Source organism: Streptomyces sindenensis (genome assembly GCF_014649035.1).
Classification (GTDB): Bacteria; Actinomycetota; Actinomycetes; order Streptomycetales; family Streptomycetaceae; genus Streptomyces; species Streptomyces sindenensis.
In genome coordinates this window covers 57,672-115,342 of record NZ_BMSG01000008.1, presented here as the reverse complement: position 1 = coordinate 115,342, position 57,671 = coordinate 57,672, and the positions used below count along the sequence as shown (strand labels likewise).

Here is a 57,671-nt window from a genome sequence, read left to right as displayed (position 1 = left end):
GACCCCGCCTCCTCCGCACTCCCGGGGCCCTCCGACGCGGCGTCCACCGCGTTGTCGATCAGATTGCCCAGAATCGTCACCAGATCCCGCTGGGCCGGCGACGGCGGCAGCGCCCCGTCGTCGATCAGGCTGTCCTCCGCGAGCACCAGCTCCACCCCGCGTTCGTTCGCCTGGGCCGCCTTGCCGAGCAGCAGCGCAGCCAGCACCGGTTCCTCCACCGCCCCCACCACTCGGTCGGTCAGCACCTGGGCCAGCTCCAGCTCCGCCGTCGCGAAGTCCACCGCCTCCTCCACCCGGCCCAGCTCGATCAGCGACACCACGGTGTGCAGCCGGTTCGCCGCCTCGTGGGCCTGGGACCGCAGCGCCTGCGTGAAACCGCGCTCGGAGTCCAGCTCGCCGGTCAGCGCCTGGAGCTCGGTGTGGTCCCGCAGGGTCACCACCGTGCCCCGCTGCTCACCGCCCACCACCGGACGGGTGTTGACCACGATCACCCGGTCCGCCGTGAGGTGCAGCTCGTCCACCCGGGACTCCGACGCCAGCAGCGCCCCGGTCAGCGGTGCGGGCAGGGCCAGCTCGTCGACCGTCCGGCCGACCGCCTCCGCGTCCGGCTCCAGGCCCAGCAGCTCCCGCCCGGCGTCGTTGACCAGCACGATCCGCCGCCGCCCGTCCAGCATCAGCAGCCCCTCGCGCACCGCGTGCAGGGTGGCCTGGTGGTAGTCGTGCAGCCGGCTCAGCTCGGCCGCGTTCATGCCGTGCGTGTGCCGCCGCAGCCGGGCGTTGATCACGTACGTGCCGATCCCGCCGAGGGCCAGCGCCCCGCCAGCCGCCAGCGCGAGGGCGCCGAGCTGCTCCCGTACCTGCGAGGAGACCCGGTCCACGGTGATGCCCGCGCTGACCAGGCCGACGATCCTCCCGTCGTCGCGGATCGGGGTCACCACCCGTATCGAGGGGCCCAGCGTGCCGGTGTACGTCTCGGTGAAGGTCTGCCCGCGCAGGGCCTTCGCCGTGTTGCCGAGGAAGGTGTCCCCGATCTGGCTGGTGTCCGGATGCGTCCAGCGCACCCGTTCGGTGTCCATGATCGTGACGAAGGTGATCCCGGTGTCCTCGCGCACCCGCTCCGCGTACGGCTGGAGCGCGGCGGACGGGTCCGGGGTGCGGATCGCCTCGCGTACGGAGGGGGAATCGGCCACGGCGAGGGCCGCCACCCGCACCTGCCGGGCGGCCGTCTCCTCGGCCTGCGCGCTGCCGGAGACGTACGCGAACACGGCGCACCCGGCCACGACGGCGGCGATGAGCACGACCTGCATGGCGAAGAGCTGGCCCGCCAGGCTGCGGGGACGGGTACGGGGGAGGCGCATACCTCACAGTCTGCCCGGCCCGGCCGGAGGCTCCCAGCGGTCTCCCGGTCGGCCGGAAGAAGACTGTGAACGATATGAACGCAAGGGTGACCGGGGTCACAGGCCGGTGGATAGTCACCGAAGCCCCCAGGGACGGGGGCGCAACCCCCTGACCGAGCCGAGGAGCCCCACCATGGCTGTGGCAGCCAGACAACGGGACCGCACCCACTACCTGTACATCGCCGTGATCGCCGCCGTGGCGCTCGGCATCCTGGTGGGCTTCGCGGCCCCCGGGGTGGCCGTCGAGCTGAAGCCCATCGGCGCCGGATTCGTGAACCTGATCAAGATGATGATCTCGCCGATCATCTTCTGCACGATCGTCCTGGGCGTCGGCTCGGTCCGCAAGGCCGCCAAGGTCGGCGCGGTCGGCGGTCTGGCGCTGGGCTACTTCCTGGTCATGTCGACCGTGGCCCTCGCCATCGGCCTGCTCGTCGGCAACTTCCTGGAGCCCGGCTCCACCCTCCACATCACGGAGGCCGCCCGCGAGGCGGGCGCGGAGCAGGCCGGGGGCGGCGGCGAGTCCACCGCGGACTTCCTGCTCGGCATCATCCCGACCACGATCGTCTCCGCCTTCACCGAGGGCGAGGTCCTCCAGACCCTCCTCGTCGCGCTCCTCGCGGGCTTCGCGCTCCAGGCGATGGGCAGGGCCGGTGAGCCGATCATCCGTGGCATCACCCACATCCAGCGCCTCGTCTTCCGTATCCTCGCCATGATCATGTGGGCCGCCCCGGTCGGCGCGTTCGGCGCGATCGCCGCGGTGGTCGGCGAGACCGGCCTCGACGCCCTGAAGTCCCTGGCGATCATCATGATCGGCTTCTACGTCACCTGCGCGCTCTTCGTCTTCGTCGTGCTCGGCGCGCTGCTCCGCATGATCGCCGGGGTGAACCTGTTCTCGCTGCTGAAGTACCTGGGCCGCGAGTTCCTGCTGATCCTCTCCACCTCCTCCTCCGAGTCGGCGCTGCCGCGGCTGATCGCGAAGATGGAGCACATGGGCGTCAGCAAGCCCGTCGTCGGCATCACCGTGCCGACCGGCTACTCCTTCAACCTCGACGGCACCGCGATCTACCTCACGATGTCCTCGCTCTTCATCGCCAACGCGATGGGTGACCCGCTGAGCGCGGGCGAGCAGATCTCGCTGCTGGTCTTCATGGTCATCGCCTCCAAGGGCGCGGCCGGTGTGACCGGCGCGGGCCTGGCGACCCTGGCGGGCGGCCTCCAGTCGCACCGCCCCGAACTCGTCGACGGCGTCGGCCTGATCGTCGGCATCGACCGCTTCATGAGCGAGGCCCGCGCCCTGACCAACTTCGCGGGCAACGCGGTCGCCACGGTGCTGGTCGGCCACTGGACCAAGGAGATCGACAAGGACCGGGTGGGCGAGGTGCTGGCCGGCCGGATCCCGTTCGACGAGAAGACCCTCGTCGACGACGGCCACGGCCCGGCCCCCTCCGACGAGGTACCCGAGCAGCGGGACAGCGCGCCCGCCGAACAGCCCGCGAAGGTCTGACCCGCGCCACCGAGCCCCCCACCCGAGGACACCCGTATCCCCCCGGTACGGGTGTCCTCGCGTCGGCGGCCGTGCAGATGCCACGGGTCTGCGGCCGTACCGGTGCCACGGGTCGGCGGCCGTACCGGTGCCCGCGTCCGTGGCCGGTACGGCTGCCGCGTCCATGGCCGGTACTGGTCCCTTGTGTCCGTGTTCTGTCACGAGTGTCACGGAAGGCACAACCCGCTCCGACCGGCACCGGTCTTGAGAGGTGAAGGACCGCAGTCAGCCCCCGTGCGTCCCACGACAGCGCCCCCCGACCGAAGGACTTCCATGCGTATCGCCCCTTCCCGCAGCCGTACCCTGCGCGGCGGGACCGCCGCCGTGGCCGCCGCAGCACTGGTGGCGCTGGGCGCCGTGCCGGCGCTCGCCGCCGACCCGGAGCCGGACCTCGGCGTCGGAACGATCGCGCCGGTCAAGGGGGTTCAGCCCGGCAGCTCCTTCTCGGCCCCGCTGACCTTCCTCAACAAGGGGACCGCGGAGGTCCCGGAGGCCTGGGTGACGTACGAGGTGTCTCCGGGCCTGAAGGCCGACGAGACGTACGAGAACTGCACGTACTACACCGTCAACTCCCACGACGAGATGCCCGCGTCGAACGTCGCCTCCTGCCGGATCGAGCAGCCGCTGAAGCCGGGCGTCCTCTACGGCACGGCGAAGCCCGTGTCGCTCAAGGCGCTCGACTCCGCGTTCCGCGACGACCTGCGGGTGACGGTCGGCGTGGAGGAGCCCGGCCCGGGCGACGGCGGCACCACCGACCCGGTGCCCGGCACCGGCGACCCGCTCACCCTGGTCGAGAAGGGCCCGGCCACCGACGCCGACCGGACGAACCACCCCGAGCCGGTCGCCGAGGCCGACGTCACCGCCGCGAACACCGCGGACTTCGCCCTGACCGGCGACGAGCAGAAGGGGGAGGTCGGGAAGAAGGTCACCGCGACGGTGAAGTTCACCAACAACGGCCCCGCCCGCGTCCAGGGCACGCGCGACGAGAGCGTGACCACCGTCGACATCCGCATCCCGAAGGGAACGTCCGTCGTCAAGCCGCACGGATTCTGCGACGCGGTCACCAAGACCCACTACCGCTGCGGGACCTCCCAGTCCTGGGTGGACGTGAACGGCGGCGAGAGCTACCCCTTCGTCCTGCGCGTCGACAAGGCGGTCGGCCGCACCACCGGCGAGGTCTCCTTCACCGGCCAGGAGCGCCCCTTCGACCGGAACGCCGAGAACGACACCGCGCAGATCGTGATCGACACCGGCGAGGACGAGGGCACGGCAGGCTCCTCCGGCTCCAACGGCTCCACCGGTTCCTCCGGCTCCACCGGCGGCTCCTCGTCCACGGGCGGCTCCGGCACCACCGGCTCCACGGGCAGCACCGGCGGGACGGCCGGCTCCTCCGGCGGCTCCACCGTCACGGGCGGTCCGACCACCGGCGGCGCCACCCCGCAGACCGGCGGCAACCTCGCGGCGACCGGTTCGGACTCCACCGCGCCGCTCATCGGCATGGCGGCCGCCGCGCTGGCGGCGGGCGGCGGCATCGTCTGGGCCGTGCGCCGGCGGTCCGCGACGCAGGGCAGCTGACGCCCCCGGCTCCCGGCCCCGCCACCGGCCCCGAAGCCGACGCCTTCGCCTTCGCCTTCGCCCTTGCGTTGACGTCGGCGTCAAGGAATACGTTCTTCCCATGCGAATCGGGGAGCTGGCCGAACGGGCCGGGACGACGACGCGGACACTCCGCTACTACGAGTCGCGCGGGCTGCTGCCCGCGCGGCGCGCGGAGAACGGCTACCGCAGTTACGACGAGGGCGACCTGCGCCTCCTCCAGCAGATCCGGACCCTGCAGGACTTCGGGTTCGACCTGGAGGAGACGAGGCCCTTCGTCGACTGCCTGCGCGCCGGCCACCCGGCCGGCGACTCCTGCCCCGCCTCGCTCGCCGTCTACCGGTACAAGCTGGCCGAGCTGGACGCGCTGATCGGCCGGCTCACGTCGGTGCGCGCCGAGGTCGGCGCCCAGCTCGCCCGAGCCGAACTGGAGGCGTCGGCCGACCTGCCCGGTGGTCCGGCGCCCCGCTGCGAACTGGGAGGACAACCATGATCAGGACCGCAGGCCTCACCGAGGCCACCGAGGAGACCTTCGAGGCGCACGTGCTGGAATCCGCGCTGCCCGTGCTGGTCCAGTTCACCGCCGACTGGTGCGGCCCCTGCCGCCAACTCGCCCCGGTGCTCGGCGAGATCGCCCGCGAGGAGGCCGCCCGGATCAAGGTCGTCCAGCTCGACGTCGACCGTGCGCCCCAGATCGCCGTCCGGTACGGCGTGCTGGCGACGCCGACCTTGATGGTCTTCCGGGCGGGTGAGCCGGTGAAGTCGCTCGTCGGCGCCCGGCCGAAGCGCGGACTGCTCCGGGAACTGGCGGACGTTCTCGACCCGGCCGGCCGCTGACCTGCATCCTTTCCCCGAAGTACGTATCTGACAGCCAAGTGGGTTCTGGTCACGCCCTGCTCGCGCGCCCAGCATGGCCCTATGAAGCAAGCGAACAAGACCACCGATTCCGCACCCGTCACCGTTCTCGGCCTCGGTGACATGGGCCGCTCTCTGGCCCGCGCCTTCCTGGCCGCCGGCCACCCCACCACCGTCTGGAACCGCTCGCCCGGGAAGGGCGAGGACGTCGTCGCGCTGGGCGCGGTGCGCGCCGCGTCCGCCGAGGAGGCCGTGCGGGCGAGCGGGCTCGTCGTGGTCTGCCTCGTCGACTACGACGCCTCCGACGCGGTGCTGGAGCCCCTGGCCGAAGCGCTGGAGGGGCGGGTCCTGGTCAACCTGACCTCGGACACCCCGGCCCGCTCGCGGCAGACCGCCGCCTGGGCCGCGAAGCACTCCCTGTCCTACCTCGACGGGGCGATCATGGTGCCGGTCGACGTGGTCGGCACGGCAGAGGCCCTGGTCTTCCACTCCGGCGACCGCGCCGCCTTCGCCGCGCACGAGGCCACCCTCAAGGCGCTCGGCGAGCCCGCCACCTATCTCGGCGAGGACCACGGCCTCGCCGCCGCCCACGACATGGCGATGCTGGACTTCTTCTACGGGGCCATGGGCGGCCTCGTCCACGCCTTCGCCCTGGCCCGCGCCGAGGGCATCGACGGCGCGTCCCTCGTCCCGTACCTCAACACGATCGCGGCCATCCTGCCGCCGATCGCCGAGCTCACGGCCGTCGACGTCGACACCCGTACGTACGGGAACGACGGCGGCAACCTCGCCATGATGGCGGCCGGCGTCGACCACATTCTGCACACCGCGAGGGACCACCACCTGGACGTCTCGCACCTGGCGGGGCTCAAGTCGGTCACCGACCGGGCCATCGCCGAGGGCCACGGCTCCTCGTCCTGGTCGAGCATCATCGAGGTGATCGCGGCCGACCGCTGAGCGGGCCCGGAGCGGGAAAGGGGCCGGTACCGCGTCGCACCGGACGCGGTACCGGCCCCGGCCCTTCACGGGCCCGTACGGATCACGCCGGGCGGAACCACACCGTCGCCAGCGGCGGCAGCGTCACCGAGATGCTGGACGGCCGGCCGTGTGCGGGCACCGCCTCGGCCTTCACCGGCTCCTCGTTGCGCACGTCGCCCCCGCCGTACCGGGCCGCGTCGGTGTTGAGGACCTCCACCCAGCCCTCCGTACCGGTCTCCGGCACTCCCAGGCGGTAGTCGGTGCGGACCGCCGGGGAGAAGTGCGAGACCGCGAGCAGCGGCGAGCCGTCCGCGTCGTACCGCAGGAACGCGAACACGTTGTCCTCGGCCGCCCCGCCGTCCACCCAGCTGAACCCCTCCGGCGAGGTGTCCCGCTGCCACAGCGCGGGCACCGCCCCGTACACCGCGTTCAGATCGCCCACCAGGGTCCGCACCCCGCGGTGGTCGCCGGACGCCTCGTAGGACGGGTCCAGCAGCCACCAGTCCGGACCGTGGCCCTCCGACCACTCCGCGCCCTGGGCGAACTCCTGTCCCATGAAGAGCAGTTGCTTACCCGGGTGGGCCCACATGAAGCCCAGGTAGGCGCGGTGATTGGCGCGCCGCTGCCACCAGTCGCCGGGCATCTTCGTCACCAGCGCCTGCTTGCCGTGCACCACCTCGTCGTGCGAGATCGGCAGCACGTAGTTCTCGCTGTAGGCGTACACCATCGAGAACGTCATCTCGTTGTGGTGGTACTTGCGGTGGACCGGCTCCTTCGCCATGTACTGGAGCGAGTCGTGCATCCAGCCCATGTTCCACTTCAGCCCGAAGCCCAGGCCGCCGCTGTCGGTCGGGCGCGTGACACCGTCCCAGGCGGTGGACTCCTCGGCGATGGTCACGACGCCCGGGTTGCGACGGTAGACGGTCGCGTTCATCTCCTGGAGGAAGGCAACCGCGTCCAGGTTCTCCCGGCCGCCGAACTCGTTGGGCGACCACTGGCCGTCCTCGCGGGAGTAGTCGAGGTAGAGCATCGAGGCGACCGCGTCGACCCGCAGCCCGTCGATGTGGAACTCCTCGCACCAGTACGTGGCGTTGGCGACCAGGAAGTTGCGGACCTCGGTGCGGCCGTAGTCGAACTCCAGCGTCCCCCAGTCCGGGTGAGCCGCGCGCCGCGGGTCGGCGTGCTCGTACAGCGGACGTCCGTCGAACTCGGCCAACGCCCAGTCGTCGCGCGGGAAATGGGCCGGGACCCAGTCCATGATGACGCCGATGCCCGCCCGGTGCAGGGCGTCGACGAGGAAGCGGAAGTCGTCCGGCGTGCCCAGCCGCGAGGTCGGCGCGTAGAACCCGGTGACCTGATAGCCCCAGGAGCCGCCGAAGGGGTGCTCCGAGACCGGCATGAGCTCGACGTGCGTGAACCCGAGATCCTTGACGTACGCGGGCAGCTGCTCCGCCAGTTGACGATATGTCAGGCCGGGCCGCCAGGAGGCGAGGTGCACCTCGTACACCGAGAACGGGGCCTCGTGGACCGGCCGGTCGCCCCGGTGCGCCATCCAGTCCGCGTCCTGCCACTCGTGGTGCTTGGCGGTGACGATCGACGCGGTGGCGGGCGGCACCTCGGTGCGCCGGGCCATCGGGTCGGCCCGCACCGTGTGCGAACCGTCCGGGCGGCAGATGTCGAACTTGTACAGCGCGCCCTCGCCGACCCCCGGCAGGAACAGTTCCCACACCCCGGTCGAGCCGAGCGAACGCATCGGGAAGCCCGTGCCGTCCCAGTAGTTGAAGTCACCGGTGATCCGCACCCCCCGCGCGTTCGGCGCCCACAGCGTGAACCGGGTCCCGGCCACCCCCTGGTGGACCATCGGCTCCGCGCCGAGCGCCCGCCACAACTCCTCGTGGCGGCCCTCGCCGATCAGATGCAGATCGAGCTCACCGATCGCGGGCCAGAAGCGGTACGGGTCCTCCACCTCGATGGTGTTGTCGTCGTACGCCACTTCCAGCCGGTACGCGGGCACCTGCGGCACCGGCAGCACACCGGAGAAGAAGCCGTCGCCGTCGTCGTGCAGCTCGGCCCGCACCCCCGTCGCCAGCACGGTGACGGTCCGGGCGAACGGCCGCAGCGCCCGGACGAGCACCCCGCCCGGGATCGGGTGGGCGCCCAGCACGTCGTGCGGGGCGTGGTGGTCGCCGGCCAGCAGCCGGCCGCGGTCCGCACCGTCCAGTGCCGGCGCGGGGCGGGCGCCCTGGCCGTCACCGGCCTGCCGGGGGCGCGGCGGACCCGCGTCCGCCCGCTTCTTCCGGGCGCGCTCGGCGGGCGCGGCCTTGGTGGCGGTGGCGGCGGGCGCCGGCGCGGGCGCGGCCGCAGCGGCTGCGGAGGTCTCGGCTGCGGAGGTCTTCGCAGCGGGTTCGGCGACGGTCTCCACAGCCACCTCGGCGGGGACCTCGGGGGACTTGCGGGATGCCTTGCGGGACGGCTTGCGGGCGGTCACAGGGACTGCCTCCTCGGGAGTGAAGGGGGAGAGCGCGGGCGGGGGGGGCGGAGGGTCTCAGGGGTCGAGGGGGAGTGGGCTCAGGCCGCCGCGGACTGGGCCAGCCGCTGGATGGCCGCCATCGGGACCGGCAGCCAGTCGGGGCGGTGCCGGGCCTCGTACACCACCTCGTACACGGCCTTGTCGGTCTCGTGGGCGCGCAGCAGCTCGGGTTCGCCGCGCGGATCGCTGCCCGAGGCCTGCGCGTACCCCTCGCAGTAGGCGGCACGGCAGCGGGCCGCCCACTCCGGGTTCCACGGGCGGTGCGAGCGGGCCGCGTAGTCGAAGGACCGCAGCATGCCCGCGACATCGCGCACCGGGGGCGCGGGCATCCGGCGCTCGGGCAGCGGGCGGGCCGGTTCGCCCTCGAAGTCGATCAGCGACCAGAAGCCGTCGGCGGAGCGCAGCGTCTGCCCGAGATGGAGATCGCCGTGCACCCGCTGCTGGGCCCAGCCGCTGCCCCGGACCCCGAGATCCGTCACCGCGTCGAACGCGGCGCGCAGCCCGGGGACGTACGGCACGAGCGCCGGGACCGCCTGGGCGGCGGCCTCCAGCCGCTGGGTCATCCGGGCCACCAGCTGCCGGGTCTGGGTGCCGCGCAGCGCCGGGGTCGGCAGGGCGGCGGCGAGCGCGGTGTGCACCTCGGCGGTGGCGCGGCCCAGCGCCCGAGCCTCGGGCAGGAAGTCGCGTCCCGCGGCGAGCGCGGCCAGCGCGAGCTGCCAGCCGTCGCGCGCCCCGTGCAGGAAGGGCTGGAGGACGCCGAGGGTGAGCGGTTCGGAGCCGGGGGCCTCGAACCAGGCGACCGGGGCGGGCACCCGTTCGCACCCCTCGCCGGTCAGCGCGAGCGGCAGCTCCAGGTCCGGGTTGGTGCCCGGGAAGACCCGCCGGAAGATCTTCAGGATGAACGCGTCCCCGTAGACCAGTGAGGAATTGGACTGCTCGGCGTCCAGCACCCGGGGCGTGAGACCGGCCGGGATCTCGGCGGTCCGCTCGAAGCGCAGCGAACCGAGGCTGCCGGGCCGGCGGAACCGTTCCAGCAGCACATCGGCGAGCCGCGGGTCGTGCAGCGCGTCGTACACGGTCCGTCCGGCGAGCGGCCCCCGCTCCACCCGGCCGACCAGCGCTCCGGCGAGCAGCGGAGGCAGTGACGTCCGTACGCCCAGCAGCAGTTGGTAGCAGTCTTCGCCCGCCCGGACTGACCCGGAGGGCTGCTCGACCCGCAGCAGCAGATGCAGGAGTCCGGGGCCCGCCGTGCCGTCCAGCGGCACCATCTCGGTGGCCGAGACCAGCCGGAAGCCGGTGACCGGCCGGCCCTTTCCGGCGAACCAGCGCTGCCGGGGCAGCCATGCGTGGAGCAGGGGGGCGAGGGACGGAAGCAGGGCTCCGTCCGTCGTACTGCCGGTGGTCGCGCTGTTCCTCGTGCTCTTCGCCAGGGCGACGTGAGTGGATGCAGCCTCCGACATGGCATCGCGTCCTTTCCCCGGGCACACAGGATGCGAAGAGTGTCCCGGATTGCGGCAATGGCTGTCCGGCTGTGCGGGACGTGTCGGGAGAGGAAGGTGCTTACGGACTCGAACGGCGGAACCGTGAAGGCCCGGGGCGAGGAACCGGTGAGGGCCCGGGGCCTTCGTTTCGCTCAGAGTGCCCCGTGCGGGGCGGTGGAAACCGCCCCGCACGCGACCGGCGCCTTCTCAGGCCGGCGGCGCGTCCTTGCGCAGCCGGAACCAGTAGAAGCCGTGTCCCGCAAGGGTCAGCAGATAGGGCCACTGACCGATGGCCGGGAAGCGCACCCCGCCGATCAGTTCCACCGGATGACGTCCGTTGAACGATCGCAGGTCCAGTTCCGTGGGCTGTGCGAACCGCGAGAAGTTGTGCACGCACAGGACGAGGTCGTCCCCGTACTCGCGGGTGAACGCCAGCACCGCCGGGTTGGAGGAGGGGAGCTCGGTGTACTCGCCGAGACCGAAGGCCGGGTTCTGCTTCCGGATCTCGATCATCCGGCGGGTCCAGTGCAGCAGCGAGGACGGCGAGGCCATCGACGCCTCGACGTTGGTGACCTGGTAGCCGTAGACCGGGTCCATGATCGTGGGGAGGTAGAGCCGCCCCGGATCGCTGGAGGAGAACCCGGCGTTGCGGTCGGGCGTCCACTGCATCGGGGTGCGCACCGCGTCCCGGTCGCCCAGCCAGATGTTGTCGCCCATCCCGATCTCGTCCCCGTAGTAGAGGATCGGGGAGCCGGGCAGCGACAGCAGCAGCGCGGTGAACAGCTCGATCTGGTTGCGGTCGTTGTCCAGCAGCGGGGCGAGCCGCCTGCGGATGCCGATGTTGGCGCGCATCCGCGGGTCCTTGGCGTACTCCGCGTACATGTAGTCGCGCTCTTCGTCCGTGACCATTTCGAGGGTCAGCTCGTCGTGGTTGCGCAGGAAGATGCCCCACTGGCAGTTCTTCGGGATCGCCGGGGTCTTCGCCAGGATTTCGGAGACCGGGTAGCGGCTCTCCCGGCGCACCGCCATGAAGATCCGCGGCATCACGGGGAAGTGGAACGCCATGTGGCACTCGTCGCCGCCCGCCTCGTAGTCGCCGAAGTAGTCGACGACGTCCTCCGGCCACTGGTTGGCCTCGGCGAGGAGCACGGTGTCCGGGTAGTTGGCGTCGATCTCCTTGCGGACCCGCTTGAGGAAGTGGTGGGTCTCGGGGAGGTTCTCGCAGTTGGTGCCCTCGCGCTGGTAGAGGTAGGGCACCGCGTCGACCCGGAAGCCGTCGATGCCCAGGTCCAGCCAGAACCGCAGGGCCGCCAGGATCTCCTCCTGGACCGCCGGGTTCTCGTAGTTGAGGTCCGGCTGGTGCGAGAAGAAGCGGTGCCAGTAGTACTGCTTGCGCACCGGGTCGAAGGTCCAGTTGGACGTCTCGGTGTCGACGAAGATGATCCGGGCGTCCTGGAACTGCTTGTCGTCGTCCGCCCAGACGTAGTAGTCGCCGTACGGCCCGTCGGGGTCGGTGCGGGACTGCTGGAACCACTCGTGCTGATCGCTCGTGTGGTTCATGACGAAATCGATGATGACGCGCATACCGCGCTGGTGCGCGGCGTCCACGAACTCCACGAAGTCGGCGAGATCGCCGAACTCCGGCAGCACGGCGGTGTAGTCGGAGACGTCGTAGCCCCCGTCGCGCAGCGGCGACTTGAAGAACGGCGGCAGCCAGAGGCAGTCGACACCGAGCCACTGGAGGTAGTCCAGCTTGGCGGTGATGCCCTTGAGGTCGCCGATTCCGTCGCCGTTGGAGTCCTGGAAGGACCGGACGAGCACCTCGTAGAAGACGGCTCGCTTGAACCAGTCGGGATCGCGGTCCTTTGCGGGGGTGTCCTCGAACGTGTCGGGGACAGGCTCATTGACGATCATGGTGTGGGTGACCCTCCGGTCGGCGGGGACGGTCGCAGGACGGCGATGTGCGCGGGCGTGATGCCCGGCTCTAGGCGCACATAGAAGGCCCTGCCCCAGTGGTAGGTATCGCCGGTGAGCTCGTCGCGCACCGGTACGCGCTCGTGCCAGGAAAGGCCGAGCCGCTCCATGTCCAACGAGACCGTGGCCTCCTGGGTGTGGTGCGGGTCGAGGTTCACGACCACCAGAACGGTGTTCGGTCCGGAGCGCTTGCTGTAGGCGATCAGCGCTTCGTTGTCGGTGTGGTGGAAGTGGATGTCGCGCAGCTGCCGCAGAGCGGGGTTACGCCGGCGGATCCGGTTCAGCGAGGTGATCAGGGGGGTCAGCGTGCGGCCCTCGCGTTCCGCCGACTCCCAGTCCCTCGGGCGCAGTTCGTACTTCTCCGAGTTCAGGTACTCCTCGCTCCCCGGCTTGACCGGGGTGTTCTCGCACAGCTCGAATCCCGCGTACACGCCCCAGGAAGGGGCCAGCGTCGCGGCCAGCACCGCCCGCGCCTCGAAGGCCGGGCGGCCGCCTTCCTGGAGGTAGCCGGGAAGGATGTCGGGGGTGTTCACGAAGAAGTTGGGCCGCATGTACGAGGCGGCGTCCCCGGCCAGCTCCGTGACGTACTCGGTCAGTTCGTGCTTGGTGTTGCGCCAGGTGAAGTACGTGTACGACTGCTGGAAGCCGACCGCGCCGAGGGTGTGCATCATCGCCGGGCGGGTGAACGCCTCCGCCAGGAAGATGACATCGGGGTCGGTGCCGTTGATCTCCTCGATGACCTTCTCCCAGAACACCACCGGCTTGGTGTGCGGGTTGTCGACCCGGAAGATACGCACCCCGTGGTCCATCCAGAAGCGCAGAATGCGTACGGTCTCCGCCACCAGACCGCGCATGTCCTTGTCGAAGGCGATCGGGTAGATGTCCTGGTACTTCTTCGGCGGGTTCTCGGCGTACGCGATCGAACCGTCGGCGCGGTGGTGGAACCAGTCGGGGTGCTCCTTGACCCACGGGTGGTCCGGCGAGCACTGGAGCGCGAAGTCCAGCGCGATCTCCATCCGCAGATTCCGGGCCGTCGACACGAAGTGGTCGAAGTCCTCCAGCGTGCCCAGCTCCGGGTGGACCGCGTCGTGCCCGCCGTCCGGCGAACCGATCGCCCACGGCACGCCCGGGTCGTGCTCCCCGGGCGTCAGGGTGTTGTTCGGGCCCTTGCGATGGGTCGTCCCGATCGGATGGACCGGCGGCAGGTACACCACGTCGAACCCCATCGCGGCGACCGCGGGCAGCCGCTCGGCGGCGGTCCGGAAGGTGCCGCTGACCAGCCGGGTCGGCGCGTCGGGCGAGGTGTCCGCCGGATCCACCGGCACCCGCTTCGCCCCCTCGGAGCGCGGGAACAGCTCGTACCACGAGCCGAAGAGCGCCCGCTCGCGCTCCACCCGCACCGCCAGCGGCTTGGACCGGGTGACCAGTTCGCGCAGCGGATAGCGGGCCAGCACCGCCTCGGCGGCCGGGGTCAGGGCCGCGGCCAGCCGGGCCTCGGCCGGGTGGGCGGTGTCGCGCAGCGCGTCCACCGCGGCCAGCACCGCCTCGCGGCCGTACTTCTTCGGCACGCCGGCGGCGGCCCGTTCCAGCAGCGCCGCGCCCTCGGCCAGCACCAGGTCCGTGTCGATGCCCGCCGGGATCTTGATCGCCGCGTGGTGCCGCCAGGTGGTGACCGGATCGCTCCAGGCCTCCACCGTGTAGGTCCAGCGGCCCTCGGCGTCCGGAGTGATGTCCGCACCCCACCGGTCCGTGCCCTGTGCCAGCTCGCGCATCGGGGTCCACGGCCCGACCCGCCCGCTCGGGTCGCGCAGCACGACATTGGCGGCCACCGCGTCATGGCCTTCGCGGAAGACGGTGGCGGTGACCTGGAAGGTCTCACCGACGACGGCCTTCGCCGCCCGTCTGCCGCAGTCGACGAGGGGACGGACGTCCAGGACGGGAATACGACCGATCATGGAATCACCTGAGGGCTGGAGGAGCTCGGCGTGCACGGGGGACGGCACGGGCGCGGAGGACCGACCGCGTGTGCCGCGAAGACGGGGATCTGTCCTTTGTAACTGCTCAGCTGTCCGCTGACGGGCTGTGGGCATGGCCGCTCCTGTCCGCGTTCACTCGAATGGCACTCGAATGGGTGGGTCGCGGGGGTTTCGCGCATGTTTCGGGATGCACGGGAGGACGTGTGCGGGCCGGGTCGTGCCGTGTACCGGTGAAGCCTTCCCCGCGTCGGAGGGTGGGAAATCCGGCGCCGTGTTAACTACTCGGTCGTAACGGGCCGCTCGGGCTCCGCCGCACGCGGCGCGCACGCCCCGGTGGGCGCGGCAGACCCGAAGCGCCCCCACGGGTTCCGGATACCCGTTCTGCGGCGCCACACGGCAGCCTTCCCTGTGACAGGAAGGTCCACAAGGCTGCGTACGGGAGGGAAATCGGCCAAACCCCCAGGTGGGAGGAGTGGCGGGGGATCACCGGTGGGGTGCGTGGGGCGTCTGTGGGGAGGCGCGCGGCGGCCGCGCCCCGGGCCGGGCGCGCCGCCCGCGCGCCGTGGCAGCCCGCCACGGACGGCCGCTACCGTCAGGGGTGACGGAAGGGACGCACACCGTGGTGCGTCCGCTCGGATGCGCAAGTCCCCTGTAAAGGTGGAGCAGTGAAGGCCATTCGTCGATTCACCGTGCGTCCTGTCCTCCCCGAACCCCTCCGACCCCTCCACGACCTCGCGCGCAACCTGCGCTGGTCGTGGCACACCGAGACCCGCGAGCTCTTCCGGGCCGCCGACCCCGAGGGCTGGCGGCCGGCGGACGCCGACCCCGTACGCCTGCTCGGCTCGCTGTCCGCCGGGCGACTGACCGAACTGGCCGGGGACGCGGAGTACCTCGGCCGCCTCGCCGCGGCCTCCGCCGATCTGGCCGAGTATCTGGACGGCCCGCGCTGGTACCAGGAACAGCGGGCCGCCGGAGCCGAACTCCCCTCCGGCGTCGCCTACTTCTCGCCCGAATTCGGAGTCACCGCCGCCCTGCCCCAGTACAGCGGCGGCCTCGGCATCCTGGCCGGCGACCACCTCAAGGCCGCCAGCGACCTCGGCGTCCCGCTCATCGGCGTCGGGCTGCTCTACCGGCACGGCTACTTCCGTCAGACCCTCTCCCGCGAGGGCTGGCAGCAGGAGCACTATCCCGTCCTCGACCCCAACGAACTCCCGCTCGACCTGGTCCGCGAGGCCGACGGCACCCCCGCCCGGGTCGTCCTCGCGCTGCCCGGCGGACGCTCGCTGCACGCGTGCGTCTGGCTCGCCCGGGTCGGCCGCGTGCCGCTGCTCCTCCTCGACTCCGACGTCGAGGAGAACGCCCCCGGCGAACGCGACGTCACCGACCGGCTCTACGGCGGCGGCAGCGACCACCGCCTCCTCCAGGAGATGCTGCTCGGCATCGGCGGGGTGCGTGCCGTACGCACCTGGTGCCGCCTCACCGGCACCCCGGAGCCGGAGGTGTTCCACACCAACGAGGGCCACGCCGGCTTCCTCGGTCTGGAGCGCATCCGCGAACTCATGCCCACCGGACTCGACTTCGAGGCCGCCCTGGAAGTGGTGCGGACCGGGACCGTCTTCACCACCCACACCCCGGTGCCCGCCGGCATAGACCGTTTCGACCGGGGGCTCGTCGCCCGCCACTTCGGCGACGAGGGCGAACTGCCCGGCGTACCCGTCGAGAAGATCCTGCCGCTCGGCACCGAGACCTACCCCGGCGGCGAACCGGAGCTGTTCAACATGGCGGTGATGGGCCTCAGGCTCGCCCAGCGCGCCAACGGCGTCTCCACCCTGCACGGGGCGGTCAGCCGGGAGATGTTCTCCGGGCTCTGGCCGGGCTTCGACCCCGCCGAGGTGCCGATCACCTCCGTCACCAACGGGGTCCACGCCCCGACCTGGGTCGCCCCCGAGGTGTTCCGGCTCGGCGCGGGCCAGGTCGGCGAGGGCCGCGCCCACCAGGTGCTGTCCGGCGGCCCGGTGGACGACGAGGCCTCCGCGCGGACCGGCACGCCCCGCCGCTGGGACGCGGTGACCGGCATCGGCGACCAGGAGATCTGGGACCTGCGCCGGGACCTGCGCGGCCGGCTCGTCACCGAGGTCCGCCGCCGCCTCTACGCCTCCTGGCGCAGGCGCGGCGCGGGCACCGCCGAGCTGGGCTGGATCGACGGCGTCCTCGACCCGGACATCCTGACCATCGGCTTCGCCCGCCGCGTCCCCTCGTACAAGCGGCTGACGCTGATGCTGCGCGACCGCGACCGGCTGCGGGAGCTGCTGCTCCACCCGACGCATCCGATCCAGATCGTCGTCGCGGGCAAGGCCCACCCGGCCGACGACGGCGGGAAGCGGCTGGTGCAGGAGCTGGTGCGGTTCGCGGACGACCCCCGGGTGCGCCACCGCATCGTGTTCCTGCCGGACTACGGCATGGGCATGGCGCAGAAGCTCTACCCGGGCTGCGACGTCTGGCTCAACAACCCGCTGCGCCCGCTGGAGGCCTGCGGCACGAGCGGGATGAAGGCGGCGCTCAACGGCTGCCTCAACCTGTCGGTGCGCGACGGCTGGTGGGACGAGTGGTTCGACCCGGACTTCGGCTGGGAGATCCCCACCGCCGACGGCTCCGCGGTCGACGAGGACCGCCGGGACGAACTGGAGTCGAACGCCCTCTACGCCCTGATTGAGGACCGGGTCGCTCCGCGCTTCTACGACCGGGGGGCCGGGGGCCTGCCCGACCGCTGGATCGAGATGGTCCGCTCCACCCTGGTCAACCTCGGCCCGAAGGTGCTCGCGGGGCGGATGGTGCGCGAGTACGTGGAGCGCCTGTACGCCCCCGCCGCCCGGGCCCGCCGGGCGCTGGAGCCCGCGGTGGCGCGGGATCTCGCCGCGTGGAAGGCCAAGGTCAGGGCCGCCTGGCGCGGGGTCTCCGTCGACCATGTGGAGACGGTCGCCGGGGACGCCGCGGGCGGTTCGGCGGAGCTGGGGGCCACCCTGGCGCTGCGGGTGCGGATCGCGCTCGGCGGCCTGGAGCCGGACGACGTGGAGGTCCAGGTGGTCGCGGGCCGGGTCGACTCCGGCGACGCCATCGCGGACGCCCAGACCTTCCCGCTGAAGCCGGCGGGCGGTCAGGACCTGGAGGACCGCTGGCTGTACGAGGGCCCGCTCACCCCGGACCGGACGGGACCGTACGGCTACACCGTGCGCGTCCTGCCCGCCCACCGGCTGCTGGCCACCAGCGCCGAACTGGGCCTGGTCGCGCTGCCGACCGAGGCGACGGGGGAGGGCGCGGGCGTGCTGATGCGCTGAGCGCGCGCGAGCGGCCCGGGAGGGGGCGAACCCCTCCCGGGCCGCTCGGCCGCGGTGAGCTGGATCAGAAGGTGAGCTTGACGCTGTTGATCCGGCCGGTGTCGTACCGTGCCACGTCCTGGACCCGCAGCTTCCAGACCCCGTTGGCCACCTCGGACGAGGCGTTGACCGTGTAGGTCGCCACCACGTTGTCCGCGGAGTCGCCGGAGGAGGAGTTCTTCAGCCGGTAGGACGACCCGTCCGGGGCCACCAGGTCGATGACCAGGTCACCGCGCCAGGTGTGCGTGATGTCCACGCCCACCTTGAGGGTGCTCGGCGCGTTGCCCGCGACACCGGAGACGGTGACCGAGCTGGTGACGGCCGCGCCGGCGTCCGGGATGTTCACCGGGGTGGTGTTCTCGAACACCTTGCCGCCCGGGTCGGGGTCGCCGCCGCCGGGGCGCGAGCCGACGTTGATGCCGGCCCAGGCGTGGGCCACGGCCGCGTACTCGGGGCTGGTGGCGCCGTACAGCTCACTGGCGACCGCGAGCGTGCCGGTGCGGGCGGCGGCGTAGTTGGTCGTCGAGGTGAACTTGGTGGTGAGCGCCTTGAACCAGATCAGCGACGCCTTGTCCCGGCCGATGCCGGTGACCGGCAGTCCGTCGGAGGTCGGGGAGTCGTAGGTGACGCCGTTGATCGTCTTGGTGCCGCTGCCCTCGGAGAGCAGGTAGTACCAGTGGTTGGCCGGGCCCGAGGAGTAGTGGACGTCGACGTTGCCGATGCCGGAGTACCAGTAGTCCTTGGAGCTGCCGTCCCGGCTGGGCTTGTCCATGTAGCGCAGCGGGGTGCCGTTGCCGCGGATGTCGATCTTCTCGCCGACCAGGTAGTCGCCCTTGTCCTGGGCGTTGTTCGCGCTGAACTCGACGGCGGCGGCGAAGATGTCGGACGTCGCCTCGTTGAGACCGCCGGACTCACCGCTGTAGACGAGGCGCGCGGTGTTCGATGTGACGCCATGGGTCATCTCGTGGGCGGCCACGTCGATGGAGGTCAGCGGCTTGGCGTTGCCGTCGCCGTCGCCGTACGTCATGCAGAAGCAGCTGTCCTGCCAGAAGGCGTTGACGTAGTTGTTGCCGTAGTGGACGCGGGAGTACGCTCCGACGCCGTCACCCCGGATGCCGTTGCGGCCGTGCACGTTCTTGAAGTAGTCCCAGGTGAGCGCGGCGCCGTAGTGGGCGTCGGCGCCCGCGGTCTCGGCGTTGCCCGGGGTGCCGTCGCCCCAGACGTCGTCCGGGCCGGAGAACAGCGTCCCGGTGCCGGAGCTGCCCCGGTTCAGGTTGTATGTCTTGTGGTTGCCGCGCCCGGTGTCGGTCAGGGTGTACGAGGGGGCGGTGCCCAGCGTCACCTGGCCGCTGTACTGCGTGTTGCCCGTGCCGTTGTGGACGGCCTGCCACTCGTAGAGCTTCTCGCCCGTGGTGGCGTCCGTGAGCACGTGCAGCTCGTTCGGGGTGCCGTCGTGCTGGAGTCCGCCGACCACGGTCTCGTAGGCGAGCTGCGGGGCGCCGCCGCCCACCCAGACCACCTTGCGCGGGGCGTTCTCCGCCTTCTTGGCCTTCGACCCCTCGGCCGCGGCCGCGCCGAGCGCCTGCTTCTCGGCGGCGGCCGGGGCCACGTCGGCGGTCAGGCCAACGGCCTTCAGCTGCGCGCTGGTCGCCCTCGACGCCTTGCTGACGCCCTCGGTCCGCCCGGTGGCGGACTCCTTGACCACGAGGTCGCCGCCGAGGACGGGGAGCCCGTCGAGGGTGCGCTCGTAGCGGGTGTGCGTGGTGCCGTCGCGGTCCTGGACCACGTCACGGACCACGAGCTTCTCGGTGGACCCGAGACCGAGCTCCTTGGCGGTGGCCGCCTTCGTGGCGTTCGCCTCCTTGAGCAGCTCCGCGCGCTGGGCCGGGGAGAGCTTGGCGGGCAGGGAGCCCGGATCGGCCTTCGTGCCGGCGGTGATCCCGCCGAGCGGGGCCGAGGCGGGGGCGGAGGTGGCGGTCGCGGCACCGGACGGAACGGCGACGGCTATGAGGGCTGCGGCGGCTATGAGAGCGCCGGTCGCGGTGGCGCGACGGCTGGGCGTGGATCTCACGCGGACTCCTTCTGCGATGGGGGGTACCGGGCGGCCTGGAGGGGCCGTCCGGACGGTGCAGGCGGTGCGCAGAACGGGGTGAAGAGTGTCAGCAGACGACGGTGTCTGTCAGGAGCGCGTCAACAACTTGGCCGATTTTCGTTCGTTGCCGGAAAGGTCATGTTCGTTAAGCGGACGTTTCGTCGATCGTTGCCGCAGTGTTACGGGGCGTTCCGGAGGCCGGAGTTCACAGGGTGGTCACAGGTTTCGCGCGCAAAGGCCACCGGGTCGCCGCGGGTGGGGAGGGGCGTGATGACCGTCAGGTGAGACGGCGTCGGGTTCTGGCCAGATCCGCGCGCCGGAATGCGCCGGTCCGTCAGGGTGCGGGCTTCAGGCGGTCGCGTCCGGCGGGTAGACCGTGAATGGCGTCACATCCGTCATACGACCGATGCTGCCACCCGCCACTGACAGCGCCCCGCGACGTCCGGACCACGCGGGGCCACGGCAGAGTGGGGGCATGGACGTACTCGAAATCGCCCGTGCCTGTGTCCTGGAGCGTCACCCCGACGCCCACGCCGCGTTCCTCGGCGGCAGCGTCCTGACGAGCCGCCGCACCGCCCGGTCCGACCTGGACGTCGTCGTCCTGCTCGACGGCGCACCCGCCCCGTACCGCGAGAGCCTGCGGTACGGGGACTGGCCCGTGGAACTGTTCGCGCACACCGAGGACTCCTGGCACAGCTTCGTGATCCCGGAGATCGCGCAGCGGAGATCGCCCCTGCTGTGGATGTGCGCCGACGGGGTGCTGCTGCTCGACGCGGACGGGACAGGAGCACGGATTGCGGAGACGGCGAAACGTCTCGCGGCCGCGGGGCCGCCCCCGGCCACCGTCACGAAGCTCGAAGACGCCCGGTACGCGCTGACGGATCTGCTCGACGACTTCGCCGCCGTTACGGACGCGGGGGAGCGGTTGTTCGTCGTGGCCGAACTCGTCCGGCGGACCGGCGAGCTGGCGCTGCTGACCCACGGCACGTGGCTCGGCGGCGGCAAGTGGCTGGCCCGGCGCCTCGAACCCGTCGCGCCGGGCCTGGCCGAACGCCTGGAGGAGGCCGCGCAGGCCGCGCTGCGCGGCGCGCCGGAGGGCCTGACCTCACTGGTCACGGAGGTCCTCGACGCGGCGGGCGGTCCCGTCTGGGAGGGGTACCGCCGCAGCGGACCGCGGAAGACGGTCTGAACCCCGGCTGCGATTCCCCGCTGTCAGCGGGGTCCTCCCCGGCGCAGCCCCCTGCGCAGCCGGCCTGCCGCGGCCGCGCTTGCGATGCCGAGGGCCGCGCCCGCGGTCACGTCGCCGGGGTAGTGGACGCCGGTATGGACGCGGGAGTAGGCGACGGCGCTCGCCAGGCTCCAGAGCGGCAGCAGGGCCTCCGGCAGGACGGCGCCGACTCCTACGGCGAACGCGACGGCCGAGGCGGTGTGGCCGGACGGGAAGGAGGCGGAAGCGGGCATGGGGACCTGGCGTGCGACCGTGACCCGGGCCGCCTCCCGGTCGGGGCGCCGTCGGCGGACCAGGCGTTTGGCTAGCAGGTTCGCGGACACGGAGGCCACGGCGACCGCGCCGAGCCCCGCACAGGCCGCCCGCCGGGGCCGTCCGGGGAAGACGGCGAGCCCGGCGGCGATCCCCAGCGAGAGCTTGGAGTGGTCGGCCGCCCGCGACAGCCGCCGCAGCGCCGCGTCCAGCGTGGGTGTGGGCGTGCCGGCCACCGCCGCGTACACCGCACCGTCGACGGCGCGCAGGTCGCGCAGCGCGGCGGCGACGACCGCCCCCGCGGTCCCCGCCCGGCGCACCCCGCCCGTCCCGGCGTCGGGAACACCGGCGGTGCTGTGTCCGTCCGCCGCCCTCATCGCGCCCGCCCGAGGGCCAGCGCCGTGATCCAGCGCCAGTTCAGCGGTGAAGCCGGCGCCACCGTGCCCGGCCGGGTGCGGGGGACCAGGACGCGCAGGACCCGGTGGCGCACCGTGCAGACGACCGGGGTGGGCAGCATCAGCGCCTCTCCGTCCACCGCGACCGGAATCACGTCGTCCGGGGCTGTCACCTCGACTCCGCGCACCGTCGCGAAGACGACGCCCTGTGCGCGTTCGCCCCGCACGGCGAGGTCGGCGGCCTGGGCCGCGCTCTCCACGCGCACGGCGATCACCCCGAGCTTGCCGCGGTCCAGGCGCGGACGCAGGCCCGTGGAGAGCGGATCGGGCGCGGCATAGGGGTTGTTGGTGACGAGAACGGCCTGCTGTTCGGTGAGCGGCTTCTCCCCGGCGACCGCGTCGAGGCGCCTGCCCTCCGCCCCGAGCAGGTCGGGCAGCAGTGCGAGCGCGGTCCCCGCCTTCGCGTCGCGGTACTCGGGCCGCTGCACGATATCCGCGTACGCCCCGAAGGACACGGTGTTGACGAAGGGCAGCCCGTTCACCATGCCCAGGTCGACGCGGAGTTCCTCGCCGTCGGTCAGCGCGTCCAGGCAGCGGGCCGGGTCGGTGCGGTCGAGGCCGAGGTCCATGGCGAAGTGGTTGCGCGTGCCCGCCGAGATCACCAGGAAGGGCAGCCCGTGCTCGGCCGCGACCCCCGCGACCTTCGCCTGGGTACCGTCACCGCCGGCCACGCCGAGCAGGTCGGCACCGTTCGCGGCGGCCTCGCGCGCCAGCTCCTCCACATCGGGACCACCGCCCTCGGCATCGAGTACGTGCACCCGCACACCGAGCCGTTCGGCCTTCTCCACGAGCCCGAAGCGGCCGACCTTCCCGCCCCCGGAGCGCGGATTCATGATGACGAAGGGCTGCCGCGGCTGCCTTCCGGCGCTGCCGCGCACCACATACGCCTTGCCGTGCGCGCGCATCGCCGCCCGCCCGCAGACCAGGGCCAGGCCGTACAGCGCCAGGGCGAGCAGCGCCCAGACCCAGACGCCCCGCCAGATGTAGTAGACGAGCACCGCGACCGGCGCGGCGACCGCGAGCAGTGCGCCGAGCAGGCGGGGCAGCCCGCGCAGGGAGAGCAGCCACCACAGGCCGACGGCGGACAGCACGAGCCCCGCGATCCCGGCGACGAAGACCAGAGCCCCGACGTCGACGAGCGCCAGGCACAGCACCGCGACCACGGCCGCGAGCGCCACCAGCGCGCACCGGGCCAGGAACCGCGCGGCTCCGCGCGAGGGCCGACGACCGGTCACCCTTACCACCTCCGGTCCGATTCTCGGCGATGCCGCCCGGCCCGGCATCCGGGGCCGGGCCGGACGCGACGACAGCGCGTCCGGACCCGGCGACCGCGGATCCTGGACGCCGTCGCCCCCCTCAGCTCAGGCTGTCCCGCCACGTCCGGTGCAGCCCCGCGAACCGGCCCGTCCCGCCGATCAGTTCCGCGGGCGCGCCGTCCTCCACGATCCGGCCGTGCTCCATCACCAGCACCCGGTCCGCGATCTCCACGGTCGAGAGCCGGTGGGCGATCACCACCGCCGTACGGCCGTGCAGCACCGTGTCCATGGCCCGTTGCACCGCGCGCTCGCCGGGGATGTCCAGGGAGCTGGTCGCCTCGTCCAGGATCAGCACCGACGGATTCGCCAGCAGGGCGCGGGCGAAGGCCACCAACTGGCGCTGGCCCGCCGAGATCCGGCCGCCCCGCTTGCGTACGTCGGTGTCGTAGCCGTCCGGGAGCGCGGCGATGAAGTCGTGCGCGCCGATCGCCTTCGCCGCGTGCTCGATCTCCTCGCGGGTGGCGTCCGGGCGGCCGATCGCGATGTTCTCCGCGACCGTCCCGGAGAACAGGAACGCCTCCTGCGTCACCATCACCACGCCCCGGCGCAGCTCGGCGGTGGACAGGTCGCGCAGGTCCGTGCCGTCCAGCAGGACCCGGCCCTCGGTCGGGTCGTAGAAGCGGGCCAGCAGCTTGGCCAGCGTCGACTTGCCCGCGCCCGTGGAGCCGACGACCGCGACCGTCCGGCCCGCCGGGATACGCAGGTCGAAGGCGGGCAGCACCTCGCCGCCCGTACGGTAGGCGAACCGCACCCCGTCGAACACGACCTCCCGGCCCGGGAGATCGCCCGAGCGCGGCGGCAGTTCGGTGGGGTGGTCGGTCTCCGGGACGTTCGGCGTCTGGGCCAGCAGCCCGGCGATCTTCGTCAGGGAAGCCGCCGCCGACTCGTACGAGTTGAGGAACATCCCCAGCCGGTCGATCGGGTCGTACAGCCGGCGCAGATACAGCACCGCCGCCGCCAGCACCCCGAGCGCCAGCGTGCCCTCCGCCACCCGGTAGGCGCCCCACAGCACCATCCCGGCCACCGCCGTGTTGGCGATCAGCCGGGAGCCGACGACATAGCGGGCCATCTCCAGGATCGCGTCGCCGTTCGACCGCTCGTGGCGGGTGTTCAGCTCCGTGAAGGCGGCGTCGTTGCTCCGCTCCCGGCGGAACGCCTGGACCGGGCGGATCCCGTTCATCGTCTCCGCGAACTTCACGATCACCGCCGCGATCGCCGTGGACCGCGCCGTGAACGCGACGGACGCCCGCCGCCGGTACATCCGGACCATCAGATACAGCGGTACGAAGGAGAGCGTGGCGATCGCGCCGATCCCCAGGTCCAGCCAGAGCAGCACCAGGGCGATCGACACGAACGAGAGGACCACCCCGATCAGTTCCTGGAGCCCCTCGCTCAGCAGCTCCCGCAGCGACTCCACGTCGGTCGTCGAGCGCGAGATCAGCCGGCCCGAGGTGTAGCGCTCGTGGAAGTCGATGCTGAGCGCCTGCGCGTGCCGGAAGATCCTGCCGCGCAGCTCCAGCAGCACGTCCTGGTTGATCCGTGCGGCGGCCCGGATGAATCCGTACTGGAGGACGCCCGCGCCGACCGAGCAGAGCGCGTAGCCGACGGCGACCGCGACCAGCGGCCCGTAGTCGTGGTCCCGGAACGCCGGAACCCCGCTGTCGATCGCGTACGCCACGAGCAGCGGGCCCGCCTGCATCGCCACCTGCTGCACCACCAGCAGCAGGGCCGCGATCGCCACCCGGCCGCGCATCGGGGCCAGCAGCGAGAACAGCAGCGCCAGGGTCGCCCCGGGCGGGGCGGGCAGGTCGTCCTGGTCGAACGGGTCGCCGGAGGACCGGGGTTCGGGCGTGGCCGGCCCCTTCTTCCGCAGTCCGTCGTCCTCGGCCGCGGGAAGCGCGGCGTCGTCGGTGGTCGTCGTCATCGGGCACTGCCCTCCTCGGCGGGGTTCTGCTCGGCGGGAACCTTCTCGGCGGGGGCGCTCGGCGCCGCCGCGGGGGTCTTCCGTCCGGGCACGGGACCCGGCTCCGCGCCCGACATCAGCCAGGCGTACTCCGCGTTGTCGCGCAGCAGCTCCTGATGCGTGCCGACCGCGGCGATCCGGCCCCCGGACAGCAGCGCCACCCGGTCCGCCAGCATCACCGTCGACGGGCGGTGCGCCACGACCACCGCCGTCGTCCGCGCCAGGACCTCCCGCAGCGCGGCCTCCACCAGCGTCTCCGTGTGCACGTCCAGCGCGGACAGCGGATCGTCCAGCACCAGGAAGCGCGGCTCACCGACCACCGCACGCGCCAGCGCCAGCCGCTGGCGCTGACCGCCGGAGAGGCTCAGGCCCTGCTCGCCGACCTCCGTGTCCAGCCCGCGCGGCAGCTCGTGCACGAAGTCCGCCTGGGCCACCGACAGCGCCCGGCGCACCTGCGCCTCGTCCGCGTCCGCCGCGCCCATCGTCACGTTCTCACCGACCGTCGCGGAGAACAGCGTCGGCTCCTCGAACGCCACCGACACCAGCTCCCGCAGCCGCGAGCGCTCCATCGTGGCGATGTCCTCGCCGTCCAGCGTGATCCGCCCGCCGGTCACCTCGTGCAGCCGGGGCACCAGCGCCGTCAGCGTCGTCTTGCCCGACCCCGTGCCCCCGACGAGGGCCAGCGTCTCACCGGGCCGGATGTGCAGATCGATCCCGGACAGGACGGGCGGGGAGTCCGGGTCCGCGTCCGGATAACGGAACGCGACGTCCTCGAACACCATCCCCGGGGCGGTGGCCGGAGCCCCCTCGCGTACGGCGACGGCGCCCCGCTCCTCCGCCACGTCCATCACCTCGAAGTACCGGTCGGTGGCGGTCGCCGACTCCTGGCTCATGGCCAGCAGGAAGCCGATCGACTCCACCGGCCAGCGCAGCGCGAGCGCCGTCGACAGGAACGCCACCAGCGTGCCCGCCGACAGCGTCCCGTCCGCCACCTGGATCGTGCCGAGCACCAGCGCCGCGCCGATCGCCAGCTCCGGGATGGCGGTGATCAGCGCCCAGATCCCGGCGAGCAGCCGGGCCTTGCCCAGCTCCGTGTCGCGCAGCCGGTGCGACAGCGCCCTGAACGCCCGCGCCTGGCTGCGGTGGCGGCCGAAACCCTTGACGATGCGGATGCCCAGCACGCTCTCCTCGACGACCGTCGTGAGATCGCCGACCTGGTCCTGGGCCCGGCGCGCGACCACCGAGTACTTCGTCTCGAACAGCGAGCACAGGATGATCAGCGGCACCGCGGGCGCCAGCAGCACCAGACCGAGCGTCCAGTCCTGGGCGAACAGAAGGACGAACCCGACGAGGATCGTCGCCGTGTTGACGACCAGGAACGTCAGCGGGAACGCCAGGAACATCCGCAGCAGCATCAGGTCCGTCGTCCCGCGCGACAGCAGCTGGCCCGAGGCCCAGCGGTCGTGGAACGCGACCGGCAGCCGTTGCAGATGGCGGAAGAGATCCGCCCGCATCGACGCCTCGACCCCGGCCAGCGGACGCGCCACCAGCCACCGCCGGAACCCGAACAGCAGCGCCTCCGCGATACCGAGCAGCAGCAGATACAGCGCCCCCAGCCACACCCCGCCCGGATCGCGGTCGGCGACCGGGCCGTCCACCATCCACTTCAGGACCAGCGGGATCACCAGGCTCAGGCAGGACGCCAGGATCGCCACGAAGGCGGCCGTGAACAGGCGCACCCGCACGGGTCGGACATAGGGCCACAGGCGCAGGAGGGAGCGCACGGCGGACCGGTCCGTGCGCTCTGCAGGCATTTTGGGCATCAGGGCCGACTTTACGTTTCACCACTGACATCGGGCCTCCCCTTTTCCGGCCGCCCGCCGCTCGCTCACCCCCCCTCGACCGGTCCGGTCGTACCCGGTCGTACTCCTCCCTCAACCGATCGGCTGACACGACGTCGAGCGTGACGGCGGATACCGGCCCGGCCCGCCCGCCGGAACCCTGAGGGCATGGCCATCATCGAAGTCAACGAGGTGCGCAAGACGTACGCGGGCCGCCACGTGGTCGACGGCGTCTCGTTCTCCGTCGACGAGGGCGAGATCTTCGGCATCCTCGGCCCCAACGGGGCGGGCAAGACCACCACCGTCGAATGCGTGGAGGGCCTGCGGATCCCCGACGCGGGCACGGTCAGGGTCGCCGGGCTCGACCCCGTCGCCGACCACGACCGGGTGACCCGGCTGCTCGGCGCCCAGCTCCAGGAGAGCGAGCTCCAGGCGAAACTGACCGTACGGGAGGCCCTGGAGCTCTATGCCGCCCTCTACCCGGCCCCCGTCGACTGGCGGCCGCTCGCCGACCGGCTCGGCCTGTCCGACCGGCTCGCCACCCGCTTCGCGAAGCTCTCCGGTGGCCAGAAGCAACGCCTGTTCATCGCCCTCGCCCTGATCGGCGACCCGAAGGTCGTCGTGCTCGACGAGCTGACCACCGGCCTCGACCCGCGCGCCCGCCGCGACACCTGGAAGCTCATCGAGGAGGTCCGCGACAGCGGGGTGACCGTCCTGCTCGTCACCCACTTCATGGAGGAGGCCCAGCGGCTCTGCGACCGGATCGCCGTCATCGACCGCGGCAAGGTGGCCGCCCTGGACACCCCGGCCGGGCTCATCCGGCGGGCCACCGGCTCCACGGTCATCTCCTTCGTCCCCTCCCGGGCACTGACCGGCCCCGACCTCACCCGGCTCACCGCGCTTCCCGGCGTCGCCACCGTGCACCCGCCCGACCGCGAGGGGGTGCTCACGCTGCACGGCACCGACGAGACGGTCACCCCGTTCGTCGCCCTGCTCGCCGGACTCGGCGTCACCGCCCAGCGGCTGCGCATCACCGGAACCAGCCTCGACGAAGCCTTCCTCGACCTCACCGGAGAGGACATCTGACATGGAGACCGAGACCACCACCGCACCGGCCGCCGCCCCCGAGCCCCGCGTCGCCCGGCGACGCGGCCCCGCGGCCGCCGTCCTGATCGCCGAGACCCGGCTCTTCCTCCGCGAACCGGGCAACCTGTTCTGGATCTTCGTCTTCCCCTCCGTCCTCCTGGTGATCCTCGGCTTCGTCCCCGCCTTCAAGGAGGCGCAGGACGACCTCGGCGGACGGCGCGTCATCGACCTGTACGTTCCCATCTCGATCCTGCTCGCCATGATCACGGCGGCCGTCCAGGCGATGCCGCCGGTCCTCACCGCCTACCGCGAGCGCGGCATCCTGCGCCGGATGTCCGCCACCCCGGTGCGGGCCTCCGCCCTGCTCTTCGCCCAGATCCTGCTGCACGGAGCGGGCTGCCTCCTCTCCGCGTTCCTCGTCACCGCCGTCGGCCGGACCGCCTACGGAGTCGCGCTGCCCGAACAGCTCCCCGGCTACCTGCTGGCGCTGCTGCTCGCCGTCTCCGCCGCGCTGACCCTGGGCTCCATGATCTGCGCCGTGTCCCGAACGGCGAAGGCGGCCACCGCGTTCGGCACGGGTGCCTACCTCGTGATGATGTTCAGCGCCGGGGTGTGGCTGCCCGTCCAGGCGATGCCCGACGCCCTGCGCCGCATCGTCCAGATCACCCCGTTCGGGGCCGCCTCCCAGGCGCTGGGGCAGGCCGCGTCCGGGAGCTGGCCGGGCTGGATCCACCTGGGGATCCTCGCCCTGTGGACCGTTGTCCTGGGCGTCGCGGCCGCTCGACTCTTCCGGTGGCAGTGACGGAGACTCCGGACATGACGTTGCCGCCCCGCTCCTCGTACCCCTCGGGTGCGACGGGGCCCCGCACGATCGAGCACCGCTGGGAGCAGTTCCACCGGTACGGCCCCTACGCCGTCCTCACGCTGTCCGCCCTGGTCGGGGGTGTCGCCGCCGACCTGATCATGACCCGCACCGAGATGTACGCGGCCGGGGCCCTGGTGGCGGCGGCGTACGGGCTCCAGATCTGGTGGGGCCGTGCCCGCCCGCGTACCGTTCCGGGCGCCCCGGCCGGGGTGGCCTACTACACCGCCAGGACCGCCCTCGCCTTCGCGCTGTCCTGGCTCAACCCGTTCTTCGCGATCTACGCGGCGCTCAGCTACTTCGACGTCGACCCCCTGCTGCCCAGGCGCTTCACCCGCGCCGGCCTGCTCACCACCGCCGTCACCCTGGCCGGTTCGCAGAGCGGCGGCCTGCCGCCCGCCTCCCTGATGAACTGGGTCGCCTTCTGCGTGCTCTACGTCGTCAACGCCGCCCTCGCCCTCTTCTTCTGGCACGTCGGGATGCGCGAGGACGAGAAGGCGCGTATCCAGGCCGAGACCATCGCCGAGCTGGAGCGCACCAACCTCCGGCTGGAGCAGGCCATGGCCGAGAACGCGGCCCTGCACGCCCAGCTCCTGGTCCAGGCACGCGAGGCCGGGGTCGACGACGAGCGGCGCCGGCTCGCCGCCGAGATCCACGACACCCTCGCCCAGGGCCTCACCGGGATCATCGCCCAGCTCCAGGTCGTCACCTCCCTCACCGACCGCGACCCGGAGACCGCCCGCGTCCACCTGGACCGCGCCGCCGCGCTCGCCCGCCACAGCCTCGGCGAGGCCCGCCGCTCCGTGCACAACCTGGCCCCCTCCGCGCTGGAGCACGACGAACTGGCCGGGGCGCTGAAGAAGACGGTCACCGAATGGGCCGAACGGCACCGCGTCCGCGCCGACTTCACCGTCACCGGCACCGTCGAGCCGGTCCACGACGAAATCGCCGCCACCCTGCTGCGCATCGCGGGCGAGGCGCTGGCGAACACCGGCCGGCACGCCGGGGCCTCCCGGGTCGGGGTGACGCTGTCGTTCATGGACGACGAACTGACCCTGGACGTACGGGACGACGGCCGCGGCTTCGATCCGGAAACCGCCGCACCGGCGAGCCGCACCGGTGGGTTCGGCCTCGGCGGCATGCGCGCCCGCGCCGAGCGCATCGCGGGCGCGGTCGAGGTCGAGTCGGAACCGGGCGGCGGCACGGCGGTATCGGCCAGGGTCCCGCTGGTCAGACACCCGTGAACGGCCCTGTGGGGCAACCCGACCGGGCCCGCGTGAGCGGCCCCGCCCCAGTCCCTGGTCAGAGGCCCGTGACCCCCCGTACGGTGCGATCATGACCGACACCCCCGCCCGCAACGTCAGCCTCGTCGTCGTCGACGACCACCCGGTCGTGCGGGACGGCCTGCGCGGCATGTTCACCGCCGCCCCCGGCTTCGAGGTGCTCGGCGAGGCGGCCAACGGCGTGGACGCGCTCGCCGTCGTCGCGGAACTCGACCCCGACGTCGTCCTGATGGACCTGCGGATGCCCGGCGGCGGGGGCGTGGCGGCCATCGCGGAGCTGACCCGGCGCGGCGCCCGCTCGAAGGTCCTGGTGCTGACCACGTACGACACCGACTCCGACACCCTCCCCGCGATCGAGGCGGGCGCGACCGGCTACCTCCTCAAGGACGCCCCGCGCGAGGAACTGTTCGCCGCCGTCCGGGCCGCCGCCGACGGACGCAGCGTCCTGTCGCCCGCCGTCGCCTCCCGGCTGATGACCCGGGTCCGCACCCCCGCCCCCGACCCCGCCGCGACCTCCCTGTCGGCCCGCGAGCGGGAGGTGCTGGTCCTGGTGGCGCGGGGCACCACCAACCGGGAGATCGCCGCCGAACTCTTCATCAGCGAGGCGACCGTGAAGACCCATCTCACCCATGTCTTCGCCAAGCTGGGCGCCAAGGACCGGGCCGCGGCCGTCGCCATCGGCTACGACCGGGGCATCCTCGGCTGACCCGCCCCGCCCCCGCTACTCCACCACCCGCAGCAGCAGCACCGACCGGGCCGGCACCGTCAGCTCCGAACCGCCGTCCAGCAGCGTGCCCGGAGCCTCGGCCTGCTCCTCCCGCGAGGTGTCCAGGACCAGTTCGTACGCGTCTGCCCACGGCGCCCCCGGCAGGGCGAAGGACGTCGGCTCCGCGCCCGCGTGCAGGACGGCCAGGAAGCTGTCGTCGGACACCGGCTCGCCCCGGGCGTCCCGACCGGGGATGTCCCGACCGGAGAGGTAGAGCCCGAGCGTGGCGGCGGGCGCGTACCAGTCGCCCTCCGTCATCTCCCGGCCGTCCCGGGCGAACCACGCCAGATCCCGCAGCCCGTCCGGGGCCTGCGCCCGGCCGGAGAAGAACGCGCGGCGGCGCAGCACCGGGTGGGTCCGGCGCAGCGTCAGCACCCGGGCCGTCAGCGCGGCCAGCTCCCGCCACTGCGGCTGGTCCAGCAGCGACCAGTCGACCCACCCGGTCTCGTTGTCCTGGCAGTAGGCGTTGTTGTTCCCGCCCTGGGTGCGGCCCATCTCGTCGCCCGCCACCAGCATCGGCACCCCGGTGGAGAGCAGCAGCGTGGTCAGCAGATTGCGGAGCTGGCGGCGGCGCAGCGCGTTGATGCCCGGATCGTCGCTCTCGCCCTCGGCCCCGCAGTTCCACGCCCGGTTGTCGTTCGTCCCGTCCCGGTTGCCCTCCCCGTTCGCCTCGTTGCGCTTGTGCTCGTAGGAGACCAGGTCGCGCAGGGTGAAGCCGTCGTGCGCGGTGACGAAGTTGACCGAGGCGTACGGGCGGCGCCCGCCCCAGGCGTACAGATCGCTGGAGCCGGTCAGCCGGTAGCCGAGATCCCGTACGTCGGGGAGCGCGCCGCGCCAGAAGTCGCGCACGGCGTCGCGGTAGCGGTCGTTCCACTCGGTCCACAGGGGAGGGAACGCCCCGACCTGGTAGCCGCCGTTGCCGACGTCCCACGGCTCGGCGATCAGCTTCACCCGGCGCAGCACCGGGTCCTGGGCGATCACCGCGAGGAACGGGGAGAGCATGTCGACGTCGTGCATCGAGCGGGCCAGCGCCGCCGCCAGGTCGAAGCGGAAGCCGTCGACGCCCATCTCGGTGACCCAGTAGCGCAGCGAGTCGGTGATGAGCCGCAGCACCTGGGGCTGGACCACGTGCAGGGTGTTTCCGCAGCCGGTGTAGTCGGCGTAGCGGCGCGGGTCGCCCTCCAGCCGGTAGTAGCCGCGGTTGTCGATGCCGCGCAGCGACAGCATCGGCCCCAGCTCGCCCGCCTCCGCGGTGTGGTTGTAGACGACGTCGAGGATCACCTCGATCCCGGCGTCGTGCAGCGCGCGCACCATCCGCTTGAACTCGCCGACCTGCTGGCCGGCGGTGCCGGAGGAGGAGTAGTCGGCGTGCGGGGCGAAGTAGCCGATGGAGTTGTAGCCCCAGTGGTTGCGCAGCCCGCGCCGCAGCAGATGGTCCTCGTGGGCGAACTGGTGCACCGGCAGCAGTTCGACGGCGGTCACCCCGAGCCGGGTGAGGTGCCCGATCGCCGCCGGGTGCGCGAGACCGGCGTACGTGCCGCGCAGCTCGCGCGGGATGTCCGGGTGCAGCTTGGTGAAGCCGCGTACGTGCAGCTCGTAGATGACGGAGTCGGCCCACGGGGTCTTGGGCCGCCGGTCCTCCACCCAGTCGTCGTCATCGTGGACGACCACCCCCTTGGGGACGTACGGGGCCGAGTCCCGGTCGTCGCGCACGGTGTCGGCGACATGCTGGTCCGGCCAGTCCCGGACGTGCCCGTACACCTCGGGCGGCAGGCTGAAGGTCCCGTCGACCGCACGGGCGTACGGGTCGAGCAGCAGCTTCGCCGCGTTCCAGCGGGCCCCCGTCCACGGGTCCCAGCGGCCGTGCACCCGGTAGCCGTAGCGCTGACCGGGCCGTACGCCGGGGACGAAGCCGTGCCAGATCTCATGGGTCAGCTCGGTCAGCGGGCAGCGCGTCTCGACGCCCCGCTCGTCGAACAGGCACAGCTCGACCGCCTCGGCCCCGCCCGCCCACAGCGCGAAGTTCGTCCCCGCCACCCCGTCCGGCCCGACCCGGAAGCGGGCCCCCAGCGGCATCGGGGCCCCGGGCCACACGGCGGGGGCCGGGGCGGCGGCTCGTTGGGCCTCGGCGTGTCCGGCGCGCCGCACCTCCACGATCTCCGCCCGGACGGCGGCCACCGTCCCCGCCTCCCGCACCGCCTCCCGCTCGGAATCCTGTACTGCCTCCTGCTCGGCTGCGCTCGACACCGTGTAGCCTCCCGCGGCTCGTGGGACGGGCACCTGCGAGGGGGCGCGCGGCGTCCCGGCCGCGGCGCCCTCCGGACAGCCCTCCCCTCTGTTCTGCCCACCGTGCGGCCCGCACTCACGTTTCCCCCGACCGGCCCTGGTCGTTGGGGGAGCGTGAACCACACAGCGAAGAGCGCACGCGCCTCCTCGGCCGCCGTGCTGACCTGGGCAGGACTGCTGACCGTGCTGGCCCTGCTGACCGGCTGCACCGACACCCGCGAGGCCCTGCTCAACGGCAAGGCACGGTCCCCCGGCGACGTGATCAGCGTCTTCCCCGAGAACGGGGCCGAGGGCGTCGACGAGGAGACCCGGATCGCGGTGAAGGTCCCCGACGGGCGGCTGGAGAGCGTGAAGGTCATGCGGATCGAGGACGCGCAGCAGCAGACGGTGGCGGGGCGCATCGCCGAGGACGGCCGCTCCTGGGCCCCGGAGCCCAAGGTGGCCCGGCTCGCCCTCGCCGCGAAGTACAGCATCGACGCGGTGGCCGTGGACGCACAGGGCCGCCGCTCCGCCCGGCACTCCACGTTCACCACGCTCGTCCCGGAGCACCGCTTCATCGGCTACTTCAAACCGGAGAACCGGTCCACCGTCGGCACCGGCATGATCGTTTCCTTCGCCTTCAACCGGCCGATCGCGGACCGGGCCGCGGTGGAGAAGGCCATCCGGGTGACGTCCGATCCGGTGGTGGAGGTCGCCGGCCACTGGTTCGGCAAGGACCGGCTCGACTTCCGGCCGAAGACGTACTGGAAACCCGGCACCGAGGTCACCGTCGACATCGGGCTGCGGGACGTGGAGGGCGCCCCGGGCGTCTACGGCAGCCAGGACAAGACCGTCGTCTTCACCGTCGGCCGCCACCAGATCTCCCGGGTCGACGCGGAGGCCAAGACCATGGAGGTGCGCCGGGACGGCGAGCTCGTCAGCACGGTCCCGATCACCGCGGGGGCCCCGAAGACGACGACGTACAACGGGAAGATGGTCGTCACCGAGATGCACGAGGTGACCCGGATGAACGGGGCGACCGTCGGCTTCACGGACAAGGAGGGCAAGGGCGAGTACGACATCAAGGACGTACCGCACGCGATCCGGCTCACCACCTCCGGCACCTTCCTGCACGGCAACTACTGGGCCGACGAGTCCGTCTTCGGCGAGGAGAACGTCAGTCACGGCTGCATCGGACTGCGCGACGCCAAGGGCGGCGGCGGCTCCACCCCCGGCGGCTGGTTCTTCGACCGGACCCTGATCGGTGACGTGGTCGAGGTGGTCAACTCCAAGGACAAGAAGGTCGCCCCGGACAACGGGCTCAGCGGCTGGAACATGACCTGGAAGAAGTGGACGGCGGGCTCCGCCCTGCGCTGAGGCCCCGGGTCCGGCGTGCCCGGAGCCGGACCCCGGCCGCTCCGCCCCGGCACCCCGCGCCACCTGCACAGCTCCCCGCGGAGGCGTCCGAACCAGTTGGGACGGAACGGTGACATTCCGAAGGGAGTTCACCGCGCTCGCGATGTGATTATCTTGCGACGGGCGTGCAGGTGTAGCGCGCGGGGGTGCGGGCCCTGGCGGGAGCCGGGCCGTGCGAGGGGAGACGACCACAGTGAACGGGCAGCCGATATCGGGGGCATCGGCCGAGGCGAGCGGGAAGCGGCGCGGCGGAGCGGGGCTTTTGGCCCTGGTCCTGGGAGCGCTACTGGTGCTGGTGACGGCGTGCGGAGGCGGCGGCAGCGCCGACGCGGGGGACAAGAAGGGGCCGGCGGGCGGGACGAAGAAGGAGGACACGACGGCCTCGCAGGCGGTCGTGACCATCGCGCCCAAGGACGGGGCGGAGTCCGTGGCGACCAGCGGCGTCCTGAAGATCGGTGCCGAGCAGGGCAAGCTGACCACGGTGAAGGTCGCCGACCCCAAGGGCAACGAGGTCGCGGGCGAGATCTCCGCCGACGGCGCGAGCTGGACGCCCGAGCGTCACCTCGCCGCCTCCACCAAGTACACGGTGCACGCGGTCGCCAAGGACTCCGAGGGCCGTGAGTCGGCCAAGGACACCACCTTCACCACGCTCGTCCCGGCGAACACCTTCATCGGGCACTACACGCCCGAGGACGGCTCCACCGTCGGCGTCGGCATGCCGGTCTCCATCAACTTCACCCGTGGCATCACCGACCCGGACGCGGTGGAGAAGGGCATCAAGGTCACGGCCGAGCCGGCCGTCGAGATCGAGGGCCACTGGTTCGGCAACGACCGCCTCGACTTCCGCCCGGAGAAGTACTGGAAGCCGGGCACCAAGGTGACCGTCGAGCTCAACCTCGACGGCGTCGAGGGCCGGCCGGGCGTCTACGGCAAGCAGGCCAAGACGGTGAGCTTCACCATCGGCCGCAGCCAGGTCTCCACCGTCGACGCGAGCAGCAAGCGGATGAAGGTGGTCCGCGACGGCGAGCAGATCAAGGACATCCCGATCTCCGCGGGCGCCCCGGCGACGACCACGTACAACGGTCAGATGGTCATCAGCGAGAAGCTCAAGGTGACCCGGATGAACGGCGACACCGTCGGCTTCGGCGGCGAGTACGACATCAAGGACGTCCCGCACGCCATGCGGCTGTCCACCTCGGGCACGTTCCTGCACGGCAACTACTGGGGCGCGTCCTCGATCTTCGGCAACACGAACACCAGCCACGGCTGTGTCGGCCTGCGCGATGTGCGCGGCGGCTACGACAACCAGACCCCGGCGGCGTGGTTCTACAACAAGTCGATGATCGGCGACGTGGTCATCGTGAAGAATTCCAAGGACAAGCAGATCCAGCCGGACAACGGCCTCAACGGCTGGAACATGGACTGGGAGGAGTGGAAGAAGTAGCCCTCTTCCCCTCCCTGCCTCTCCTGCTCGACCCGGCGGGCCCGGTGCTGTGACCAACGGCACCGGGCCCGCCGCCGTTAGCGGTGGTTAACCTCTAGCCATGACTGTGACCTTCGAAGTACGCGACGGCGTCGGCACCATCCAGCTCGACCGGCCGCCCATGAACGCCCTGGACGTCGCGATCCAGGACCGGCTGCGGGAGCTGGCCGAGGAGGCGACCCGGCGCGAGGACGTGCGGGCCGTGATCCTCTACGGCGGCGAGAAGGTGTTCGCGGCGGGCGCGGACATCAAGGAGATGCAGGCGATGGACCACACGGCGATGGTCCTCCGCTCCAAGGGCCTCCAGGACGCCTTCACCGCCGTCGCCCGCATCCCCAAGCCGGTCGTCGCCGCCGTCACCGGCTACGCGCTCGGCGGCGGCTGCGAACTGGCCCTCTGCGCCGACTACCGGATCGCCGCCGACAACGCCAAGCTCGGCCAGCCGGAGATCCTCCTCGGCCTGATCCCCGGCGCCGGCGGCACCCAGCGCCTGGCCCGCCTGATCGGCCCCTCCCGCGCCAAGGACCTCATCTTCACCGGCCGCATGGTCAAGGCGGAGGAAGCCCTGACCCTGGGCCTGGTCGACCGCGTGGTCCCGGCCGCCGAGGTCTACGACCAGGCCCACGCCTGGGCCGCCAAGCTGGCCAAGGGCCCCGCCCTGGCGCTGCGCGCGGCCAAGGAGTCGATCGACGCGGGCCTGGAGACGGACCTCGACACCGGACTCACCATCGAGCGGAACTGGTTCTCCGGCCTGTTCGCCACGGAGGACCGCGAGCGGGGGATGCGCAGCTTCGTGGAGGAGGGGCCGGGGAAGGCCACGTTCCGCTGATCCGTAGTCAGATGACTCGTGATCCGTAGTCAGGTCGGGCCCGCCGATAGTCGGGTCGGGTGGGCCCCTCGCGGGGGTTCATCAATCAGGGCGGATTATCCGGGCCTTAAGACAACCTTAAGGCCCGGTGTCGTCGTCGTACGGGATGTTCGTGGCGGGTGAGGCGTCGTCGCAGCTCAGGTGGGTTGTTTGCGGGGTTGGATTGCCACGGGCATATGCCGAAAGCCTTCCGTGAACCGCGTTGGACGGGGGTGCGGATTCCCCCGGAACGGCCCCGGAAGGCGAGGTGTGCGGCCATGATGGTGGGCATGGCGGGCCTGGAGGGTGTGGATCAGCCGCGACCGCGCAGCAGTGCGGCGGCGGCACGCAGTTCGTCGGTCATGGATGACGAACAGGCGTTCAAGGTGCTGGAGTTGTTCGGAAATCCGACCGAAGGGGAAGTCCGGCTGCCGTCCCGGCCGGAGTCGGCGGCGACGGCCCGTCGGCTCACCTCCTGCGTCGTGCTCCGCCAGTGGGCCCTCTCGCCGCAGACCGCCGAGTACGCGGTGCTCCTCGTCTCCGAGCTCGTCGGCAACGCCGTGCGCCACACCGGGGCCCGGGTCTTCGGGTTACGCATGGTGCGCCGCCGGGGGTGGATCCGCGTCGAGGTGCGTGACCCCTCGCGCGGGCTGCCGTGTCTGATGCCGGTGCGCGAGATGGATGTCAGCGGCCGCGGGCTCTTCCTCGTCGACAAGCTCTCCGACCGGTGGGGTGTGGACCTGTTGCCGCGCGGCAAGACCACCTGGTTCGAGATGCGGATCTCGGACCGCTGATGCGGGGAGGGCTCCGCCCCGCCGCCCCGCCGGAACGCAGAAGCCCCCGGTCGGCCGTGGTGCGGCGCTGCGGGGGCTTCTGTGGGGGGCCGCAGAATGGGGGGTGTGTCCGCGGCCGCTTGTGACGACCTGGGCCCGGGTCAAGGGGGTCGTGGCTCCGACTATGGCAGATGGGCGACCCCGCGCCAAAGCGACTTGTCGGAATATTTAGGGAACAAACGGGCAACTCTCGATTGAATCGCAGGTGTGCTCGATCACTCGCCTGGCTTTCTGCGTATTTTATGGCAGCACTTGAATGATTCATTGATCATCTGCTGAACTGCGCAATCACCTCATTTCGGTCGGCGTGCCCCTACTGTGTCCCCGGGAACCGGTCGTACCCGTGGAACGTGAGGTGGTCGGGGCATGGACGGACGCAGGGCTCCGATGGGCCGCCGTGACGTGCTGGGCGCGGGGGCCGGCGTGCTGGCCGCCGCCCTCGCCGCGGGCTGCGCCGCCCCGGCCCCCGGCAGCCGGGCCGCTCCCGGACCCAGCGCCCCGGGCCCCACCGGCTCCGCCGCCCCGGCCGCCGCACCCGCCGCCCCGCGCCGCTTCCCCGGGCTGCCCTTCCTGATCGCGCACGGCCCCCGCGACCGGCCCCGCGTCGCCCTCACCTTCGACGGGCGGGGCGACCCTGACCTCGCCCGCGCCGCGCTCGCCCGGTGCGAACGGGCCGGGGCGCGCGTCACGGTCCTCGCGGTCGGCACCTGGCTCGCCGAGCACCCGGGACTGGCCCGCCGGATCCTCGACGGGGGCCACGAGATCGGCAACCACACCGAGCGCCACCTGGACCTCGCGGCCCTGGACGAGCGCGCCGCGTACGAGGAGATCGCCGTCTGCGCCCGGCGGCTGCGCCGGCTCACCGGCTCCATCGGCACCTGGTTCCGGCCCTCGCCCACCGCGTACGCCTCCCCGGTCGTCCAGCGCCTCGCCCGCCGGGCCGGCTACCCCCATGTCCTCGGCTGCGACGTGGAGTCACGCGACCACGCGGCCACCCGCGTCGCCGCCGTCACCCGGAAGGTCGCCGGGGAACTGCGCAACGGATCGGTGGTGGAGCTGAGCCTCGGCCGCCCGGTCACCGTCGCGGCGCTGCCGCTGCTCCTCGCCGAGATCGGCCGCCGGGGGCTGCGCGCGGTGACGGCCACGGAGCTGCTGGACCGACCGGCCGCCGCCGTCACCCGGACGGCCCGATAATCTGACCCCTGACATTCGGCATCACGAAGGGGCGGAACAGTGGCGGACATCGAGTCGGCGCGCGCGGTATTCGAGAAGTTCGACGCGAACGGCGACGGCCTCATCACGGCCAACGAGTACAAGAGCGCGATGGCCCAGCTGGGCGACCCCTTCGTCACCGAGACGGTGGCGCAGGCGATCATCAACGCACACGACGCCAACGGCGACGGTCAGCTCACCTTCGACGAGTTCTGGGCCGCGCAGAACAAGGCCTGATCAGGGACTCCTCGCGGCGGCCGGTCCCTCTCGCGTCGGGGCCGGCCGCCGCCCGGTACGTCCGGAGGGCCACCTCCCGCCCGCCGTGCGCGGCTTGCTGTGGCTTTGTCCACCGACGAGGATCGAGCCGTGATGTTCTCCGGACCCCCGGCCGACCCGGCCACGCCGATCACGCCGACGACGTCGGCCGACGGCGTGCCGCGCCCCGGCGAGATACCCGGGCGGGCGATCGAGCCGACGCCGGCCCGCCGTTCGTGGACGGCGCTCCTCCTGTTCGGCGCGGCGGGCCTCCTCGCCCTCCTCATCGCGCTGTTCGGGCCCGGCCTCGTGGCCCGCGGCACCGGCGAGCTCCGGATACCCGGCGCGGGGCTCACCACCGTGCTCCGCACCGTCCTGTTCGCCGCGCTCGCCCTCCACCTGGGCGAGCTGGTCGCCCCGCAGCTCATCCGGCCCGTCCGGGGCCGCCCCCGCACCGCCGTACGGAGCTGGGCCGTGCTCGCCTCGCTCGCCGGGGCCGCCGCCGCGGCCGGGCAGATCGTCCGGCTCGCCGCCGTCAGCGACCTCGGGATCACCGAGACCTACGGCACCCGCGAGGGTGGACTGCTCCTCCTCATCGCCAACGGCCTGGTCGTCGCCGCCCTCTGCGCCGCGAGCAGACGCCCGGCCCTCGCACTCGCCCCGCTCGCCGTCGTCATCGGCGCGGAGGCCCTGCGCGCCCACCCGGAGGCGTACAGCCCGGAGTTCGGCGCCTCCCTCACCGTCGTCCATCTGACGGCCGCGTCGCTGTGGACCGGCGGCCTGCTGTACGTCCTGCGCACCATGTGGCTCTGGCGCGGCTCACCGGTCGCGGCCCGCGCCCTGCTCGGCCGGTACGCGCGCCTGGCGATCTGGCTGTACGTCGCCCTCGCCGCCACCGGGACCGCCTCGACCCTGCGCCGGCTGCCGCTGGACGTGGTGTTCACCTCCGCCTACGGCCGCACCCTGCTGCTCAAGCTGGCGCTGATGGCCGTCGTCAGCGTGCTGGCCCTGGCAGCGCGGCGGCGGATGCTCCGGGACACCGACCCGGCCGTCGCGCACCGCCTCGCCCGCCGCGAACAGGTCGTGCTGGGCCTGGTCGTGGTGGTCTCGGCGGTCCTCACCGTCGTCCCCGACCCGCACTGGATCTCGCTGCGCCCCTAATCCCGCTCCCAGCTCCGCAGCTCGTCGTCGCGCGGGGACAGGACCACGGCCGGACCCGCCCGGCCGCCCTGGCCGAAGACCCCGACCGGCCGTCGCGCGTCCCAGGCCGGCCACCCCGGATCCCCGCCCGTCGCGAAGGCCACCCACGCCCGGTGCATCGCGTCCGCCAGCTCCTGCGGGGCGTCCGGGCCGGTCAGGGCCCGGGTGTCGGGATGGGCGAGCGTGTCGAAGACGAAGCCCAGCTCCAGCGCGTGGCAGGCGCCGAGCCGCTGTACGGGGGTGGGCCAGCCGAACTCGTACACGTACGTGGCACCGGGCGCGTGAGCCCGGGCGTCGGCCAGCCGGTTGAGCGGGACCCGCAGCAGCAGGTCCGTCGCGAGCGCGCCGAGGATCTCACCCGGCGTGGCGTCCGGGCGGTTGGTGCGGTAGGTGCGGGCCGTCCCGTTCGGCACCCGGAACTTCAGCAGCGCCAGGCGCAGCTTCAGCCGGCCGATCCGCTCGGTGAGGCCGCCGGGCACGAACCAGAGCCGGTACTCCTCGGTGTTGGTCCCCAGCAACAGGTCGACCCCGGCGGACGCGCCCGTCCGCAGCGCTTCCGCCGGGTCCTGCGGCAGCAGGTCGCCGTCGACGACCAGCTGGAAGGAGTTGCGGCCGGTCAGGGGGTTTCCGCCGCTGGTGACCTCGGTCTGCGCGGTCAGCAGCTCCTCCGGGTCCACGGCGGCCAGTGCGGCGGCCGTCGCGGGGACCCCGAGCCGCTTCGCGATCAGCTCGGTGGTCCCGCGCGCCGCGTCCGGGGGCAGCGCGGCGGGCGCCCCGCTCTGGAGCACCGCCCGCCGGAAGAGCCCCGCCGACCGGGGCGCGGCCAGCAGCCCGGCGACGGAGATCGCGCCCGCCGACTCCCCGGCCACCGTCACCCGGTCCGGGTCGCCGCCGAACGCCGCGATGTTGTCGCGCACCCACTCCAGGGCGGCCAGCTGGTCCAGCAGGCCCCGGTTGGCGGGCGCGTCCGGGAGGACGCCGAAGCCCTCGACGCCCAGGCGGTAGTTGACGGAGACGAGTACCACCCCGTCCCGGGCGAACGCCCACCCGTCGTACACCGGTACCGCCGAGGAGCCGTGCACCAGCGAGCCGCCGTGGATCCACACGAGGACGGGCAGCCCGCCGGACCGGTCCGGCCGCGGCGAGGGCGTCCACACATTGAGGTTCAGCCACGCGTCGCCGGGCACCGCAGGGTCCGGCAGCAGCCGGTCCAGCGGCGGGGCGTAGGGCCGCTTGGGGGCGGTCGGACCGTACGCCACGGCTTCGCGCACCCCGGTCCACGGCTCCGGCGGTTCGGGTGCGCGGAACCTCCGCGCGCCCACCGGCGCGGCCGCGTACGGGATGCCGCGGAAGACCGCGACGCCCCGCTCCACCGCCCCGCGCACGGTGCCGTGCCGGGTCGTCACCTCCGGAGCCTCCGCCACGATGTCGGTCATGGTGCCTGCCAACTCCTCTCGCGGTGCGGTGGTGCGGCCGTCCGCCCAGGACGCGGGCGGTTACTTCAGATGGACCAGCCCGTCCGTGGTCAGGGTCGGACGGCCCGTCGTGCCGACGACGACGATCTTGACCGTGTGCTTGCCGCTGACGGGCCACGACGTCGTCCAGATCGCGTCCCGGTACTTGGTGGTGGCGGACTTCAGATCCACCGTGGCGGCCTTCTTGCCGTCGACATAGACGTATGCCTGCCCCGAAGTGGCGGCCCGCGACACCACCCAGGCGGCTGACCGGCCGGTGAACGTCCAGGTCAGGCTGGCGTTCTTGGTGCCGCTGGAGTACGACCTGCCGCCCAGATAGCTGCTGGAGGACCTCGTCGTCCAGGTGCCGGTCTTCGTGGCGGCGGACTCCTGGAGGATCACCGGGGTGCCCGAGACGGAGGCGGCGGCCGTATTGCCCGCGTGGTCGTACGCCGTCATCTTCCACGCGGTCGCCGTGCCGGGCTTGGCGGTGTGCGAGGCGCTGCCCGTGGTCGGACCGTACGTCTTCGCGACCGGCGCGCTGAGCCGGACCCCCTTGAGCGCGGCGGTGTCGGTCGCCTTCCACTTCAGGGTGAGCGGGACGGCGGTCGCGTTCACCGTGCCGGTGCGCAGGGTGAGGGCGGGCTTGGTGGAGAAGACCGGCGGTGTCGTCTCGGCGACCACGGTCGCGACCGGGGACAGCGACGTCTTCCCCGACTGGTGGGTGGCACGGACCTGGACGGCGTGCTTGCCGGCGGCGAGGGTGGCGGCGGCCGAGGTGACGCTGCCCTCGACGGTGGCCACGGGCTTTCCGCCGACGAGCAGTTCGTAACTCCTGACCAGGGAGGCGGGCGTGGTCGCCCGCCACCCGACGGTGATCTTCGACCGGGTGTAGTACGTGGAGCCGGAGGCGCTCGCCCCGGTCACCGAGGCGATGGCGAGCCCGGTGACGGGCCCGGCGGCCAGCGAACGGACGGCGGGGAGCTGGGCGTACAGGCTTCCGCCGGGGCATTCGGTGTTGAACCCGTCGCGGTGCCCGGAGATCTGCTGGAAGGGGTAGGCCTGGCCCGCGGTGAACTGCTTTCCGGCGAAGTTCTTGCCGTTCGCCCCGGCGGTCAGCTGGACCGAACCGGCCGGGTCGCCCCGGTACTGGCCGAGCTTCCACGCGGCGACGCGGGCGACCGCGGTGGTGGCCGCGGTCGCGGCCCTGGTGTCCGTGTACATGCCGATCACGGCGATCCCGGTGGTGTCCCGGTTGAAGCCGTAGGTGTGCGCCCCCATCACGGGCCGGTCCACGCCGCCCTTGCGGCCCTCGAAGACCGTGCCGCACTTGTCGACGACGAAGTTGTAGCCGAGGTCCTTCCAGCCCTGCGACTTCACGTGGTACGCGTGCAGACCGCGCACGATGGCCGCCGAGTCGGCGCAGGAGTACGCGTTCGTCTGCGCGGTGTGGTGCACGAAGACGGCCTTGACCCCGTCCAGGTAGTCGGGCGCCTCGCTGCTGAGGGATTCGTCCGCCTTCCAGTCCGTACGGGAGACGATCGGCGGCTGCGGAACGGTGGACGGCGGCGCGGGCGGGACCGTCGGCGACGGGGAACCGGTGGGCGTCGTCGTCGGCGAGGCGGACGGCGTCGGGGACGTGGTGCTCGGGGTGGGGGTGGGGCTCGGCGGCGGTGTGGGGGAGGGGGACTCGACGGTCGGGGTGGGCGACGGCTCGTCCGTGGGTGTCGCGCCCGGCTCCTCCGCGGGCGGCGTGACCGGGGGCTCCTCGCCGGGCGAGGGCTCGTCGGAGGGGGGCTCGTCCGCGGTGAACGCGGCCGGTTCGGCGGCGAGCGGGGAGGGTTCGGCGCCGGACGGTGCGGTGTCCGATGCGAGCGGGGCCGGGTCGCCGCCCGGGTCGACCGTGTCGAGCCGCAGCCCTTCGGGCAGCCCGGCCCGAGCGCCGTCGGCGGTGCTCACCCGGACCTCGACGCCGTCGGAGGGGCCGACCCAGCGGGGTTCGGTGGTGCCCCGGACGCCGGACCGGCCGGCTTCGGTACGCCCGTCGACCTCGGTGTCCAGCGGCAGCCAGCCGGTCCATTCGCCGGTGGCGGCCGACCGGGTGCGGGCCTCGACCCGGCCCGTCACCTTCGCGGCCGGGTCGGTCCAGGTGACGCCGAGCAGGCTGAAGGGTTCGGTGTCGCGGGGCGCGAGCGAGGCGGAGCCGCCGTCGGCGGAGGTCTTCAGCGCGGTCCGGTGCACATCGGCCTTCACCCGGGCGGCCTTGGCGTCCGCCGCGCGTCCCTCGGGGCCGGGGCCGGAGGTGCCGGTCATGCCCTGGAACACCAGGACACCCGCCACGGCGGCCGTGGTGACGGCGGCCGTGGTCCAGATTCTTCGCTGAGCTTTCACGTGTGATCCCCGGGAAACGACGTGGACGGGAAGGCAGGGCGTTCCGGCCGGTCGGTCGCTGACCGGGGGCGCGACGGTGTCGTCGGCCCGGTCGGTGGGGCGACCCGGGACATGTGTGCGGGCCCAGTCTTCCATGCGCTCGGACCGGGGTGGCCGGGCCCTCGGGGGCCCGGCCACCCCGGCCGATCCGCGCGCTCAGCCGTTCGGGCCGTTCAGGCCGCGAAGTACTGGGACAGCGAGTCCCGTTCGTCCGGCTCCACCAGATCCGGACGGGTGTAGCGCTCGGCGCGCGCGTGATAGTCGAAGTCGCCCCGGACGAGCCCCCGGTAGTCCTGGACGCAGCGCTCCAGGGCCGCGCGGGTCGGGCCGGTGATCCCCGCCGCCTCGATCTCCTCGATCAGTTCCTTTTCCGCCCGCTGTACCCGCTCGGCTACCCGGGCCAGTTGGATCCCGGCCTCGTCCACGGCTTCCTGGAGGGTGCATCCCCGGTCGCGCTGAATAAGACGTACGGCGTTGTGCTCGTAGCCGAGAGCGGCTTCCTTCTCGAAGGAGCAGATGTCATTGCAGAGGCCGGAATGATCGGTGACCGCGTTCCGCAGGGCGATATACGCGGGCAGGCTCCGGGCGGATTCCGGGAGATCGATTTCCGCGGTGATCTCGTGGAGGCAGAGAAAGGGCTGCATGGCGACCGAATCCCGCCGGTGCTTGGCGAATTCGGACCGGCTCGGCACCTGCCCGGCGGCCCGCTCGACGGCCTCGGCGTAGTACGTCCACAGCCAGGCGGCGGTGTCCCGCCGGAACTGCCGGTTCCACTGCGACGACCGCCCCGGGCAGGTCCGGTTCCGCAGCCCGGCGAGCGCCCGCTCCATCGGTCCGGTCGGCGCTGCCCCGTCGAGGACGTCCACCAGGCGGGTGATCGCCTTCTCGCACATCAGCGGATTGCGTCCGGCCGGGCCGTCGTCGAACTCGTCGTCCACCAGGAAGGCCCAGAAGAGCCATTGACAGAACAGGTCGAGATGGTTCTGCGACGCCTTCGGGAAGATGAGGGAGATCCACAGTTCGGGACGGGTCCGGATCATTTTCTTCCGGGCCGGTACGGACAGGTCGAGTCCCTCGGATTCGGCCCATTCCCAGGCGGCCTCACGGGTTTTCGCCAGGCCTGGGTGGCATCCAGCACTCTGGAACGGCATATGAAACGCCGGTAACGTGATCTGGCTCATTGCTGCCCCTCGTCTATGCATACGGGCGGACGATGTGAACGGCACATTCCGGGTGATGGAGCAGAGGACGGGCCCGTCGGGAAGCGGCTGCCGGGAGCCTCGGCGGCCGGGCGGCCGAGCGGCGCCGAGGGGCAGGAGGGCTGGCCAATCGCTGTGCTCCTTCCTCCGCCGGGAGTCGCGGCGCCGGGGCAGGGCCGACGAACCGGTGGGCGGGTGCGTCACCATGGGTGATGCCCAGTCAACCCCGGGTGGGGGTGCTGAGGGAAGCATGCGTGACTGAAATTGTTTGATCGTCAATAATTCTCTGATCGTTACTGAGGCGTTGGTGAACGTCTGGGACGACAGCCCCGGCTCAGGTGCGCCGGAAGAACTCGACCTCGCCGACCGCGACCGGGCGACCCTCGCCCTGGCCGGTCGCCTCCCGCAGCACCAGCTCGACGGAGCGGACGTCGCTGATGCCCATCCGTACCGTCTGCTTGCCGGGCTTGTCGTTGAAGGACACCGCCTTCCGGTGGACCTTGCCGTCCTCCGTGGTGACGAGCAGCTCCGCCCGGGTCGGCCGCGCGCCCCGCCGGAACTCCTGCGGCTCCTTCGACACCCCGGTGTGCACGACGATGCCGACCAGCCGGAAGGGCGTCCGGAACGAGCAGGTCAGGGAGGCGCCGAGCGCGGGGGCACCCCAGTACTTGTTCGTCAGACCGTCGATCGCCGCGCTCGCCGGATGCCCGGGGGCCGCCGCGCTCGCGGTCACCCCGGTGGGGCTGATCTCCGCCGTGCCGCCGAGCTTGTCCCGGACGTCCTCGAAGACGTACCGCCCCAGCGGGAAGAACAGAAAGCCCGCGAGCACCAGTGCGGCCACGGCCAGCACCAGCAGGGTCCGCCGCAGCGCCCGGCCCGAACCGCCGCGCACCCGGCGGCGGAACGGCCACACCGTGCGCCACCACGGCAGGGCGGCGGGCTGCTCCCGGACCTGCAACGGAGCGGCGCACCGCCGGCAGAACCTCCGCCCGGCCAGGTTCGGCGTACCGCAGGCCGGGCAGGGCGGCCCGTCCGGCGCCTCGTCCGCCGCCACCGGCCGCACGACGGGCCGCCGCGCCACGGGCTTGCCCGGTTGCACCGCCCCGACCGGCTCGTCGGCCCTGTCCGCCTCGGACGCGCTCGGGGGCGTCGGCGCGGATGCCGGAACTCCGGGGCGTACGGGGGCGGGGGCGGGCCGCGCCGGTGGAACCGGGGGTACGGGGGGCCGGGCCGCTTCGGGCGGCGGTGGGGGTGCGGAAGGCCGCTCGGGTACGGGGGTGGGCGCGGGTCCCGCAGGGGGCGCGGGAACCGGCCGGGGTGCCTCCGGCGGTTGTCCGGGGCGCGCGGGGGCTTCTGGCCGTGCGGGCGGGCCGGGGTCGGGCGCGGTCTCCGGGGCCGGAGCCGCCGCCTCGGCCGCCGGGTTCGCCGCTGGTTCGGGGGCGGGCTCGGGGACCGGCTCAGGCTCCGGCTCGGCCGCCGGATGCGCCGTCGGTTCGGGGGCGGGCTCCGGTTCCGGCACCGGTTCGGGCTCCCGTGCCCGCCCCCGCCGTACGGGCTCCGAGGACCAGCCCAGGTAGCCGCCGCAGTTGCCGCAGAAGTCGTCGGTCTCGCCGTTGGCCGTACCGCATGCCGGGCACGAACGCATCGCGTCAGCCTCCTGTCTGTTCGGGCTCTCCGGGCGGGTCCGGCAGGACCTCCACCCGGCAGGTCAGGTGCGCCGGGCACGAGGCGGTGGCGACCTCCACAACGCGGTGGACGTCCACCGCGTCCACCCCGCCGGCCCCGTCGGGCCCGCGCACCGGCCAGACCCGGACGAGGAGTTCACCGGTCGGCGGCGGCGGGAGCGCCGCCCCCGGCTCGGCCGACCAGGTGGCGCCCCCGCCGTCCCGGACCTCCGCGTGCACCCCGCAGACCAGCCGCAGCCGCTCGACGAGACCCCGCCGGGTGCCGCGCCACCGGTGCAGATCGACGGCGTGCGCGACGACCGCCCGGCGCAGCTCGACCGGCCACGCCGGATCGGCCTCCACCCCCACCCACGACGCCAGCCACGGCAGGAAGTCGGCCGGGGCGAGCGCCGGGTCGACGTACGCGGGGAGGTTGTCCAGCGTCGACAGGACCGGGGCCAGCACCGTGTCCAGGCCCGCCGTGAACCGCTGGGCCAGGTCGTCGTCCGCGTACAGGGCGGGCAGCAGCTCGCCGATCGGGTAGCGGCTGGGCAGCCCGGGCACCGCCGCCCGCGTCATACGGCCTCACCGGCCCCGCTCGCGGTGACCACCACCTGGTGCTGGTGCGAGAAGATGAGGGCCCCCGGCGCCACGTCGACCCGGTCCACCGCCGCCCCGCGCCTGCCCGTGATCGGGTCCGCCGGGAACAGCCGGACGTCCTCCACGAGCCCCGCCCCCTCCACGTTCTGGAGCACGGCGAAGACCTCCCCGTACTGCACGGGCCTGCCGAACGGCCACCCCCGCCCGTCCGCCCCGCCCCGCAACGGATCGATGTGGCGGAACAGCGCCTCCAGCGCCTGCGCCCGCACCCGGTCCACGTCCCCGGGCGCGGCCACCAGCCGGGCGACGACCGTGACGCCCTGGTAGGCGGGCGGCTCGACGATCAACCGGGTTCCCACCAGGCGCCGTTCGTCGAGCCGCTCGGTGACCGCCGCGAGCACCGCGTCCGACGGGACCAGCTGCTCGAACCGCACCTGCCCGTCCTCGTCGGCCACCGCGTCCGGCACCACCAGCACCCGTACCGCACCCGCCTCGCCCGGCACGGCGGGCAGACACCGCACCCGGCGCAGGGACGGCGCGGCCTCCCGGGCGATCAGCTCGTAGTCCTCGGCGGTGACCGCCCGCTCCTGCACCCGCAGGATCGTGGGCGCGCGCACCTTGGCGTTCTCGACGGTTTCCCCGTCGACGCCCCCGGTCGCCGCCTCGCGGTTGTTCACGCCCGCGACGTACGGCACGGAACTGCGCAGCACGGAGATCGCGCCCCGGGCGACGTTCCCGGCCGACCCGCCACCCGTGCGGTAGCGCGGGACGCGGAGCCGGGCGCCCTTAGCGGGCACCGCCCCGTACGCGCGCATCGTGCCGTCCGGCTCCCGCACCTCCGGCGGGAACGCGAACTCCCCGGCGACCGCGTCGACCCGGACGTGCCGGTCGCCGGGCCCGGACGCGCCGAAGTGCTCGACCGGGGTCCAGATCTCCCAGCCCTCGTCGGTCGACACCTGGACGACCGGCGGGTCTCCGTCCAGCAGCAGCGGCGCCCGGCCCACCGTGAACCGCTGCCCGGCGACGCCCTCCGACACCCCGAGCGGCACGTCGAGGACGGTCTCCGCGTGCTCGGCCGCCGTCGTGCCGCCGACCGTGAACACCTCGGCCTCCCGGATCGTCGGCGACTCCGAGTAGAACGGCTGGCCCGGCTCCGGAGCGGTCACCCGGCAGCGCAGCCACCCTGCCCGCGTCCCGGCCACGACGGACGCCGTGTGCCCGGCCGGGACGAACACCACCACCTCACCGGGCCGGTTGAGCCCGCCGGTGGAGTCGGTGCCCGTCGCACAGGCCACCCAGCGGGCCCCGTCCCACGCCTCCCACACCAGTGGCGGCTGCCGCGGATCGACGCCCACGCCCTCCACCCGGCTGTCCAGCCGCACGGCGACGATGCACCGGGGCACGGCCGTCGGCAGCCCGAACAGCAGGGCGTCACCGGGCTCCGGCCGGGCCTGGAAGCACGGGATGTCCTTCCCCGCGCCGAGCGGCGCCGTCCGGTCCGTCTGCTCGCCCGACACCGGCGCGGTCACCAGCCGGACCAGCGAGCTCGGCACGATCGGCAGATCCTCCGAGGTGGAGAACACCACGGGCTCCTCCGCCTCGCCGCGCGCCGTGGCCACCTCCGTGCCGGCGGGCAGACGCACGGTCTCCGGCTGCGGCGCGGACAGCCAGAAGTCGATCTCGGCCCGCGCCACGGTCGGCGGGAACAGCGTCACGCCGAGCAGATCGAGGAAGGCCGCGTAGTTCTTGTCGGGCACCCGGTTCAGCCGGTACAGCAACTGGTCGACCATGTACGCGAACGTCTCGATCAGCGTGACCCCGGGGTCCGACACATTGTGGTCGGTCCACTCGGGGGAGCGCTGCTGGACGAACCGCTTGGCCTCGTCCACGAGTTGCTGGAAGCGCCGGTCGTCCAGGTTGGGGGAGGGCAGAGCCATCAGAGCCTCCCCGCTTTCCGGGAGGTGTCCGACACCGGACCCGCCGGGGCCGAGCTCTCGGACGAGGGGATCGTGTAGAAGGGGAAGACCAGGTTGCGCAGGTCGTTGGTGGCCCGCACGGTGTAGTGCACGTCGATGTAGAGCGTGCCCTCCTCGACCGCGTCGAAGGCGACGACCACATCCGTCACCTCGATGCGCGGCTCCCACCGCTCCAGCGAGGTGCGGACCTCCTGTGCGATCCGCCCGGCGGTCGCCCCGTCGCCGGGCGCGAAGACGTACTCGTGGATACCGCAGCCGAATTCGGGGCGCATCGGCCGCTCGCCCGGCGCGGTGCCGAGGATCAGCCCGATGGCCTCCTCGATCTCCTTGTCCCGTTCGACCAGGGCGATGCCGCCGGTCGGCCCGGTCCGCAGCGGGAAGCCCCAGCCGCGCCCGATGAATCCGCCGCCGCGTCCGGCGTATGCGTCGCCGCTCACATCGGGCCCCCGATCAGGACGTCGAACGCACCGCTGATGATGGGTGCCCCGCAGGTCGTCCTGTCGCCCATCCGGGCCGCGGGCAGCCCGCCGATCAACACCGCACCGCCGATCGCGGCGGCCGGGTCGGGCATGATCACGTTGCCGGGGCCGAGCGCCGCGTGCGGGGGGACGACGCACCCGTGCAGGCTCCCGGTGACGGCCGCGGGCCGGCCGCCGATGAGCACGGTGGCCACGGCCGGCGCACCCGGGGGCGGGGTGCCGATGAGACCGCCGTGGGCGGTGCTGTCGCCCGTGCGGGCTGCGGGGGGCATGGCCAGGTTCTCCTTGCTGTGAAAGGGACTTCGGGGATGGACAGGAGAGGGGCGGGTGGTCAGTTGATCCTGATGAGCTTGGCCTTGAGGACCGCGAGCAGTCCGCCGTCGACCGTGACCCCCGACGTGCCGTTGACGGTCACCGACCGGCCCTTGATGTTCACGTCGCCGGTGGCGCCCGCGTCGAGCGTGATGCCCGAGGCGGACAGCGTCACCGAGCTCAACTGCCGTGTGCCACCTCGGGCTTTGACGGTCAGCGTGATCTCGCCCTTCTTCTCGTCGAGGACGACGTCGAGCCGTTTGTCGCCGGTGGCGATGCGCACTCCCGCCGGACCGCGCGGGGCGTCGAGCAGCTCCAGCCGGTTCCCCGAACGGGACACCAAGGAACGGCGGTTGACCCTTCCGCTGGTCGGGTCGACGAGCGGGACGTCGTGCGGGGAGGGCTTGTCGACGCCGTTGTAGAGCCCGCCGAGCACGTACGGGCTGTCCAGCAGCCCCTGCTCGAACCCGACCAGCACCTCGTCGTTGACCTCGGGGCTGAACACCCCGCCGCCGCCCTGGCCGCCCCACTGCACGGTGCGGACCCAGTCGGTGACGTACGTGTCGTCGAGCCAGGGGAACTTCAGCCGCACCCAGCCGCGCTGGCCCTTGCCCTCCTCGCGGATGTCGGTGACCACCCCGATGGCCAGACCCGGTATGCGCGGGCCGCGCGAGGGGGCGTTCGCACCGGCGGTCAGCCCTGAGAGCGACCGGTCCGGCGAGGCGCTGACGATCACCGTCGTGCGGTAGCCGGTGTCCGGTTCGAGGACGTGGTGCGCGGCGGTCGCGGTGTAGCGGCCGGAGAACGCGGGGCCCACGTTGCCGAGCGCCACCGGCATGCCCGCCCGCAGCTGCGGATTCCCGTACGCCACCGCCTCGACCTCCCCGAACCCGGCGCTGACGGATGCCGCCAGCGCCCCGGCCACGGCCCGGGTCTCCGCCTGGGTGCGGTACGGGGTGTCGGCGATCGTCGTCCGGGAGCCGCCGGAGCCGAAGATCCGCGCCGCGTCCGACGGGTTCATCCCCGGGGCGACGGTGTCGCTGCGCACGGACTGCTGCCGGGCCACCAGCCGGGTCTTGGTGTCGACGTTCCAGCCGCGCACCTCCACGCTGTCCGCCCCGTCGGCCCCGGTCAGCACCGCGCGCAGGGCCAGCAGATTGTTCCCGTACTCCAGGACCATCGGGTCGCGCGTGGCGGACGTCGACGGCGAGGGGGCCGAGGACGCCGGGTCCGGCTTCGTGAACTGCAACAGGCCCTGGTCGTCGACCCGTACGGTGGCCCCGCTCTCGGCCGCGAGGTGCTGGAGGAACTCCCAGTCCGACACGTTCGGCTGGGTCAGCTGCTTGTACGTGACCGGCGCGGACTCGATCCTCCCGACCCCCAGACCCGCCCCGGCCGCGACCTTGCGGACGATGTCGGCCGTCTTCATGTTCCGGTACGCCACCACCTTCCGGCCGCGCTGGAGCCGGTGCGCCCGGGAGAACGCCCGGACGACCGTGAACGACCCGGTGGTGTCGGTGTCCAGCTCGACCGCGGTGACCTCCCCGGTGAACAGCCGTTCGCGCCCCCGGTCCTTCACGGTCACCACCGAGATCTTCAGCGGGGTCCCCATGCCGATGCCGGTCTGGGTGAGGAAGGTGTGGTCGGGGTCCCGGTACATCAGGACGGCGGTGTCCGGAAGGCCCACGTTCTCGTCGACCACGCAGCTCACCAGCTGGGTGGCCCAGGCGGCGGGCAGCTCCGCGGGCGCCTCGACGATCGGATCGGCGGCGAACGAGCGGCCGGGCGCTTCCTTCCCGCTCATCGGCCGCCCTCCGCCAGGTGGTTCTCGCGACCCGGCACCAGCAGCTCCTGGCCGGGCGTCAGCCGCATCGGGTCGTCGATGTCGTTGGCGTACGCGATGGTGCGCCACGCGGTGGCGTCGCCGTACTCCCGCCAGGCCAGCAGCGGCAGGCTGTCCCCGGCCACCACCCGGTGCGTGCGCCGCGCCTCCTTCGAACCGGAGGTGGGGTTCTGGCCCGCCGGATCGACGCTTGCCTCCTCGATCGAGAGAGAGCAGGTGGCGCGCAGCGGCTTGCCGTCGACGTCGAACAGGGTGTACGACACCGAGAGGTTGGAGAGCACCCCGTCGAACGAGGTCGTCTTCGACGTCCCCCAGTCGAATCGCACCCAGGGGCTGGCGGGCGTCTTGCGGGCCAGGCTGCTCGGGGTGGGGACACAGGCGGTCATCAACTGCTCCACGGCCTTCTCCACGGAGTTGTCGTGGGTGGCGGTCGCGTCGAGGAACACCTCCAGCGACAGGGCGCGGGGCCCGCTGCCGACGAACTCGGGCAGCGCGGACTGCCCGGCCATCCGGGACGGGGTGCGCCGCCACTCGGTGCTCTTGCTGAGCGAGAGCTTGGCGGGGTTGAACTGCAACGTGAGACGGGCGAGCGTGCCGCCGGGCTTGGCGCCGACGGACGACGGTGGCTCCATGATGGTCAGTTGGGCACGAGCGCGGCTCGCGCGGAGAGCGGGTGACATGGCGTGCCTCCTTTCTGCGTCCTGGTCCTGCTGGATGTGCTGTGTGCGGTCAGGAGGGTGCCAGGCCCTCGTGCGCGATCTCCAACGTCTCGATCGCCGCCTGGGAGTTGGCCGGATCGAAGGACGGTCCCTGCCAGCGGACCGGCACGATGCCGTGGACCTGCCAGCTGATGATCCGGCTCAGGTCGGGACGGAGCGCCACGATCTCGCCGTCCTTGGGCTCGACCCGCTGGATCGTCTCGTTCAGCCAGCGCGCGATCTTGAGCGTGTCGGTGGTCACCGGGCGGGTCAGCGTGATGTTCGTCCAGGTGATCCGCCCCGGCAGCTGCCAGGTGAACCCGTTGTTGCCGCCCTCGGCGTACGTCTCCATCTCCACCTCGGCGCCCAGGCCCGAGCAGGTGTGGAACGCGCCCAGATCGCTGCCGCCGATCGCGAGCGTGAAGAACACGCTCGTCGCGAAGATGTTGTCGGTCATGCGTCTCTCGTCTTTCCTGCGGTCTGTCGTACGGGGCGGTCCGGGGGCGGTGTGGTCAGCGGCGGCCGTCGTGCAGCCGCCCGCTGCGTTCCCGGCCCCGGCGCAGATCGGCGCGGATGAGCCGGCTCACCGGATCGAGGAGCCGCCGGGCCAGCTCCTCGATCTCTGTTCCGCTCAGCCGGTTCGCCGGGGAGGAGGCGCCGGGTGCGTCCTCGGCCGCCGGTCCCGCGCCCTTCCCGGCGGGCTGCGCCGGGGCGGCCCGGACGGGCACCCCGGTGATCCCGGCGTCCGCCGCCGCACGCTGGACGGCCTGGGCCCCGGTCTCCGGCCGGCCCGGTCCGGCGCCCTGCGCGGCGGGGCGGGCCGGTACCCGTACGGAAGGGCTCGGGGGCCCGCCGGGAGCGGAACCGCCCACGGGCGCAGGCCCGGAGGCCGGCGGACCGGCACGGTCGGGCACGACCGGCATCGCCTGACGCTGTACGGGGACGGCCTCCGCCGACCGGGGTGCGGCGGGCGGCCGGAGCCGGACGACGGGGGGCCGCTGCCCTGCGGGGCCGGGTCGCTGGGCACTGCGGGCCGCAGGTCCGGACGTCTGATGCGGCGGCTGCGCGACGGGAGTCCGGAGCCCGCCACCGGCGGACGGCCCGCGCCCGGGCCCCCGCTCGGGGGAGTGAGTGGCCTCTCCACGACCGGGGCCCGCCATCGAGGAGCGCTGGACCGTCGGTGCCGGCGCCGCACCGGCGGGTGCCGCCAGTGGCTGGGCCCTGGTGCCCGGCCCGCTGCCACCCGGTGCGTGGGCAGCGCCCGGCTGCGGTACGTCGCGCCGCCAGGCGGCCCTCACGACCGGGCGGGAGGAGCCGCCGCCTGCTGACGCCGGAGGTCCCGAAAACCCTTCGGCGGACCCGGTGTTGATGCTCAGCTGGCGGTTCGGGAGCAGGGCGCGTGCCCGCTGGACCGATGGGGAGTGCGAGGGCACGGACGCGGGTGTCGCAGCCGTACGGTCCCGGGGGAGGGGCCGGATGCGCACGGGGGGCGGGGGAGCGGTGGTGGTCGAGCGCTGGACGGGGGCGGGGCCGGGCCCGGTCGAGGGTGCGATGGGTTCGGCGGGCCTGCCCGGAACGGCGGGGGCCGGCCTCACGGGCATCGCCGTGGGTGGGGTCGGCGGCGCCGGGGCGGGGCCCGGAGCCCGGTCCGTCCTCGGGCGCGTCACGGTGGGCGGAAGGTCACCGAGCAGGGGGGCACCGCCGAGCCGGGCGGTCGGCGGCAGCGAGGAGAGCGGCGCACCGATCCCACCGCGTACCCGTGCGGAGGCGTTCGGACCGGGTGCCGGTGCGCGCTGCACCGAGAGGAAGGGCGGGGCCGGCTTCGAGGACGGCTGACGCCGTGCCGGGGCCTCGGCGTCAGCCGCCGTCGGCGTGGGCTTCGCGGGCGCCGTGGGTTTCGCGGGTGTCGCGGGTTTCGTGGGTGTCGCGGCTGGAGGGCTCGACGGACTCATGGGGCCCTGCGGGTCCGGCGGCTCCGGCGTCCGGCGTTGCAGCACCGGCATGGCCGCTGCTGAAGCCACGGGCCCGGGAGCGGACGGAACACCGTCCGCCGGTCCGCCGGTACCGGCCGGCCTGGCCCCGGCAGGCAGCGCGCGCAGCGGCTTGCCGAGGGCCGGACGTATCGCCTCGGGAGCCGGACGTACCGGCTCGGGGGCCGGACGTACCGCCTCGGGGGCCGGACGTACCGCCTCGGGGGCGGGCCGGTCGAGGGGGGAGCCGAGGTCGGAGGGCGCGGGGGCGGGACGGTCCGGGGTGACGGACCCCGTACGCTCCGGACCGCTCCGCCGCTCGGCAGCGGCTCGCTGGACGGTGGCGGGTGAGGCTGTCGAGGACGCCCCCGAGGGGGAGGCGGAGACGGGTGGGCCGACGGGTGCGGCAGGCGCGGCTGGGGCCAGCGCGGCGATCTGCCGCAGCGGCATGGCCGGACGTCGGGCCACGGTCAGTGGCGGCGCGAGCCCGATCCGCTCCGGGCGCACGGCAGCGGGCCGCGACGGCACGCGGACGGCAGCCTCAGCGCTGTTGCCGGGGCCGAGCGTGGGCCGCCCGGGAGCGGGAAGGGCCCCCGCGGAATCGACGGAGCCGACCGAACCCGATGGGCCGGACGGGCCGACCGGGTGGACCGAGCCGGACGGGCCGACCGGGTCGGACGAACCCGATGAGCCGCCCGGGCCAACCGCGGCCGACGAGCGGGATGAGCCCGACGGGCCGGACCGGGGCGAGGAGTTGGACGAGGTCGCCGATCCGGTCGCGGACGAGGGCGCCGGCCCGGACCCGGCCGCGTTCGCCGGCCCGGACACCGGCCCGGACCGCGCCGCGTTCGAGCTCCCGGACGCCTCCCCGGAAGGGGCCGAGTCGGCGGGCCCCGCCGAGCGCGCCGTACCGAACGTGGCCGTGGATCCGGTCGAAGCTGCCGAGCGCGACACGTACACCGTCCCTGGGGTACCCGCCGATGACGACCGGGCGGCGGGTCCGGAGGCACCTGACGACGACGGGTTCCCGGACCCGGGATCCGCGGGCCCCGGGGCACCCGACGCCCCCGGCCCGGCCGCCGAAGCGCCGGTCGACGACCGCGACGCGGCCCCCGGAGCACGCGAGGACGACCGGTTGCCGGGCCCCGCCGCGCCCGACGACGACCGGTCCGCCCCGGAAGCCGCCGACCGCTGGACCGGCGGCGACGCCGGACCTGACTTCCCCGACCCCGGCCCCGCCGCCGTACCGCGTGCGGATGTCCTCCCCGCCGAGGCGGACGGCAGGTCCGAAGCGGCCCCGGGGGACTCGGCCGGATCATCGGTGCCGACGGGCCGGACCGCGCGGAGCAGCAGCGGGCCGCCGGGGGACGCGGCGGAGGGGCGTGCGGAGCCCGGGCGGGCGACTCCGTGGATGAGGCCGACCGGGGCCGACGGCAGGACGGCATGGCCGAGTTCGCCGCCGAGGGACGGGTTCTGCCAGGAGGCCAGGCGCGAGCGGAACCGCAGACCGTCGCTCACACTGATCGACGACCGGGCGACGGTCACCGGTGGCGGGGCCACCCGCCGCCATCCGCCGTCCCAGCCACCGCCGTCGGCGCCCCCGCCACCGGCCTCGCCGGACACCGTGGCCCCGGCAGGCCCGGTCGGCACGGCGGACACGTCGTCGCGCCCGCCCCCGCCCCGCGTCCCGCTCTCCCGCGACGGTGTCACGGACCGCCGACGGTCCGTCCGACGCAGCCAGTCCCCGAACCCCACACGATCACCCGCCTTCGTTGACGCGGGTGTTGATCCGCGCTATCTCCCGCACCCATTGCTGACGTTCGCCGTGGGTGAGGTCGAGAATGTCCTCACGCTGCCAGTGGAAGTGGTAGGCGACGTACGCGATCTCCTCCCGCAGCCGGGGAAGCGCGTACGTCACGATTCCCCCAGGCGCCCACCCGAGAGATCCACCTCGAACGAGCCGTGGCACAGCGGGCAGGTCACCGCCGCATGCGTGTGGCCCTCGCTGTTGATCCGGCGGTAGAAGTCCTGGAGGAACGCCACGTCGGTCGCGTACATCCGCTCGACGATCCCCGTGTGGACGTCGGTGATCGGGCCGAGCCGGGTGATCACCTGGGCCAGCAGCACCACGGACAGGTACGCCGGGTTCTCCTTCACCCGCAGGTCGATCTGGGGCTTCAGCTCGTCCCGGGCCGTCGCGAGCCGCATGGTGCCGTTCCGGTGCACCTGGCCTTCGTCGTCGACGTACCCGCGCGGCAGCTCGAAGGCGAACTCCGTCTGCAACGTGTCCCGTTCGCGTCGGGGCGCACGGGCGGGCGCCGGGGCGGCCGGAGCCTCCTGGCGGGTGGCGGTCGCGGCGGCCAGGTTGTCGAGGGTCTCTTCGAGCCCGGCGCCCGGCGTGACGGTCCGGCGCCTCATTCGACCACGATCTCCTCGAAGGTGATGGTCACCGTCTCCGTCGCCGCGCTGGACTCGCCGGCCTTGAGCGAGGGGCCCTCCCACTTGGAGGCCCAGCCCTGCATCAGCTGGATGCGGCGGACGGTCTCACCGGTCGAGTCCTTGATCTCGATCGTGAGGTTCTGCCGGGCGGTGTCGACGGCCCCGTTGTTGAGGGTCTCCTTGATCCAGGTGGTGAACTCGCTGCTCTTGTCGAGCCCGCGGGTGATCGTCACCTCGCCCGCCTGGCGGGC

At 72.9% G+C, this 57,671-nt stretch carries 45 protein-coding genes (2 of these 45 cut by a window edge); 19 read left to right on the top strand and 26 right to left on the bottom strand.

The annotated features are described in order from the left end of the window. Positions 1 to 1,358: the 5' portion of a sensor histidine kinase gene (locus IE145_RS12290; RefSeq protein WP_189520965.1), read on the bottom strand. The gene continues 346 nt to the left of window position 1, outside the view; 1,358 of the gene's 1,704 nt are visible here — the first part of the coding sequence; its start codon is at positions 1,356 to 1,358; the stop codon falls past the left edge of the window. A 172-nt stretch (positions 1,359 to 1,530) separates the two neighbouring features. On the opposite strand from IE145_RS12290, the gene IE145_RS12285 reads away from it, so the two are divergent. The 5 genes from IE145_RS12285 (at position 1,531) to IE145_RS12265 (ending at position 6,345) form a co-directional block, all read left to right on the top strand. Beyond that, positions 1,531 to 2,901 (top strand): cation:dicarboxylate symporter family transporter, encoded by a 1,371-nt coding sequence (locus IE145_RS12285; RefSeq protein WP_189520964.1) that lies wholly within the window; start codon positions 1,531 to 1,533, stop codon positions 2,899 to 2,901. A gap of 312 nt (positions 2,902 to 3,213) precedes the next feature. Continuing rightward, positions 3,214 to 4,515: an LAETG motif-containing sortase-dependent surface protein gene (locus IE145_RS12280; RefSeq protein ID WP_189520963.1), complete on the top strand. Its 1,302-nt coding sequence runs from the start codon at positions 3,214 to 3,216 to the stop codon at positions 4,513 to 4,515. 100 nt (positions 4,516 to 4,615) lie between these two features. Then, entirely contained in the window at positions 4,616 to 5,026 is a 411-nt protein-coding gene (locus IE145_RS12275) for a MerR family transcriptional regulator (protein ID WP_189520962.1), read from the top strand. Further along, positions 5,023 to 5,370: a thioredoxin gene (trxA, locus tag IE145_RS12270; protein WP_189520961.1), complete on the top strand. Its 348-nt coding sequence runs from the start codon at positions 5,023 to 5,025 to the stop codon at positions 5,368 to 5,370. The genes IE145_RS12275 and trxA overlap by 4 nt, the downstream gene beginning before the upstream one ends. Positions 5,371 to 5,451: 81 nt before the next feature. After that, on the top strand, positions 5,452 to 6,345 hold the full coding sequence (locus IE145_RS12265) for an NAD(P)-dependent oxidoreductase (protein WP_189520960.1): 894 nt from the start codon (positions 5,452 to 5,454) through the stop codon (positions 6,343 to 6,345). Between the two features lie 82 nt (positions 6,346 to 6,427). Here IE145_RS12265 and glgB read toward each other — a convergent pair whose 3' ends face one another. From glgB to IE145_RS12245, 4 genes are all read right to left on the bottom strand, one after another. Continuing rightward, positions 6,428 to 8,854 carry a 1,4-alpha-glucan branching enzyme gene (gene glgB / locus IE145_RS12260; protein WP_189520959.1) on the bottom strand — a complete coding sequence of 809 codons (2,427 nt, stop codon included), beginning with the start codon at positions 8,852 to 8,854 and terminating at the stop codon, positions 6,428 to 6,430. A gap of 80 nt (positions 8,855 to 8,934) precedes the next feature. Next, positions 8,935 to 10,356 (bottom strand): maltokinase N-terminal cap-like domain-containing protein, encoded by a 1,422-nt coding sequence (locus IE145_RS12255; RefSeq protein ID WP_189520958.1) that lies wholly within the window; start codon positions 10,354 to 10,356, stop codon positions 8,935 to 8,937. A gap of 228 nt (positions 10,357 to 10,584) precedes the next feature. Next, entirely contained in the window at positions 10,585 to 12,291 is a 1,707-nt protein-coding gene (gene treS, locus IE145_RS12250; RefSeq protein ID WP_189520957.1) for a maltose alpha-D-glucosyltransferase, read from the bottom strand. Beyond that, positions 12,288 to 14,306 (bottom strand): alpha-1,4-glucan--maltose-1-phosphate maltosyltransferase, encoded by a 2,019-nt coding sequence (locus IE145_RS12245; protein WP_189520956.1) that lies wholly within the window; start codon positions 14,304 to 14,306, stop codon positions 12,288 to 12,290. Before IE145_RS12245 ends, treS begins: the two co-directional genes overlap by 4 nt. Before the next feature lie 686 nt (positions 14,307 to 14,992). On the opposite strand from IE145_RS12245, the gene glgP reads away from it, so the two are divergent. Beyond that, positions 14,993 to 17,662: an alpha-glucan family phosphorylase gene (gene glgP / locus IE145_RS12240; RefSeq protein ID WP_189520955.1), complete on the top strand. Its 2,670-nt coding sequence runs from the start codon at positions 14,993 to 14,995 to the stop codon at positions 17,660 to 17,662. A 64-nt stretch (positions 17,663 to 17,726) separates the two neighbouring features. Here the strand turns inward: glgP and IE145_RS12235 are convergent, their stop codons facing one another. Then, complete coding sequence (locus IE145_RS12235) at positions 17,727 to 19,772, bottom strand: M4 family metallopeptidase (protein ID WP_189520954.1); 2,046 nt, start codon at positions 19,770 to 19,772, stop codon at positions 17,727 to 17,729. A gap of 496 nt (positions 19,773 to 20,268) precedes the next feature. On the opposite strand from IE145_RS12235, the gene IE145_RS12230 reads away from it, so the two are divergent. Then, positions 20,269 to 20,982: a nucleotidyltransferase domain-containing protein gene (locus tag IE145_RS12230; RefSeq protein WP_189520953.1), complete on the top strand. Its 714-nt coding sequence runs from the start codon at positions 20,269 to 20,271 to the stop codon at positions 20,980 to 20,982. A 23-nt stretch (positions 20,983 to 21,005) separates the two neighbouring features. Here IE145_RS12230 and IE145_RS12225 read toward each other — a convergent pair whose 3' ends face one another. The 4 genes from IE145_RS12225 to IE145_RS12210 form a co-directional block, all read right to left on the bottom strand. After that, a complete protein-coding gene (locus IE145_RS12225; RefSeq protein WP_189520952.1) occupies positions 21,006 to 21,650 on the bottom strand; it encodes a phosphatase PAP2 family protein in 645 nt (214 codons plus the stop codon). Beyond that, on the bottom strand, positions 21,647 to 23,011 hold the full coding sequence (locus IE145_RS12220) for a diacylglycerol/lipid kinase family protein (protein WP_229825527.1): 1,365 nt from the start codon (positions 23,009 to 23,011) through the stop codon (positions 21,647 to 21,649). The genes IE145_RS12225 and IE145_RS12220 overlap by 4 nt, the downstream gene beginning before the upstream one ends. A 73-nt stretch (positions 23,012 to 23,084) precedes the next feature. Continuing rightward, positions 23,085 to 24,968 carry an ABC transporter ATP-binding protein gene (locus IE145_RS12215; protein ID WP_189520950.1) on the bottom strand — a complete coding sequence of 628 codons (1,884 nt, stop codon included), beginning with the start codon at positions 24,966 to 24,968 and terminating at the stop codon, positions 23,085 to 23,087. After that, the gene (locus IE145_RS12210) at positions 24,965 to 26,830 is read right to left on the bottom strand and encodes an ABC transporter ATP-binding protein (protein WP_189520949.1); all 1,866 of its coding nucleotides are present in this window, start codon (positions 26,828 to 26,830) and stop codon (positions 24,965 to 24,967) included. The genes IE145_RS12215 and IE145_RS12210 overlap by 4 nt, the downstream gene beginning before the upstream one ends. A 186-nt stretch (positions 26,831 to 27,016) precedes the next feature. On the opposite strand from IE145_RS12210, the gene IE145_RS12205 reads away from it, so the two are divergent. The 4 genes from IE145_RS12205 (at position 27,017) to IE145_RS12190 (ending at position 30,785) form a co-directional block, all read left to right on the top strand. Beyond that, the gene (locus IE145_RS12205) at positions 27,017 to 27,934 is read left to right on the top strand and encodes an ABC transporter ATP-binding protein (protein ID WP_189520948.1); all 918 of its coding nucleotides are present in this window, start codon (positions 27,017 to 27,019) and stop codon (positions 27,932 to 27,934) included. A gap of 1 nt (position 27,935) precedes the next feature. Further along, positions 27,936 to 28,736: an ABC transporter permease gene (locus IE145_RS12200; RefSeq protein ID WP_189520947.1), complete on the top strand. Its 801-nt coding sequence runs from the start codon at positions 27,936 to 27,938 to the stop codon at positions 28,734 to 28,736. A gap of 14 nt (positions 28,737 to 28,750) precedes the next feature. After that, positions 28,751 to 30,040: a sensor histidine kinase gene (locus tag IE145_RS12195; RefSeq protein WP_189520946.1), complete on the top strand. Its 1,290-nt coding sequence runs from the start codon at positions 28,751 to 28,753 to the stop codon at positions 30,038 to 30,040. Positions 30,041 to 30,131: 91 nt separating this feature from the next. Further along, positions 30,132 to 30,785, top strand: coding sequence for a response regulator (locus tag IE145_RS12190; protein WP_189520945.1), 654 nt, complete (start codon positions 30,132 to 30,134; stop codon positions 30,783 to 30,785). Between the two features lie 15 nt (positions 30,786 to 30,800). On the opposite strand, the gene glgX is transcribed toward IE145_RS12190, so the two are convergent. Beyond that, a complete protein-coding gene (gene glgX, locus IE145_RS12185) occupies positions 30,801 to 33,092 on the bottom strand; it encodes a glycogen debranching protein GlgX (RefSeq protein ID WP_189520944.1) in 2,292 nt (763 codons plus the stop codon). 153 nt (positions 33,093 to 33,245) lie between these two features. Here glgX and IE145_RS12180 point away from each other — a divergent pair, with 153 nt between their 5' ends. The 7 genes from IE145_RS12180 (at position 33,246) to IE145_RS12150 (ending at position 40,317) form a co-directional block, all read left to right on the top strand. Then, positions 33,246 to 34,487, top strand: a complete 1,242-nt coding sequence (locus IE145_RS12180) for a L,D-transpeptidase (RefSeq protein WP_189520943.1) — start codon at positions 33,246 to 33,248, stop codon at positions 34,485 to 34,487. Between the two features lie 232 nt (positions 34,488 to 34,719). Beyond that, positions 34,720 to 35,970, top strand: a complete 1,251-nt coding sequence (locus IE145_RS12175; RefSeq protein WP_189520942.1) for a L,D-transpeptidase — start codon at positions 34,720 to 34,722, stop codon at positions 35,968 to 35,970. Between the two features lie 100 nt (positions 35,971 to 36,070). Next, on the top strand, positions 36,071 to 36,838 hold the full coding sequence (locus IE145_RS12170) for an enoyl-CoA hydratase/isomerase family protein (protein WP_006127686.1): 768 nt from the start codon (positions 36,071 to 36,073) through the stop codon (positions 36,836 to 36,838). Between the two features lie 296 nt (positions 36,839 to 37,134). Continuing rightward, a complete protein-coding gene (locus tag IE145_RS12165; RefSeq protein WP_189520941.1) occupies positions 37,135 to 37,650 on the top strand; it encodes an ATP-binding protein in 516 nt (171 codons plus the stop codon). 405 nt (positions 37,651 to 38,055) lie between these two features. Then, on the top strand, positions 38,056 to 38,883 hold the full coding sequence (locus tag IE145_RS12160; protein WP_189520940.1) for a polysaccharide deacetylase family protein: 828 nt from the start codon (positions 38,056 to 38,058) through the stop codon (positions 38,881 to 38,883). Positions 38,884 to 38,922: 39 nt separating this feature from the next. Continuing rightward, positions 38,923 to 39,138: an EF-hand domain-containing protein gene (locus IE145_RS12155; protein ID WP_006127690.1), complete on the top strand. Its 216-nt coding sequence runs from the start codon at positions 38,923 to 38,925 to the stop codon at positions 39,136 to 39,138. 132 nt (positions 39,139 to 39,270) lie between these two features. Then, entirely contained in the window at positions 39,271 to 40,317 is a 1,047-nt protein-coding gene (locus IE145_RS12150; protein WP_189520939.1) for a CopD family protein, read from the top strand. Here the strand turns inward: IE145_RS12150 and IE145_RS12145 are convergent. The 12 genes from IE145_RS12145 to IE145_RS33375 form a co-directional block, all read right to left on the bottom strand. Next, complete coding sequence (locus IE145_RS12145; protein WP_189520938.1) at positions 40,314 to 41,792, bottom strand: carboxylesterase/lipase family protein; 1,479 nt, start codon at positions 41,790 to 41,792, stop codon at positions 40,314 to 40,316. The two genes, IE145_RS12150 and IE145_RS12145, sit on opposite strands and share 4 nt — an antisense overlap. A gap of 60 nt (positions 41,793 to 41,852) precedes the next feature. After that, positions 41,853 to 44,201 carry an N-acetylmuramoyl-L-alanine amidase gene (locus IE145_RS12140; protein ID WP_189520937.1) on the bottom strand — a complete coding sequence of 783 codons (2,349 nt, stop codon included), beginning with the start codon at positions 44,199 to 44,201 and terminating at the stop codon, positions 41,853 to 41,855. 212 nt (positions 44,202 to 44,413) lie between these two features. Further along, complete coding sequence (locus IE145_RS12135; protein ID WP_444545677.1) at positions 44,414 to 45,280, bottom strand: terpene synthase family protein; 867 nt, start codon at positions 45,278 to 45,280, stop codon at positions 44,414 to 44,416. Positions 45,281 to 45,773: 493 nt separating this feature from the next. Beyond that, entirely contained in the window at positions 45,774 to 47,084 is a 1,311-nt protein-coding gene (locus IE145_RS12130; protein WP_189520936.1) for a zinc ribbon domain-containing protein, read from the bottom strand. A gap of 4 nt (positions 47,085 to 47,088) precedes the next feature. Continuing rightward, complete coding sequence (locus IE145_RS12125; RefSeq protein WP_189520935.1) at positions 47,089 to 47,682, bottom strand: phage tail protein; 594 nt, start codon at positions 47,680 to 47,682, stop codon at positions 47,089 to 47,091. Continuing rightward, positions 47,679 to 49,640 (bottom strand): putative baseplate assembly protein, encoded by a 1,962-nt coding sequence (locus IE145_RS12120; RefSeq protein ID WP_189520934.1) that lies wholly within the window; start codon positions 49,638 to 49,640, stop codon positions 47,679 to 47,681. Before IE145_RS12120 ends, IE145_RS12125 begins: the two co-directional genes overlap by 4 nt. Further along, complete coding sequence (locus IE145_RS12115; RefSeq protein WP_189520933.1) at positions 49,640 to 50,116, bottom strand: GPW/gp25 family protein; 477 nt, start codon at positions 50,114 to 50,116, stop codon at positions 49,640 to 49,642. The genes IE145_RS12120 and IE145_RS12115 overlap by 1 nt, the downstream gene beginning before the upstream one ends. Next, positions 50,113 to 50,430, bottom strand: a complete 318-nt coding sequence (locus IE145_RS12110) for a PAAR domain-containing protein (RefSeq protein WP_189520932.1) — start codon at positions 50,428 to 50,430, stop codon at positions 50,113 to 50,115. Before IE145_RS12110 ends, IE145_RS12115 begins: the two co-directional genes overlap by 4 nt. A 59-nt stretch (positions 50,431 to 50,489) precedes the next feature. Beyond that, positions 50,490 to 52,274, bottom strand: coding sequence for a VgrG-related protein (locus IE145_RS12105; RefSeq protein ID WP_189520931.1), 1,785 nt, complete (start codon positions 52,272 to 52,274; stop codon positions 50,490 to 50,492). After that, entirely contained in the window at positions 52,271 to 52,993 is a 723-nt protein-coding gene (locus tag IE145_RS12100) for a CIS tube protein (RefSeq protein WP_189520930.1), read from the bottom strand. Before IE145_RS12100 ends, IE145_RS12105 begins: the two co-directional genes overlap by 4 nt. Positions 52,994 to 53,042: 49 nt before the next feature. Further along, positions 53,043 to 53,468 carry a phage tail protein gene (locus tag IE145_RS12095; protein WP_189520929.1) on the bottom strand — a complete coding sequence of 142 codons (426 nt, stop codon included), beginning with the start codon at positions 53,466 to 53,468 and terminating at the stop codon, positions 53,043 to 53,045. A gap of 55 nt (positions 53,469 to 53,523) precedes the next feature. Further along, a complete protein-coding gene (locus IE145_RS33375) occupies positions 53,524 to 53,883 on the bottom strand; it encodes a hypothetical protein (RefSeq protein WP_229825524.1) in 360 nt (119 codons plus the stop codon). Positions 53,884 to 54,487: 604 nt separating this feature from the next. Here IE145_RS33375 and IE145_RS33370 point away from each other — a divergent pair. After that, on the top strand, positions 54,488 to 54,847 hold the full coding sequence (locus tag IE145_RS33370) for a hypothetical protein (RefSeq protein WP_229825522.1): 360 nt from the start codon (positions 54,488 to 54,490) through the stop codon (positions 54,845 to 54,847). 1,893 nt (positions 54,848 to 56,740) lie between these two features. Here the strand turns inward: IE145_RS33370 and IE145_RS12085 are convergent. The 3 genes in view from IE145_RS12085 to IE145_RS12075 are tightly spaced (each overlapping or abutting the next) and all read right to left on the bottom strand, a layout consistent with a single transcriptional unit that may run on beyond the window. Further along, complete coding sequence (locus IE145_RS12085) at positions 56,741 to 56,899, bottom strand: DUF6760 family protein (RefSeq protein WP_003966147.1); 159 nt, start codon at positions 56,897 to 56,899, stop codon at positions 56,741 to 56,743. Next, positions 56,896 to 57,399: a hypothetical protein gene (locus IE145_RS12080; RefSeq protein WP_189520927.1), complete on the bottom strand. Its 504-nt coding sequence runs from the start codon at positions 57,397 to 57,399 to the stop codon at positions 56,896 to 56,898. The genes IE145_RS12085 and IE145_RS12080 overlap by 4 nt, the downstream gene beginning before the upstream one ends. Next, a protein-coding gene (locus tag IE145_RS12075; protein ID WP_010060032.1) for a phage tail protein crosses the window boundary here: on the bottom strand, positions 57,396 to 57,671 show its 3' portion. The gene runs 165 nt beyond the window's last position; only the last 276 of its 441 coding nucleotides appear in the window; its start codon lies beyond the right edge, outside the window; it ends in the stop codon at positions 57,396 to 57,398. The genes IE145_RS12080 and IE145_RS12075 overlap by 4 nt, the downstream gene beginning before the upstream one ends.

Coding starts and splice junctions, on each gene's coding strand:
- IE145_RS12285 (WP_189520964.1), top strand. CDS start 1,531: ATGGCTGTGGCAGCCAGACAACGGGACCGCACCCACTACCTGTACATC.
- IE145_RS12280 (WP_189520963.1), top strand. CDS start 3,214: ATGCGTATCGCCCCTTCCCGCAGCCGTACCCTGCGCGGCGGGACCGCC.
- IE145_RS12275 (WP_189520962.1), top strand. CDS start 4,616: ATGCGAATCGGGGAGCTGGCCGAACGGGCCGGGACGACGACGCGGACA.
- trxA (WP_189520961.1), top strand. CDS start 5,023: ATGATCAGGACCGCAGGCCTCACCGAGGCCACCGAGGAGACCTTCGAG.
- IE145_RS12265 (WP_189520960.1), top strand. CDS start 5,452: ATGAAGCAAGCGAACAAGACCACCGATTCCGCACCCGTCACCGTTCTC.
- IE145_RS12255 (WP_189520958.1), bottom strand. CDS start 10,356: ATGTCGGAGGCTGCATCCACTCACGTCGCCCTGGCGAAGAGCACGAGG.
- treS (WP_189520957.1), bottom strand. CDS start 12,291: ATGATCGTCAATGAGCCTGTCCCCGACACGTTCGAGGACACCCCCGCA.
- IE145_RS12245 (WP_189520956.1), bottom strand. CDS start 14,306: ATGATCGGTCGTATTCCCGTCCTGGACGTCCGTCCCCTCGTCGACTGC.
- IE145_RS12230 (WP_189520953.1), top strand. CDS start 20,269: ATGGACGTACTCGAAATCGCCCGTGCCTGTGTCCTGGAGCGTCACCCC.
- IE145_RS12225 (WP_189520952.1), bottom strand. CDS start 21,650: ATGAGGGCGGCGGACGGACACAGCACCGCCGGTGTTCCCGACGCCGGG.
- IE145_RS12220 (WP_229825527.1), bottom strand. CDS start 23,011: ATGCCGGGCCGGGCGGCATCGCCGAGAATCGGACCGGAGGTGGTAAGG.
- IE145_RS12215 (WP_189520950.1), bottom strand. CDS start 24,968: ATGACGACGACCACCGACGACGCCGCGCTTCCCGCGGCCGAGGACGAC.
- IE145_RS12210 (WP_189520949.1), bottom strand. CDS start 26,830: ATGCCCAAAATGCCTGCAGAGCGCACGGACCGGTCCGCCGTGCGCTCC.
- IE145_RS12205 (WP_189520948.1), top strand. CDS start 27,017: ATGGCCATCATCGAAGTCAACGAGGTGCGCAAGACGTACGCGGGCCGC.
- IE145_RS12200 (WP_189520947.1), top strand. CDS start 27,936: ATGGAGACCGAGACCACCACCGCACCGGCCGCCGCCCCCGAGCCCCGC.
- IE145_RS12195 (WP_189520946.1), top strand. CDS start 28,751: ATGACGTTGCCGCCCCGCTCCTCGTACCCCTCGGGTGCGACGGGGCCC.
- IE145_RS12190 (WP_189520945.1), top strand. CDS start 30,132: ATGACCGACACCCCCGCCCGCAACGTCAGCCTCGTCGTCGTCGACGAC.
- IE145_RS12170 (WP_006127686.1), top strand. CDS start 36,071: ATGACTGTGACCTTCGAAGTACGCGACGGCGTCGGCACCATCCAGCTC.
- IE145_RS12165 (WP_189520941.1), top strand. CDS start 37,135: ATGATGGTGGGCATGGCGGGCCTGGAGGGTGTGGATCAGCCGCGACCG.
- IE145_RS12160 (WP_189520940.1), top strand. CDS start 38,056: ATGGACGGACGCAGGGCTCCGATGGGCCGCCGTGACGTGCTGGGCGCG.
- IE145_RS12150 (WP_189520939.1), top strand. CDS start 39,271: ATGTTCTCCGGACCCCCGGCCGACCCGGCCACGCCGATCACGCCGACG.
- IE145_RS12145 (WP_189520938.1), bottom strand. CDS start 41,792: ATGACCGACATCGTGGCGGAGGCTCCGGAGGTGACGACCCGGCACGGC.
- IE145_RS12135 (WP_444545677.1), bottom strand. CDS start 45,280: ATGATCCGGACCCGTCCCGAACTGTGGATCTCCCTCATCTTCCCGAAG.
- IE145_RS12130 (WP_189520936.1), bottom strand. CDS start 47,084: ATGCGTTCGTGCCCGGCATGCGGTACGGCCAACGGCGAGACCGACGAC.
- IE145_RS12125 (WP_189520935.1), bottom strand. CDS start 47,682: ATGACGCGGGCGGCGGTGCCCGGGCTGCCCAGCCGCTACCCGATCGGC.
- IE145_RS12120 (WP_189520934.1), bottom strand. CDS start 49,640: ATGGCTCTGCCCTCCCCCAACCTGGACGACCGGCGCTTCCAGCAACTC.
- IE145_RS12110 (WP_189520932.1), bottom strand. CDS start 50,430: ATGCCCCCCGCAGCCCGCACGGGCGACAGCACCGCCCACGGCGGTCTC.
- IE145_RS12105 (WP_189520931.1), bottom strand. CDS start 52,274: ATGAGCGGGAAGGAAGCGCCCGGCCGCTCGTTCGCCGCCGATCCGATC.
- IE145_RS12100 (WP_189520930.1), bottom strand. CDS start 52,993: ATGTCACCCGCTCTCCGCGCGAGCCGCGCTCGTGCCCAACTGACCATC.
- IE145_RS12095 (WP_189520929.1), bottom strand. CDS start 53,468: ATGACCGACAACATCTTCGCGACGAGCGTGTTCTTCACGCTCGCGATC.
- IE145_RS33370 (WP_229825522.1), top strand. CDS start 54,488: ATGCGCACGGGGGGCGGGGGAGCGGTGGTGGTCGAGCGCTGGACGGGG.
- IE145_RS12080 (WP_189520927.1), bottom strand. CDS start 57,399: ATGAGGCGCCGGACCGTCACGCCGGGCGCCGGGCTCGAAGAGACCCTC.